Genomic DNA, 50,612 nt, shown 5'->3' with positions numbered 1-50,612 from the left:
GGCGGGGCGGGAGCGGGCGGGCCACTATGGACGGTATGACATCGGGTTTTGAGATTGTGGGGGCGCTGGCGGGTGGCGGCGAATCGGCCGACCTTTCCGCTGCGCGGGTTGAGGGTGCGCAGCGGGCCGGCGGGGTGGGGCGGTCGCCTCGGGTGGCGGAGGTTGGGTGGGGGCGGATTGTTGTTGCGGGGGTGGGGGAGTTCAAGGATGTGATCGTCTATCCCGGGGGTGGGCGGGCCTGGGACTGGCGGGAGACGGGGATGCGGCATCGGCCCGGGGTTCGGCCTGTTGATGTGGTCGAGTTGCTGGAGCGGGGGGCCGACGTGATTGTGCTGTCGCGCGGGATGGATCTCGTGCTTCAGGTTGATCAGACGGCGCTGGATTTCCTTGCGGGGAAAGGCATCGAGGTGCACGTGGCCGAGACTCGGGAAGCCGTGCGGATCTACAACGAACTGAGTGAGCACCGGGCCGTCGGCGCACTGTTCCACTCGACCTGCTGACCGCGGCCCTGCCGGCAAACGCCGGGCTGGCAGGCGGGACCGGGCCATAAAACGGGAGCGGGCTGGGCCGAGTCAGCCGGGCGGCGGGCCGGCAGGAGTACGGCCGAGCGGCCGGACCGGCAGGACTACGGCCGAGCGGCCGGACCGGCAGGCGGCCAGGCGGGCAGGTGGCCGGCAGGCGGCCAGGCCGAAAAGCGCGGCTGGGCAGGCAAAAGCCGCGCTGGGAGGCGGGAGCCGGCCAGCAAACGAGAGCGGGCCGCTTAGGGCAGACGGCCTGGCGATGGGGCTGTCAGGCCTGGCGATCGGGCGGTGAGGCCGGGCAATCAGGCCGGGCTGTAAGGCCGGGCTGTCAGGCCGGGCGATCAGGCCGGGCGATCAGGCGGTGATGGTCATGCGGGTGATCAGGCGGTGATGGTCATGCGGGTGATCAGGCGGTGATGGTCATGCGGGTGATTTGGCTGCCCGCCAGGGTGAAGGTGAAATGGCTGGGGCCGTTGAAGCCGCCGCCGGTGACCATTGCCGTGACGACGTGGGTGTTCGGGGTTGGGGAGGTGATGGCGGTGACCTCGAAGCGGGTGTGGGTGCCGATGTTTTCGGTGTCGTTCCAGTGGCCGAGGGCGTCGTGGCCGTGGAAGTCGCGGCCCCAGTCGTCGATGGTGCCGTCCGGGGTGAAGGCTGACAGGAAGGCGGCACGGTCCTCGGTGTTGGTGGCGGCGAAGAAGGTCTGGATCGGGGGTGGGAGGGTCACGCTCATGGCCGGTCCGCCTGGCCGGGGGCGTGTTCCAGGACGATGGCGGTGAGGACGAAGCCGTCCTCGACCAGGAATTTTCCGTGCAGCGTTTTGAACGGGCCGTTCCGGAGCAGGGCGGCGGTGAAGGTGCCGGACTCGGGGGAAAAGGTGAGGGCGGCCTCCTCGAAGCCGAGCCACTCCCCCGTCTGCGGGAACCAGACCTTGTAGACGGATTCCTTGGCGCTGAACAGCAGCCGTTCCCACCACACGTCCGGCCACCCGGCGGACAGCTGGGCGAGGTGGGTCCGTTCGGATGGCAGGGAGACCAGGTCGAGGACGCCCTCGGGGAGTTTGTCGTGCACCTCGGCGTCGATGCCGACGCCGGCGATGTCGGTGGAGAGGGCGACCGCTGCCGCTCGGAAGCCGAGGCAGTGGGTCATGCTGCCGACGATGCCGGTGGGCCAGATGGGGGCTCCGCGTTCGCCGCGCAGGATCGGGGCCGGGGCGACTCCGAGCTTTCCCATGGCCTCGCGGGCGCACCAGCGGGCCGTGGTGAATTCCGCGCGGCGTTTGGGGACGGCGTTGGCGATGAGGTCCTCCTCGCCGGGGAGGAGGGTGGATTCGGGCTTGTCCTCGAGGGAGTGCCGCGACTGGATCGTGGGGGGCAGCAGGCGCTCGATCATGCGGTCAGGAACTCCAGCATCGCTTTGTTGACCTCGTCCGGTTGTTCGAGGTAGCCGTAGTGGCCCGTCGCCGGGATGGTGGTGAAGGCCGCGCCGGGGATCGCGGCGGCGAGGTCGCGGCCGTGGGCCGGGGGTGCGATCAGGTCGTCGGCGAAGGAGAGGACCAGGGTGGGTGTGGTGATCCTTGCGTACGCGGAGCGGCGGTCGGTGGTCAGCGTCACGTCGAGCTGGGCTCGGTGGTCGGCGGGGGCGGCGGGGGACAGCTCCAGGATGTCGAGCCAGTCCTGGGCTGATTCGGGGTCGGCGAGGGTGGCCGGTGACAGGTTCTGCAGGGCGCGGGTGACGGCGTCGTATTCGGGTGGGAGCTCGATGCCCGAGTCGGCCAGGGCGCGGTCGGCGGCGGCGAGGGCGGTGGAGACCGGGTCGGGGCGGGCGCGGGAGGCCATCAGGACGGCTCGGTTCACCAGCTCCGGGCGTACGAGCAGAAGCTCCTGGGTTATGTAGGCGCCCATGCTGGTGCCGACGACGTGGCAGGGACCACCGACCAGCTGGGTGATCAGGTTTGCCGTGTCGGTGACCAGGTCGGCGATCGTGAGCCCGGGCCCGGCCGGGCCGCTGCCGCCCGTGCCGCGGTTGTCCGGGGTGATCACCCGGTGACCGGCCGCGACCAGCGCGGGGACCTGGTGCAGCCACCAGCTGCGCCCGCTCGCGCCGGTGCCCGCCAGGAGCAGAACGGGCGCGCCCCGGCCGGACTCCTCATAGGTCAGCGTGACGTCGCCGACCGAGATCGAAGGCATGCCGGAACCCTACCGGGCGGATACTGTCGCGATGGGTCCGCAGATTCGCCGTACGATCTCCGCTCTGCCCGCCGCGCCCGGTGTCTACCGGTTCCGCGACGAGACCGGGCGGGTGCTCTACATGGGCCGCGCCACTGAGCTGCGATCACGTGTGGCCTCGTATTGGGGGGAGCTGCGGGATCGGCGGCACCTGCGCCGGATGGTGCCGCGGATCACCCGGATCGAGGCGGTCAGCTGTGACTCAGTTCACGAGGCGGCGTGGCTCGAGCGGAACCTGCTGGAGGAGTCGAAGCCGCGGTGGAACAGGACCCGCGGCGGGCAGGAGGTCCCGGCGTACCTCATGCTCGACGCGCGCGCTGCCACAGCCGGGTTGCGCCTCGTGCACGTCCCGGAACCGCAGGTCGCGGGGGTTACGCGGTTCGGGCCCTATCTGGGCGGGGTGCGGACCCGGCTGACGGTGAGCGCGCTGCATCGGGTGCACCCTCTCGCGTACACAAGGATTGGCCTGACCGGTGCCGAGCGTGACCTGGCGGCAACGCGCGGAGTGACCACTGCCGACCGGGAGGATCTGACCCGGGCCGTCGCGTCGGTCCTGCTGCGCGATCCGGTCGCGGTCGCTGCCGCCCAGGAGACACTGCTGTCAGTACGCACCCGAGCTGCCGATTCGCTGGCGTTCGAGCTGGCCGGCCGGATCACCGAGGAGCTCCGCGCCCTGGACTGGGTGACCGCCCCGCAGCGGGTGACGAGCGACGAGGCCGGTGACTTCGCCGTGCGCGGCTGGGCGGACGGCGTCCTGGTCTCGTTCACCGTCCGTGCGGGCCGGGTCCGCACCTGGACGCAGCGTCACACCACCCGCCCCGCCGCCGAGGGCCCCGCGGGTTGGCAGGAATTCGCCGAGCGGAATGCGGCCCTGGCTGCTTTGCTGGACAGAGCCGACAGTTAGGGAGCACCACCATGCCGTTGACCGGCGAGTACGAAGCAAGCACCTCGGACTGGGCCCGCGAGCAGGCGGAGAAGTTCGAGTCCTCCAACGGCGCGCAGGCAGGCGACCTGCGGGGCATGCCGATCATCCTGCTCACCTCGGTGGGCGCCCGCAGCGGCAAACTCCGCAAGACCCCGCTGATGCGCGTCGAGCACAACGGCGAGTACGCGGTGGTCGCCTCGCTCGGCGGCGCCCCGAAGCACCCCGTCTGGTATTGGAACCTGGCCAAGAACCCCCACGTCGAGCTTCAGGACGGCGCGGAGAAGCACGACTACGAGGCCCGCGAACTGAGCGGCGACGAGCGCGCTGTGTGGTGGGAGCGTGCCGTGGCGGCGTACCCGCCGTACGAGGAATATCAGACCAAGACCGACCGCATCATCCCGGTTTTCGTTCTGACGCGCATCGAGGGCTGAAACTGTCGTACCCCGCTGGGATGCTTTCCCCGTGAAGGCGTTGAAGGTGATCAAAGGGGATGCGACCAGCCCTCAGGCGAGCGGGCCCAAGGTAATCGCGCACTGCTGCAACGACATGGGCGGGTGGGGCAAGGGTTTTGTGCTCGCCCTGTCGAAGCGGTGGCCGGAGCCGGAGGCCGACTACCGCCGCTGGCACCGGGAACGGGCGGGCAACGACTTCGGGCTCGGTGCGCTACGGCTCGTCGCGGTGCGGCCGGATACCTGGGTCGCCAACCTGATCGGGCAGCACGGCACGAGACGGGGCAGCGCCGGGCCACCGATCCGCTACGACGCGGTCGCCAAGGGTCTGCTGACTCTCGGCGACGAGGCGCTGCGGCTGGGGGCGAGCGTGCACATGCCCCGGATCGGCTGCGGGCTGGCGGGCGGCAAGTGGGAGCGGATCGAGCCGCTCGTCGTCGAGTCGCTGTGCGCGCGGGACGTCGCGGTGACGGTTTATGACTTCGACTGAGCAACGCCGTAGGAAGCCAGCAGGGGCAGCGCTTTGGCTGTCGGGGAGTCAGGCTCGGTCGTGTAGACGATCAGGCGCTGCTCGGGGTCGTGCGGGGGCACGACCGATTCGACCGCGAAGCTCAGAGGTCCGGCGACGGGGTGGGCGATGCGCTTGACCACCGATGCGTAGGCGAGGATCCGCTGGTCCTGCCACCAGTCATCGAACTGGCCGTCGGTCTCGCGCAATTTCGTGATCATCCGTCGTAATCGGGCGTCGTGGGGACGCTCACCGGCCTCCCGGCGTAGCCCTGCCACCGTGGCGGAGGCGAAAGCGGCCCAGTTGACGAGCCGTTCGCGGGCCAGCGGGTCGGTGAACATGAACCATGTGAACGAGTCGCCCGGCTCGAACGATCGGCCCAGCACGGCGTGCAGCAGGTGGTTGCTGGCCAGGATGTCGCCGCGGTGGCCCAGCATCAGGGCGGGCAGATGGTCCAGCGCGGTCATCAGCCGGAGCATCCCCGGGTCGGCTCGCTGCGGAAGGTCCGCGCTGCCCCGGGACGCTCTCGAGGGCGCGGCCAGGCGGCGCAGGTGGTCCTGCTCGACGCCGGTCAGGCGCAGTGCCCGGGACAACGAGTTCAGCACCGCGTCGGAGACGTTCTGCTGGCGGCCCTGCTCGAGCCGGCTCAGGTAGTCCGTGCTGACCCCGGCCAGATAGGCCAGCTCGTCGCGGCGCAGCCCGGGCACACGGCGCGGGCCAGGGAACGCCTCCATCCCGGCCTGGGCGGGACTGATGCGGTCCCGCCGGGCTCGCAGGAACTCGCCCAACTCGCTGCGCCTGACTGCCATCCACCATGGGTAGCACGTGATCCCGGGGCCTGGGTGGCACTGCCGTGCCCAGTCGGAAAACCGTTGCCGGCCGCAGGCTGGATGCATGACAACCACACCGCAGACCGCCATCGTCACCGGTTCCACGAGTGGCATCGGCGCGGCCACCGCCCGCGCTCTGGCCGCCGCCGGGGTCACCGTCGTCGTCACCGGCCGCGACAGGACCCGCGGGGATGCCCTGGCCGGGGAGATCGGCGGCATCTTCGTCCCCGCGGACCTGGGCGGAACGTACGCCGGCCTGCGTTCCTTCGCCGCTGCCGCCCGCGATGCCCTGGGCGGCCGGGTCGACATCCTGGTCAACAATGCCGGCGTCTACCCCGTCACGGCGACCGCCGACCTGCCCGACGCCGAGCTCGACCGGATGCTGGCCATCAACGTCCGCGCCCCGCACGTATTGGTCGCCGAACTGGCACCGGCCATGGCCGAGCGCGGCCACGGCTCCATCGTCAACATCGGGTCGTGGATGTCCCGGGTGGGCGTGCCGTTCGGGGCGGGCTACACGGCGTCGAAGGCGGCGATCGAGCAGTACACCCGCACCTGGGCAGCCGAGTACGGGCCGCGCGGCGTCCGCGTCAACACCGTTGCGCCCGGCATCACGCTGACACCGGGCAACGAGTACGCCCAGGACGCGGTCGACGCGCAGGCCAAAGCCACGCCGGCGGGCGTACCGGTCAAGCCGGAGCAGGTCGCGGCGATGGTGGCCTTCGTCGTCTCCGACGCGGCATCCGGGATCAACGGGGCCACGCTGGACGTCGACGGCGGCCTGACCGCGACCCGGCTCGTCTGGTAGCCCGCGATCACACGATGGGAAGGGCGAACGCCGCCATCTCCTGCTCCTCGTGGGGGATGAAGCCCAGCGAGCGGTAGAACGGGTGCGCCGCCGCGGCGCCCGGCGTGCTCGCGTGGTCCGTCGAGAGCACGAAGAAGCGGCAGTGGGCGTAGCGCGTCTTCAGCTCCTCGACCAGGGCCCGGCCGACGCCGCGGCGCTGGGCCGCGGGATGCACGAGCAGATCCTGCAGGTAGCACACGGTTTCGCCGTCGGAGATCGTGCGGGCCAGGCCGAGCAGCGTCCCGTCGGCGTCGCGCGCGGTCAGCAGCAGATGCGAGCCGGCGAGGCCGCGGACCAGCTTGCCGGGATCCTTGAGATAGGCGTGCCAGCCGACAGCGAGGTACAGGTCGACAGCTTCCTGCTGGCCGAGGGTGGGTTCCGGGGCGATCTTCACGCTGCCGAGGCTACGGACGACGGTCCCGTTAGAACCAACTAGGTGAAAAACGGGGTGCCGCGTCCGGCAACTGAGCGGATCATGAGGTGATGCGCGCCCCCCATCAGCCCCTCGACCGGCTCGCTCCGCCGATTGACAGTCCGGGCCGGGGTGCGCCCCTCTCCCTGCCGCTGACCGGTTCCATCGACGACGGCGACCGGCTGGTGGATGTGGTCGACCTGCTCGCGCTCGATGCGTTCGTCACCGGGCGCGAGCCGTACGGGCGCACGTCGTACCTCGAGAACGTGCGGGCCGATGCCGCGCTGACCACCGAGGACGCCCGCGTGGTGCGGGACGCGCTCGAGGAGGACAGCCACGGGCGGTTGTCGATCGGCGAGGGCTGGACGCTGCACGTGACCCGGTGGAAGCAGAGCCGCCGGGCGCGGGTCACGGTGACCGCGGTGAGCTCCGAGCTGGCCGAGTCGGTGCTGGCCTCGGCGGTCGTGGATGCGGTTGAGGAGGTCGAACCGGCCGCGGACAGCGTACCCATCGGATTCTGGCATTTCGGACCGCACGGGCCGCGACGGGCGCAGCGGGAGATCGACGCGGCGCCCTGGGAGAAGATCCGGGACAACTACTCGGGAGCGGTCGGGCGCACCCTGGACCGCTTGATGACCCTCGACGGCACGGTGGTCAACGGGCGGCTCCTGCTGCTGCACGGTGAGCCGGGCACGGGCAAGACCACCGCGCTGCGCGCCCTCGCCCAGCAGTGGCGCTCGTGGTGCCAGGTCGACTGCGTGCTCGATCCCGAGCGACTGTTCAGCGATCCGGCCTATCTGATGAGCGTGGCGCTGGGCAGCGGCGACGACGACGAGCCGCGCTGGCGGTTGCTGATGCTCGAGGACTGCGACGAGCTGATCAGCGGGGAGGCGAAGGCGAGCGCCGGCCAGTCGTTGTCGCGGCTGCTCAATCTCACCGACGGGCTGCTCGGGCAGGGCCGCAACGCGCTGATCGCGATCACGACCAACGAGGACCTGACGTCGCTGCACCCCGCGGTGGTCCGGCCGGGGCGGTGCCTGGCGAGCATCGAGGTGGGGCGGTTGTCGTACGCCGAAGCCGTCGCCTGGCTGGGAACGTCCAAGGGCATCGGGCCCGACGGCGCGACCCTCGCCGAGCTGTACGCCCTCAGGACCGGCGCGCAGCCCGTGACCGTCCCACCGATCCCGCCCTCAACCGGGATGTACCTCTAACCCCCTGATCACGGTCCGGGCGAACGACCGGGCGGCCGCTTCGTCGTCACGCCGGTCGGACCAGTCCATCAGGCCGAGGAAGGCGTGCTGCATGCACGCTCCGACAAGCAGCGCAGCCGCGGCGTAGACGTCGGCATCCGCGGCGATCCGCCCGGCGGAGGCCTCGCGGCGCAGGTATCCGATGACCGCCTCGTTGACCAGGTGCGGGCCGCCGCCGTGTTTGTGCAGCCCCTCCTTGTGCCCGTGCAGGATCGCCCGGTCGGAGAAGATCGACGCGAGCATCGGGAAGTTCACCGAGAAGAAGGCGATCGCCGCGCCGGCCACCGCGACGAGCCGCTCCTCGAGGTCGCCGGTGGTGTCCTCGAGGGCCTGCCCCAGCTCGGTGAAGCCGCTGTTGCGCTCGCGGAGCACGGCCAGCATCAGGTCGACCTTGTCGGCGAAATGCTTGTAGAGGGTCGCCTCGGAGAACCCCGCCGTGGTCGCGATCTGCCTGGTGGTGGCGTTGGCCAGGCCGCGGTCACGGATGACGGCGGCGGCCGCGTCGAGGATGACGTCCCGGGTGCTCACCCTTGACAGGTTAGTGAACACTCACCATCCTGGCGAGATAGTGAGTGTTCACTAACCAGGGAGCGTCCATGCGCATCACCGTTTTCGGAGCCACCGGCGGCACGGGCCGCCGCGTCGTCGAGCAAGCCCTGGCCGCCGGCCACGAGGTCACCGCCGTGGTGCGCGCGGGTGGCGACATCACCGCCACGGAGGTCGTCCGCGCCGACCCGACCGATCCCGTCGCCATCGAGTCAGCGGTGAAGGGTCGCGATGCCGTGATCTCGGCGCTGGGCCATCGCCCCGGCGCCGACACCCCGATCTGCGCGCCGGGCGCGGCGGCCATCATCACCGCCATGCGCGCGACCGGCGTCCGCCGCCTGCTGGTCGTCACCGCGTCCGGGCACGTCACCGATGCGAACGACGGCCCCGCGATCAGGCTCTTCAAGCCGATTCTGCGGCGCTTCCTGCGGGCGTCGTTCGAGGACTTCGCGGTCACCGACGCGCTGGTCGCCGACAGCGGCCTGGACTGGACGATCCTGCGGCCGCCGCGCCTGACGAACGGGGGCCACAAGCGGTATCGGACCGAGCTCGACCGCACCGTCCGGGGTGGTGGCACCATCTCCCGGGCCGACCTGGCCCGAGCACTCCTGCAAGCAGCGCAGAACCCGGCGACGATCGGGCACGCGATGGCAGTCGGCTACTGATTCTCCTGTTCGAACGACAGCATCACCTTGCGGAGCATGGCGTTGAGCTGCTTGAGCTCGTCGACGCTCAGCGCTTTGAGCAGCTCCCGGTCGCGGGCCATGCCCGCGTAGATGTGCTCCTCCCACTTCGCACGCCCGGCCGCCGTCGGCCGCACGATCACCCGGCGGCGGTCCAGCGGCTCGACCTCCCGGGTGATCAGCCCGGCCCGGTCGAGCCGGTCGAGGCGCGCCGTCATCGCGGCCCGGGTCACGTTGGCAGCCTCGGCGAGCTGCGCCGGGGTCGCCTGGACCGGCGCCGGCTGGACCATCAGCGCGTGCAGCGTCAGGTAGTCCTCCCGCGTGAAGTCGGGATCGGTGAACGCCGCGACGTCACCGCGCTGGGACCGGCGCTGGATGTACTTCATCCGGACCAGGGCACCCTCGATCTCCGGCGCTACCTCGGGATTGCCCTCCCAGAGGCGAGACCAGCGGTGCACGTGATCGTCGATCTCATCGCGAGCCATGCCCCCATCATGTCAGACATCTGTCAAGCATCAAATAATTCATTGCCGAATAGTTCGACGCCGAACTACTCTCTCGGGCATGACCGATCTCCGGCTCACTGATTTTCGGCTGCTCGCCACCGGCATGTCCCTGTCCTGGCTCGGCAACGGCTTCCAGACCATCGCGCTGGCCGTCGCGGTCCTGATCAGCGGGGGCAGCGCCGGCGATCTCGGGCTCGTGATGGCCTGCTCGGTGCTCGCGATGCTGGCCTGCACCCTGTTCGGCGGCGTCTGGGCCGACCGGGTGCAGCCGCAGCGCGTCATGGTGGCCTCCGACGCCGTCCGGGTCGTCACCACGGCGGCTATCGCGGTGATGTTCGCGTCCGGGTCCTACCAGCTGCCGTTGCTGTGCGCGCTAGCCGCGGTCTCCGCCGGGGCCGGGGCGTTCTTCGAGCCGGCGATGACCGCGCTCAGGCCGATGCTGGTCGACGTCGCCCGCCGCCAGCACGCCAATGCGACGCTGAGCCTGCTGCAGACCAGTTGCCGGGTGGTCGGGCCGGCGCTGGGCGGGCTGGTCGTGGCGCAGTTCGGGGCGAGCACCGGGTTCGCGGTCAACGCCGCCAGCTTCGTGGCCTCCGGGGCCGCCGCGCTGCTGATCCGGGCGCGGACCGTCCGGGTGCCGGGTGAGGGGATGCTGCGGGAGCTCGGCGCCGGCTGGCGGGAGATCCGGCAGCGCGACTGGCTCCTCTCCGGCGTGCTGGCGGCAACCGTCTATCACGTCGCCAACGGCATCCTGCTGGTGCTGGTCCCGGTGCTCGCCATCGAGCGGCTGGGCGGGGCGCAGGCCGCGGGCTTCATCGCGGCGGCCGAGGGGCTCGGCGGAGTGATCGGCGCGGCGATCGCCCTGCGGTGGCGGCCCGCCCGGCTGCTGTATGCGGGCTGGCTCACCCTGCTGCTGATGCCGCTGTGGGCGCTGGCGTTCGTCTGGCCGGGCACCCTGACGGCGGTGCTGGCCGGCGCGGTCATCGGATATGCGGGCCTGAACTTCTACGGCGTGGCCTGGGACACGGCGATCCAGGACCACATCCCGCATCACCTGCTCGCCCGGGTCGCGTCGTGGGACATCCTGACGTCGCTGCTGGCGATGCCGGTGGGCAACGCGCTCGCCGGTCCGCTGGCCGCGGCGCTGGGCACGGACCGGATCCTGACGCTGAGCGCGCTGGTGCTCTTCGGCTCGGCCCTGATTCCCTTGGCCTATGCGGGCACCCGCAGCCTGACCCGCTTCGGGCCCCAGGATTCGAACCGCACCGGCGCGCCGAGCAGCGAGCCGATATCGGCGGCCCAGTCGTCCGGGCGATAGAGCACCCCGGGCCGCTCACGCAGGAGCAGCGCGGTCAGCCGTTCCTGATAGTCCAGATCACGGAAGGGACCGGGGTCGAGGTGGTCCAGCGATGCGTAGGAGGTGCAGATGCGCAGCTCCGGGCAGCGGGCCGGGGCGTCGAGGTGGGTGACGGCGAGCCCGTCGACGCCACCGGCCACCTCGACGGCATACCGGTGGGCGACCGCGTCGAAGTGGCCGACCCGGAAGGAGCCCTGCCACTCCCCCACGCCGTTGTGCGCCTCCGGCAGGTCGAGTGCCGCCTCGGTGACGAAGGGCCCTGCGCCGTGCCGCGTCGTGTAGGTGCGGACCACGCCGAGCCGCTCGAACGAGTCGCAGAGCGCTGCCACGTTGTCGAAGGTCGTGGTGGACCACGTGGTGAAGGGGTGCCAGCCGCGCCACTCGTCGAGCAGCACGCCCTGCGCGCCCTCGAAGACACACCGTCCCTCACTCATCAGCCGCTGCTCATAACCGGGAGCGACGATCGAGACCGCTGCCCCGAAGGCACGGAACGCGGCGACGACATCATCCAGCGGCGGGGCGTCGAGCGGGCCGAATTCAGCGGTCAACGCGGCGCGGACGGCGGCCAGCTTGCGAGGCAGGGCGGCGGAGAGGACATCGGCGACACGGGGCGCATCGGCGTGGCTCCGGGCGTACTCCATGGTCTGCCCGATGCCCATGCCGCACGAACCGTGCCGTCCCGAGCCGCGCTGCCGTTCGCGGGCCCGGTTGGCGGCCCGGTGCCAGGGCGTGGCGAGCAGCGCGTCGCCGTCGACGTTGAGCAGGTGGAACGGATTGCCGAGCGCCGCGGCCTCGGCGGCCAGCGCGAGCGGGTCGACCACGACGAATCGGGTCAGGTGGGTGGGCACCCCCAGCAGGGTGCCCGACCCGAACTGCGCGAACGTATGGTGCCGCCCGTCCGCGGCGACGACGTTGTGGGCGGCCTGCGCTCCCCCGTTGAAGCGCAGGACCGCTCGCACGTCGCCGGCGGCGCAGAGGGCGTCCACCACCCGCCCCTTGCCGGCGTCGCCGTAGCCGAGATCGACCACGGCGACGTGATCCGCACTCACAGCCGCTCGTTCCCCGTGCCGGAGCTGCCGGCCGTCAGAGAAGAGCGCACCACGGCGCCCAGAGGTGCGAGCGCCTTACCCACCGACGCACCGGCCGCCGAGCCCACGTCGGCCAGGTCGGCGAGCCCCTCGTCCAGGTCGATCCGGTCCTCGCCCAGCCCGATGGTGAGCGCGATCGTCTCGCAGACCGCGTCGAGGTCGTCCAGCTCGATGACCTGCTGGCCGAGCAGTCCCCGCCAGAAGCCGAGGATCTCCTTGTCCCCGCCGTAACTCGCCGCCGACGGCAGGATGTAGTAGACGTCGAAGCTGCGCTGCAACTCGGCGACCATGGCCTCGACCCCGATGGGCTCGCGCAGGGTGTCGCCGATGAACCGCTTGACCTCCTTGGGCTTGACCGTGCCGTAGGGCATCTCGTCACCGATCAGGAAGAGGTAGCCGCGACGTCCCCGCTTCTCCATGCTGTCCGTGCTCGTGTGCCGGGCCATGAAATACATGGCCAGCTCGTAGGACTCGGTGCGCTGCCCGCCACCGCCGCCCTCGAGCACGATCCGGGCCAGGTCGTCGTCCATCCGGTTGTCCGACTCGAACTGCCCGACCTGCAGCGGCACCCGGTCGCAGGTGGCGTCGCCGACCGCGCCGAACATGATGTGCGGGTCGGTGGCATAACCCTTGCGGGTCAGCAGGCCCAGCAGTTGCGGGAGTTTGGCTTGCAGGGTGCGCGGGACCGAGCCCATCGAGCCGGTCACGTCGAAGAGGACGGCGATCGGGGTGCTCTGCGGGTGTTCCGCGCTGTCGCGGCTCTCCCGCTTGCCGACGCCCATCGGGTCGAGGGCCTCGTGTGCTTTGCGCGCGCCGCTGTCGCTGTAGGCGAAGGCGCTCGTCCCGGTCGCGGCGCGGTAGTTCGCGGCGGCCGAGTAGACATCGGTGGACCAGCGTCCACTTCCCATGGTGGTCTCCCTAAACAGAGGCCGGCAGCGCGAAGGGGCGGAACCGGCGGGGGCCGTACAGGTCTTCGAGCAGCTCGTCGAGCTCGGCGAGCAGGTGCCACGCGTCCTGGGGACGCATGCGCGGCGCGTCGTATCGGCAGCCCGCGGCGAAGCGCCGCATCGCGGCGGGCGGGTCCTGGATCAGCCGCAGCATCAGCCCGGTCGCCATGAAGATGTCGGTGGCTGCGGTGGCCGGCTGCTTGGCCAGGACCTCGGGGGGATAGGCGGACCGGTGCCGCGCGACGACCGCCGGGACGGTACCGCCCGCGGAGACGCTGTAACACCAGTCGACGAGCACCACGCCGTGCTCGCCCGGATGGATGAGGACGTGCTCGGGCAGCACCGCCCCGTGCACCAGCCCGGCCCGATGTGCCCAGCCGAGCCCGGTCAGCAGCCGCCGCCACATCCACGCGACGTCACGCGGGTCGAGCCGGCCGGCCAGCCCGGTCAGCGGCACAAAACCGTCGAGCCTTTGCAGCACGAGGGCGCTGCGGCGCGTACCCACATCGTCCTGATGGGTGAAGCTTTCAATCAGCCGCGGAGCATAAGCCCGGTAACGCGGATCACCGTCGCGCGCCAACGTCTCCAGTGCCCGCGCCTCGGCCCGCATCAGGTCGTTGTCAGCGGGCTGCCGCGGCAGCTTGAGCAGCTTGTCGTCGTCGAGCGCGATCAGGTCGGCCAGATCCCCGCTCGCCACGCCCGCCCCGATGCGATAGGTCGCACGCTTCGTGGTCAGACTCCGGTCCCGCTCCCACAACAACGAGAGCTTGGCGACGGCCCGCGTCGCACTCCCGCCACGACCCGCGGGTGCGGCATCCGGATGCACGATCTTGACCATCATTTTGTACGCCCGGCCGCGCTCGACACCCGCAAGCAGCGGATCGGAGAGTAGCTCGGGGAAGGAACCCGAGCGCTCGATCACCGCGACGGCGTCCTCGAAGGACATCATCGAATGTCCTCCTCCCTCGTCGGCCGCAGCAGCGCGGGGTGCAGCAGCCGCGCGTCACCGGCCCTGTAGAGCTTGGGCTTGGGGCCACCGCGTTCCCCGGCGCGCGCGGCGGTCTCCCCGGTGCTCTCCACGAAGCCGGGCACGGAGAGCACCTTGCGATGGAAGTTGCCGGGGTGCAGCTCCTCGCCCCAGACCGCCGCATAGACGGCCCGCAGCTCGGCGATGGTGAACTCGGTGCCGACGAACGCGGTGGCCAGCGGCGTGTACTCGAGCTTGGAGCGGGCCCGGTCGAGCCCGTCGGCCAGGATCGCCGCGTGGTCGAACGCGAGCTCGCCGACCTCGTCGACCGGCATCCAGAACGCGCCGGCCGCATCCGTGCCGGCACGCGGGTCGGGCAGGCTGGGCGCGAACGCCAGGTAGGCCACCGAGAAGACGCGCATCCGCGGATCCCGGCCCGGGTCACCGTACGACCGGAGCTGCTCGAGGTGGACCCGATCCAGCTCGCCCTCGCCGGGACGGAGCCCGGTCTCCTCCCCGACCTCGCGCAGCGCCGCCGCGTCGAGCCCCTCCTCCTGCACGAACCCGCCGGGCAACGCGTTCCACCCGGCGTAGGGGTGCCCGCCCCGCTCGACGAGCAGCACGTGCAGCCGCCCGTCCCGGATGGTCAGCGCAACCACATCGACCGTGACGGCGACGGGCGCGTAGGCACCCGGGTCGTATCCCTCGAGGAATTCTTCTTCGCCCGTCACAGCCGCTCCAGTATTTCTCTGAGTGAGTAGTACTCGACCTGAGAAGAACTTAGCTCATTCTCAAACCGAGTACAACCCCCCTGTTACCGGAGGCTCCTGCTTTCGCGATGACTCGGCGCCGCGGGCAGCAGGCGGTCCAGCGTCGCGAGCAGCTCCCGCACGGCGACGGGCTTGGTCAGGTACGCCGTCACGCCCGCCTGCCGGAGCTGTTCGATGTGGTGTGCGGTGGCATCCGCGCTGAGCGCCACCACCGGGATGTGGCTGGTCACGGGGTCGGCCCTGAGCAGCTCGAAGACCTCGTCGCCGGACATGTCGGGCAGATGCAGATCGAGCAGAATGAGATCAGGCACGTGCTGCCGAGCGAGGTCCAGCCCGACCGAGGCCCGCTCCGCGGAGATCAGCGTGATCGTCGGCCGGTGGGCCAGGATGTCCTCGACCAACCGGATGTTGCCCAGCACGTCCTCCACGTAGAGCACCTTGGCCGGCCGGGTGGTGCCCTCGGGAACGAGCCGCCCCTCCCCCACCTCGTGGTCACCCGGGACCGCGACAGCGGACGGCAGGACAACTCCGAAGGTGCTGCCCTCTCCGAGCTCGCTCGACACCTCCAGCCGCCCCGCCATGCTCGTCGTGAGATGTCGGGAGAGGGACAGGCCCAGCCCGGTGCCCTGAAAGCCGGCCTTCGCGGCATCGAGCCGCTCGAACGGCGTGAACAGCACCTTGAGGGATTCCTGGGTCATGCCCCGCCCACTGTCAATGACGTTGATCCGGAACTGCTCCCCCGGCTCCGGCTCCACGGCGACCGTGACCGTGCCGGTCGGATGGTTGTACTTGATCGCGTTGGAGAGCAGGTTCATCAGGACCTGACGCAGGCGCTGGCGGTCGGCGGCGACACACCAGTCCCCGGGAATGTCCGGTGACTGGTTCAGCCGGACGTCCGCAGCATCGGCAATCGGGCCGACCAGGTCGAGCACCTCGACGAGCAACGCGCGAATCGGAACCGGTTCCACCGCCAGGTTCAGGTTGCCACCCTCGATGCGGGCGATATCGAGCACGTCGTCGAGCAGCGCCAGCAGGTGGCTGCCGGCACTGTGGATCATGCCGGCCCAGGTGCGGTACCCCACTTCGAGCTCGCTGAGCGTGAGCAGTTCACTGAAGCCGAGAATGGCATTCAGCGGCGTACGCAGCTCGTGGCTGACCCGCGACAGGAACTGGTTCTTCGCGTCGTCGGCGGCCCGCAGCGCCCGGTTGGCCTCGTCCAGCTCGCGCGAGCGACGCATGATCTCGGCCTGCATCCGCTCGGTGTGCTCGCGCAGATCGTCGCTCCGCTGCCGGCTGTCATCCCCACGCCGCTGCGGCGCCACGAACTCGGTCACGTCCTCGGCCTGGTGGATGATGTACCGCACCTGGCCGTCCGGGCCGAGAACCGGGCTGTTCCCCGGGCTCCAGTAACGCGTGTCGAAGCCGCCGCCGGCCTCCGCCGGTCGTTCCACGTCGTACTGCTGCACCGCCATCGCGTCCGGCAGCCGCGTCGCGATGACGCGCTCCAGCGAGGCCCTCAGATTCGTCGTACCCGTGGCGTCCGGGTCGTCGGGGTTGTCCGGGAAAACGGCGAAGATGTGGCGCCCGATGACCTTCTCGCGCTCGGTCATCGTGGCATTCAGATAGGCATCGGTGGCTGCCTGGATCCGCAACTGGGGGTCGAGGACCATATAGAGCCCGGGCATCGACTCGAACAGAAGCTTGAAAAGATCAGAACCCAGGGGATCCGGCTTATCCGGCATACCGGTCACCCCGCGAGCTTACCGATGCCGCCTGCATCCCGGGCCGGAATGCCCGCGGTGCAGCCCAAGGGGCTCCTGAGGTTTCTGAGGCCGCTCACCGGGCAGCCCATAGTCGTTCCCTACGAAAGGACCACGCCATGGGCTTCCTTGACAAGGCCAAGGATCTTGCCGACAAGCACGACGAGCAGGTCGACCAGGGCCTCGAGAAGGCCGGCGACCAGGTCGACCAGCGCACCGGCGACAAGTACTCCGACCAGATCGACAAGGGCGTCGACCAGGCCCAGGCCCGCACCGGCGCCGGCGACACCCAGCAGTAGGCACTCTCCCAAGACTCCGGAACAGCGCAACAGGTTGGCTCCGGAACGGCCCGGCGGTTGATCAACCGCCGGGCCGTCTTTGCGCGCTCCGCGCTGCACAGCGGGGGTCAGGCGCTTTTAGCGGGGGTCAGGCCAGCGCTGCGTTGAGCGCGGGCAGGTAGCCGTACCGATAGCCATTGGCCGTGGGGTGGAAAGAGTTCGTCGGCGGCAGGACGGTGAGCCCGTGCAGCCAGGGGCTGGCGCCGCAGATGCCGTGACCGGCGAACTCGTCCGTGACATCCGACCAGGTGAACCCGGCCGCCTGGGCGTAGGCCCTGATCGCCGCATTGAGCTCGCGGGCGCCCTTGTTGATGGATTTGCGCTTGGGAATGCTCATGCCCGCGAAGCCGCACGACGTAGCGGCCTCGTCGAACAGGATCGGGTATCCGAGGACCACGACCTTGGCGTTCGGCGCCTTGGCCCGGATCTCCGCATACGTCGCCGTGAACTTGGCCGGCATCTCGTCCCGCAGATATTCCAGCGACTCGTCGACCTTCGCCGCGCAGGCACTGTCGCCGACGAGCGTGCAGGTAATGATCGTAGGGGCGAAACCGACGTCGTTGCCGCCGATGGTCACGCTCACCAGATCGGTGGCGGCGGTCAGCGCGGAGAGCTGCGACGAGCGCAGGTCATCCGTGGTCGCACCACTGCACGCGACCGACTTGTAGGTCGCGGGATCGTTCGCGGCGTCCCACAACCCCGGATAGGCGTTCGGGCTGCGCAGACAGGTGCCGCTCTGGCCGGGCGCACCCACCCCTGAGGAGTACGAGTCGCCGAGCGCGACGTAGTCCTGGTCGGCGGGGGCCGCGGCGTGGGCAGCCGTAGGGATCAACAGGATGGTGGCGACGACGAGAACGGGCACGAGTCTCTTCATGGGGTGGCCTCCGGATCCGCGGTGGGACGGGGGCCGGAGCTCCGGTTACCGAAGGGTAAGTGAACGCGGCCCCGAAAGAAACCGGTGACACTCGCGTAACACCGTAGTAACGTCTATCAATGCCTGCCCGTAACGATCCGCGGGCACGGAAAAGGCCGCCACCCATAGCGGGGTGACGGCCTGCTCGCAATAAGGCAAGGCTTACTTGAAAGCTATTAGCTCGCCGAGAAGGTCAGACAGTCGGCGCGGTCCGCGGCAGCGCCCACGGTGATGGCCGGGGCGTGACACTCGAGGTCCGTGTTGTGTACGCACTCGGCGCGCTTACACGCACCCACCTGCGCCATCGCCTGGCCCATGCCACCCCGGTCGCCCGAGTCGTCGAACGTGTCGCACTCCGAGCTGGAGCGGCCGATCGTGATCGCGAAGGCCGTGCAGCCGTCGTGGTTGTAGCCACAGCCACTTACCGTGCAGGCCTGCACGCGCGGCATCTCCATCATCTGGGTCATGACATTGCCTCCTTCTCTCGCGACCTTTGTCCCGACCGACGATAAACCATTACCGTGGATGGCGCGCGCTCTGGAGCAATACATTTTTACGGTTTCCCATAATAGGTAAGGCAACAATTACCGGGCTTTAGGTAAGGCAATCCTCAGTATTGGCAAGCCGCGGCGAGCGAGGGCGCACGACTGCCATACTCAGACAAAACCCCAGGAAAGCCCGGAGGGCAGAACGCATGGTCGAGGGTGGGCTCCGCAGCCGCAGGTCGCTGCTGCTCATCGCGTTCGCCGTGGTGGTCGTCGCCGCCGGCGTGCTCATCGGCGTCATCAGCTCGGGCGACGACGACCCGCCCACGCCCACGGCGTCCGCCTCCGCAACCACGGTCACCGCTCGGTCCGCGAGTCAGATGATCAACCTCACGCGCAGCAACGGCAGCTGGCCCGGCACCCACGGACTGTCCGGCGTCAACGGCAGCCCGACGCTGGACACCGCGAGCGTCACCGCGTTCTGCAAGGCGCGCGGCCGGGCGTGCAACGTCGCGCAGACCTACACCGACCGCACGACCTGGCAGACGATGACCGCCGGCAGCGACTGGACGTTCGAGAATTTTGCCAGCTTCGACGGCGTACTCGTGGTGTCGCAGGGCCTGGTCCCGATCGGCGCGAGTGCCGACCTGGCCGCCTGCGCCGCCGGAGACCACGATTCCGACTGGCAGAACTTCGGCACCCTCATGCGTACGCACGACCGCGCCGACTCCGTGGTCCGGCTCGGCTGGGAATTCAACGAACAAACCTCCCCGTGGCGCGCGGACAACCAGGCCGATTGGATCAGCTGCTACCGCAAGGCCGCCGACAACATCCGCGCCACCAACCCCTCAGTGGTCCTCGACTGGACCATCAACGCCCACAGCACAGCAAGCACGGTATGCGGCGGCGTATCGACGAATTGCTACCCCGGCAACGATTACGTGGACATCATCGGCATCGACAACTACGACCATTATCCGTGGTCCCCGACGGCTGCCGACTTCACGGCCACCGCCACGAGGGCCGAGGGGCTGACGTGGTTGTACGACTTCGCGCGTACCCATGACAAGCTTTTCTCCGTCGGCGAATGGGGCGTGACACCGGCCGGCGACGCGGGCAAGGAGAACCCGGACTTCGTGACGTGGATGCATTCCTGGTTCGCAGCCCACGCGCAATACCTGGCATACGAGGCCTACTTCTCCGACTGCGACTCCAGCGGCATCCAATCCAGCCTCTACCTCACCACCTCGAACTGCACCCAGAACCCGTCCTCAGCAGCCCGGTACACGTCTCTCTTCGGCGAGTAGACCCTTGCCCGAGCACCGGCGCCGCAGCCGGCGAGTGCCCGTGGTCGCCGCCGGAGCAACCCTGCTGGTCCTCATCGGCCTGGCCATCGCCTTCACCACCACCTCGGACGACGACGAACCCGCTGCCGCCCCTACGGTTTCAGCTTCGCCCTCCGCCTCAGCCTTCTCCCTGGGCCCAGCTGTGACCGCGTTCCCCTCGCCGTCCCCGTCCCCGTCCCTGTCGCCGCCTTCGTCGCCTGTCGACCCACGCTCGGCCCGGCGGATGCTCGCGCTGAGCCGGCCGAACGGCACCTGGCCCGGCGCGCACGGCCTGTCCGGCGTCAACGGCGACCCGTCCCTGGACACCCCCAGCGTCAAAGCGTTCTGCACCGCCCGCGGCCGCCCCTGCACGGTCGCCCAGACCTACACCGACCGGAGCTCCTGGTCAGCCATGACCGCCGGCACAGGCTGGACGTTCGAGAACTTCGCCGATTTCGACGGCGTACTCGTCATCTCGCAGGGCCTGGTCCCGGACGGCGACCAGGCAGACCTCGCCGCCTGCGCCGCCGGCGACCACGACGCCGACTTCAAAGCCTTCGGCACCCTCATGCGTACGCACAACCGAGCCGACTCCATCATCCGCCTCGGCTGGGAATTCAACGAGCAGACCTCCTCCTGGCGCGCCGATGACACGACCACCTGGCTCAGCTGCTACCACCGAGCCGCCGACAGCATCCGCGCCACCAACCCCTCGGTCCTCTTCGACTGGACCATCAACGCCCACGACACCCCCGACGGCGTCTGCGGCGGCCTCTCCACAAACTGCTACCCGGGCGACGACTACGTGGACATCGTGGGCATCGACAACTACGACCACTACCCCTGGTCCCCCACGGCCGCGTCCTTCGACCGCACCGCAGCGGCCCCCGAGGGCCTGACGTGGCTCTACAACTTCGCCCGCAAGCACAACAAGCCATTCTCAGTCGGCGAATGGGGCGTCGTCCCGACCGCCGACGTCGGCAAAGAGAACCCGAACTTCATCACCTGGATGCACACCTGGCTCGCGGCGCACGCCCAGCACCTGGCCTACGAGACCTACTTCTCCGACTGCGGCTCCGGCGGCGTCCAATCCAGCCTCTACCGCACCGACCCCACCTGCACCAGAAACCCCGCCTCAGCGCGCCGTTATGCCTCCCTGTTCGGCGCTTAGGGTGCATTTCCACTGAACTTCGTCACTCTCCGCAATACATCGCATACACCAAGTTACGCTCCCTCACGAGAAGGCCCGACGATGGTTCTCACGCGCGGGCCCACCCAAACCCAACCGACGCGGTCACTGATGACCGTAGGAGGACCTCGCATGAGCAAGTCCCACTCCACCCCGCGCCGGCGCTTGCTGCGCGCGGGACTCGCCACAGCGGCGATCACCACCCTGGTCGTAGCGGCAACGGCCCTGCCCGCCCAGGCCGCCATCGCGCCGTTGACGCTCAGCTCGACCGCCGGCCCGAGCACCGGCGCTAACACGATCACCGCTACGTCGACGGCGGCCGCCAACTGGCTGAACGGCGTCACGGCTCCCGTCGCCACCTTCTCCATCCCGGCCTGCCAGACGACGTACAACGCAACCGCCAGCCTCGCAGTGACGCCGGCGTCGGCGACCTCCGGCAACGTCCTCGTGGTGTCGATCAACAAAATCTCGAACACCAAGGCGTCGATCCTGGTTCCCTCCTTGGCGCCGATCGTGCCGAGCGGGGCCACGTCGACCAAGTACAACCTGTGCGTCTACGCCAGCAACTCGGCGACCGCCGCACAGATCGGCTCCGCGACCTACACCGTCGCCCTCGCCGTGGGCCTCACCTCGGGTGCAGTCAGCCCGGCGAGTGGTCCGTCCCTCGGCGGTAGCACCATCACCGTCACCGGTACGAACTTCCCGACAACCGCGGGCTCGATCAGCGGCACGCTCGGTGGCACGGCTCTGACCAACGTCACACCGGTCAGCGCCACCAGCTTCACAGCGACCACTCCGGCGCACGCACCCGGTGCGGTCACCCTGTCCGTCACGACCGCGGCGGGCACGAAGAACCTCGCGACCGCGTTCACCTACGCCAACGGACTCTTGGTTACCCCGAACACCGCACCCGCTACGTCAACGGCAACCTACGTAGACGTTCTGGGCGCGAACTTCCTCGCACCGACGTTCGGCAGCTCTGCGACCAACGGCAAGGTGTGGCTGGTCGACGGCGCCTACGACCCAGGAACGACAGGTGCCAGCGTCTACGTCCAGGGTCCGATTGCCGAGTGCACCGGCGTAACCGTCATCAGCGACAACGAACTGATCTGCAAGTTCGACTTCGCTGCGGGAGCACTCACCGAGTCGTCGGCCGCAGCCAACTCGGGCACACCGACCGTGCCGAACGGCACCTACACCATCACGGTGACCAACAACGGTGACCTCGCGGCCACGGCCGTGGCCGGTTACAGCGTGTCGGACATCTCCAGCGGATCGACGTTCACCGTAGCGCCGTACTGATCCTTCTGAGCATCACCAGAACGGCATCACCTGAATGACGGGGCGGCCGGGAGCAGATGCTCCCGGCCGCTTCGCATGAACAGGGGCAGGAACGAAAGAGCGGCCGGGGGCATATTCACCCCCGGCCGCTCGTCTGCTTCGTCAGGAACTCAGGAGATGGCGTCCCATTCCTTGGAGAGAGCCGCGATGCTCTGATCCATGGACGGCTTACCGTCGAGACTCACGGCGACGGTGTAGGCGCTCTTGGAAGCGCTCGTCCGCCAGCACACGAGCAGAGTCGGCTTGTCCACAACGGGCGCGCCCGCGCCGAACCGGAACTTCTGGGTGCACCGCGCATCGCCGACGACTTCGCCCTCGTCAGCGACCCAGGAGAGCTCTCGCTGGCCGCTGAGGTCCTTCTTCGCCGAGACGACCTTCAGGGTTTCGCGGTCCTTCTTGAGAACCCCGGTGGCCTGCACCTTCAGCTCGGAGTCCTTGACCGGGACCGCCGGCTGATTGAGCGGCCGACGCACCTGGTTGTTGGGCTGCCGAGCGGCCTTGCGGACCGCCTCGATCTGCTCCTTCACCGAAGCGGGACTGGTGGTGACCTTCGCCGCCGGTGCGGCCAAGGCGGATTCGGTCGCCGCGGCCGCAGCCGGAGCGGACTCCGAGGCTGACGGCTCGGCCGTGGCGATGTCTCCGGTGACGGCTGGGCCTACCGGGGCCAAGGCTGCCGTGTCGCGGGGTTCGGTTTTGTCGTTGTCGGTGAGCTGGGAGGTCACCAGGAAGGCGCCTACTCCCAGGGCGGCCAGGCCGGCGACTCCGGCGACTGCTTGCTTGCGGCGACGGGGGCGGCTGGGGGCCGCGGTGGGTTCTTCGCGCATGCTTTGTCATTCCTTCGCAGGTCTCGACTGGGTCGGCCCGCGGGCGCGGGCGGCAGGCCCCGAGGGTCCATGGTCCCAAAACGAACGGACAAAACGTGCCAAAACCTAAAAGCTGAGCAGCAGCACGCTTGGGAAACGCGCCCACAGGTCAATAGTGGGCGCATGGTGAAGCGTGCGGTTGTGCTTGGTGGGGGTGGCGTTACCGGCGTCGCTTGGACGATGGGGATGGTTTACGGGCTGGGTGAGCGCGGATTAGACCTCACGACCGCCGACCTGTTCGTCGGGACCTCGGCCGGATCCGTCGTCGCCGCGCAGCTGACCAGTGGCACTCCGGTCGGCGAGCTCTACGCGCACGAGCTGGCCGACACCACCGGTGACCGCAACGCCGTGATCAACACCCGGGTGCTCGCGGGCTTCGTCATCGCTTCGTTGTGGCCTGGCGACGACGCGAAGGGCCGCGCCTGGCTCGGCCGGGCAGCGCTCAAGAAGCAGACCGTTCCCGAGTCGGAGCGCCGCGCGGCCATCGCCATGCGCGTGAAGGGCGATGCCTGGCCCGAGACTCTCCTCAAGGTTCCCGCCGTGGACGCCGAGACGGGTGCGGTGCGGGTCTTCGATCGTGACAGCGGGGTCTCGCTGATCGACGCCGTGGCCGCGAGCTGCGCCGTTCCCCTGGTCTGGCCGCCGATGACTGTGGACGGGCGGCGTTACGTGGACGGCGGGGTCCGGTCTGTTGCCAATGTTGATCTCGCTAATGACTACGACCGGGTGGTGGTCATCGCGCCCAGTACCGCGGCGGTGAAGCGGAAGGATAAGCCCAGTCACCAAGCAAAAGCTCTCCATAGAGACAGCGTCGTGATCAGTCCGACCGATGCGGCGCTCACCGCCATCGGGCGTAACCCGCTGAATCCGGACCGGCGGGCGCTCGCTGCGGAGGCTGGGCGGGTGCAGGCGGCGGGTGAGCTGGAGCGCGTACGGGAGGTGTGGTGAACGGCTCGGCTGTTGGGCTGTTTCTGGGTCTGATCATCGGGTTAACTGCTCTGCATGAGCATTATCAACGCCGGGTTCGGCGGGCGGCGCCGGTCCTCGCGGCCTGATCTGCCGCCGGGGCAGTATCTGACCGAGGATTTTCCGGTGCTCTCGGCCGGCCCGACGCCGCGCGTCCCGCTCGATCGGTGGAGCTTCACGATCACCGACGAGGCCGGGAAGAAGACCAGCTGGAACTGGGACGAGTTCAACGCCCTGCCGCAGGAGGACTTCACGGTCGACATCCACTGCGTGACCAAGTGGTCCAAGCTGGGCACGACGTGGCGTGGCGTCGCGATCGACACGCTGTTCGAGAACATCGAGTCGACGGCCGACTTCACGATGGTTCACGGCTACGGCGGTTACACGACCAACGTGCCGCTGGAGGATCTGCTCGACGGTAAGGCCTGGGTGGCGCACACGTTCGACGGGGAGCCGCTGCACCCCGAGCACGGTGGGCCGGCCCGGCTGGTGGTGCCGCACCTCTACTTCTGGAAATCCGCGAAGTGGGTCAACGGCATCGAGATGCTGCCGCAGGACGAGCCCGGTTTCTGGGAAGAGGCCGGCTACAACATGTACGGGGACCCATGGCGCGAGCAGCGCTACCAGGGCGACTGAGGTGGCGGGTCGCCACCGTGGCCGAGTCCCGGTGGGAGACCTCGTCCGCCCGCACCCTGGTTCTTGATGTTCCCGACTGGCCCGGTCACCTGCCTGGTCAGCACGTCGACGTGCGACTGACCGCCCCCGACGGCTACTCCGCCCAGCGCAGCTACTCCATCGCCTCGAGCTGGACCGACGGCGGCAAGGTGGAGCTGACCGTGCAGCGGGTCGAGGACGGCGAGGTCTCGTCGTACCTCGACGACACCCTCGAGGTCGGGCAGCCGATCGAGCTGCGCGGCCCGGTCGGTGGCTGGTTCGTGTGGCGTAACGACCCCGCGCCAGTGCTGCTGCTTGGTGGCGGCTCCGGGGTGGTGCCGCTGATGTCGATGATCAGGGCCCGCGGTGACGTTCGAGGCAAGCAGCCCTTCCGGCTCATCTACTCCGTGCGCACCCCGCAGGACGTCCTCTACGCCGACGAGCTGAAACGCCGCGTCCGCGACGACCCGGGGCTCGACGTGCACTTCGCCTACACGCGCGCGGTGCCCGACGGCTGGCCCGAGAAGCCGGGCCGGATCAACGTGCCGACACTCAACACGCACGGCTGGCCGCCCGACTTCGCCCCCGACGTCTTCATCTGCGGGCCCACCCCGTTCGTGGAGACCGCTGCGGACATCCTGGTCGCCCTGGGCCACGACCCCAAAAAAATCAGAACAGAGCGATTCGGGGGTACGCCATGAGCGCCGCCAACGAGCTCGACGGCAACGCCATGGCCGGTGACCTCGCGGAGATCTTCGCCGTCGACGTCACCCAGGCCGTAGCCACATGCGCGGGCTGCGGCCACCCGTCCGCGCTGGCCACCCTCACGCTGTGGGGTCCCGCGATGGGTTCGGTCGCCCGCTGCCCCCACTGCGAGGACGTCATCCTCCGCCTGACCCGCACCCCGGGCCAGGCCTGGCTCGACCTCCGCGGCGCCGTCACCCTCCGCATCCCCCTGCCCCCGGACGACCCGGAGTAGGCCGCCAGGCCGTGCCGAGTCGGCAGCGCGGCCAGCCCGGGCAGGCGGCACGACTGCGCCCGGGTAAGCGGCACGGCCGAGCCCGGGTAAGCGGCACGGGTAAGCGGCACGGCCGAGCCCGGGTAAGCGGCACGGGTAAGCGGCACGGCCGAGCCCGGGTAAGCGGCACGGCCGAGCCCGGGTAAGCGGTATGGGTAAGCGGCACGACTGGGCCCGGTAAGCGGCATGGGGCCGGCCCGGATAAGCGGCACGGCCCGAAATAGCGGCATGGCCAGGCCCGGGATAGCGGCCAGGCCAGGATAGCGGCCGGCCAAGATAGCGGCCGGGCCGGGATGTGGCCGCGTCAGTCGCGGAAGGTGCGGCGCAGCCGGTCGGCGAGACCGAGCGGCCGCGGTGGGGCGGTGACGCGGCCGGCGCCCGTGCGGTTGACCGGGCTGGAGCGACCGATCGGCTGGTCGTAGTCCGCGCCGGCGATGGCGGCGATGATCTGCTCGTCGCCGAAATTCTCCGAGCCGGGGATCGACGGCACGAAGCCGACCAGGACCCCGTCCCGCATGATCTGCGCCTCGAGTCCGGCGGTGCCGTCGTTGTCCCAGATCGCCTCGCGGCCGTCGGGCAGCACGACCCGGATCCCGTACTGAGTGATGCCGGCGTGCGGCAGCTTGACGTGCGCGAAGACGTTGCGGTCCCGTAGCGAAGCAACGACTCGGGTGGCTCGTACCTCTTCCATGCCCCGACGCTAGCCCGCGAGACTGAGCACCCGCTGAGGAACACCTGTGCCCCTGGTGAATAGCTACCAGGAAGTGCTATCCGCTTACTTGAACCTCACTGAGAGAGCAGATGCTCTGCGGCAGGCGCTTACATCCGTCACGACAAATGGCAATATAGGCCAATCAAGGTAGCGGGCACGACTTGCAGCCCCACATTTTGCGTGCCCCAGGTGCTGACTGGGTCAATGAACGCCGGGACACGCCTACATAACAGCCTGCCAATTCGTATAATAAAGAGGGATTATTTATAGAGGAGCAAATGCTTCTCAGCAACCGAGAAACGATTACTTTCTCGTTTCTCGCCATCAACGGCAGCCCTCACCTACTCCCAACGAAAACCATACCTCGACCTGCGTTTCGGGCTGTTCGCTACGATTACAAAATCGACCGTTCCATCGTTGTTTACAGTGCGAACACTCGGGAGAATCTCAGCTCCACGACTGCTAACCACTCCCGGCCACTTGCAAGCCTCTACCTTCTTAGGCTCTTCTGATCTCGGAAACCTGAGTACGACTTTCAGGTTTCTCATTCTGAAGCCTGATGCGCGCTCAGCATAAAACTCTCGCATCGGAAGCACGTCATCTTCGACCGTAACAATGGTACCGACATGAACAACCTCGCCCATTGTAATCCGTCTACCAAGATAGATCCAGTGATAAATCCAGTGATCCTGCTCAGCTCGTGCGCCATCAAAGATAACCTGACCTGGAAATATAGACCGAATTTCATAGGGGCGAGATGACTGGCCGGTCCAATACCAGCCCTGCGGAATGAGGCGAGCGCCAATCGATTGGTTGCATCTAATTATTTGCTCTCGACTACGCGTGTAGCGATGGTGATTTCCTTCAATTTCAACGAAAAGCATCGATTGCATACTATCGACGATGAACGCATTTTCCGCTCTGATCGCCGCCGAATTCCGCAGGCCCCAAGCAAGCAGCATCGCTGCCGCCAAGAGGCCAGCAATGATCGATATAGCCAGATCCGGTCTAACCCCTCGACGGCCCCAGGTTATGTAGGCGACCGCTATAGCACCCACAACAGGGGAGCCCAATAGGCCAACTGCGCGGATTGTTGCCGCCGCATCCCGGACAACCTTGAGAGCCGGGTGATCGAGTATCTGACTTATCAACATCACCACTCCACTCGCCCTTGATCTTGGCCAACCCAGATTCTTACCAAGCGTCACTACGCAAAGGCAGGGGAGCCGTCAACTCACCTCCTCCTCACGGGTCTTTCAGGCCATGCGACTTAGAGAACCTCCGGTGTCGGAATATCCCAGCCCCTGGCCGGCTGGGCCGGAATATTTCGCAGCCCCGCTGCGACTCATCGCACACCGGAGGTCATCAGACCGTGCCCAGCTTGTCCAGCTCGTTCGTCCGATCGGGGTGCTCAACCCTGGCCTACCCAGCGCGGCAGCGATTTTAAAAACGATCGGCCCGAGCGCCGGAAAAAGGCGGACCGCATCCAGTTAATCAGGATGGGGCGAGCCAGCGGTAACGGTGTTCCGGGCGGCCGGTGGCGCCGTAGCGCAACCTCATTTCGGCGGTGCCGTCGCGGGCGAGGGCGGCGAGGTAGCGCTGGGCGGTGGCTCGGGAGATGCCCAGCTCGTCGGCGATCTCGGCGGCCGTGCGGGGGCCGGGGGCGTGGCGGAGGGCGGTGCTCACCAGGCGTACGGTCACCGCGGATTGGCCTTTGGGGGCTGCTGGGCGGTCGGCGTCGTGCAGGAGGCGCCAGCAGCGGTCGATCTCGTCCTGGGTGAGGGTGCGGTCTCCGGACAGGACCGATCGATAGTGTTTGTACGCCGAGAGCCGCTCCCCCAGCTGCTCCGCCGTGAACGGTTTGACCAGGAAGTTCAGGGCGCCACGGGCGTAGGCCGTGCGTACGGTCGCCGCGTCGCTGGCCGCGGTGAGCATGATGGCGTCGACGGTCAGGTCGCGGAGCAGGTCGAGCCCGGATTCGTCGGGCAGGAACGTGTCGAGCAGGACGAGGTCGATCGGGGTCGTCGCGAGGATCGCGCGCGCCTCGGCGGCGGTGCGGGCCGTTGCCGTGACCGTGAAGCCGTCGACGCGGTGGGTGAAGTCGACGTGGACCTTGGCCACCCGGAAGTCGTCCTCGACGACCAGCACGGCGATCACGTGAGGCCTCCTGGAGAGCGGAAAGTCATGAGAGGGCTCCGGGGAGGCGGGCTTCGAGGATCGCGCCGTGGCCGTCGCCGGCCGCTCGGGCCAGCCGCACGTCGCCGCCGAGTTTGCGGGCTGCCTGGCGGGCCAGGGCGAGGCCGAGGCCCCGGCCGTCGCCGTCGCGGGTGGAGACGCCGGCGGTGAAGATCTTCTCGACCAGATCGACGGGTACGCCCGGACCCGAGTCCACGACCGAGATGTGCAGCGCGGTGTCGTCCTCGAGCAGCGCCAGGTCGACCCACGCGGGGCGGCGGGGGCCGAGCCGGGCAGCTTCGAGCGCGTTGTCCACCAGGATGCCGAGCACCGTGGTCACCTCCACCGGAGCGGTCACCCGGGCGCCGACCCACGTGGTGTCCGCGAGTGTCAGCCGCACGTCCTTCTCCGCCGCTTCCGCCGTCTTCGCAGCGACAAAAGCCTGCAGGTAGGGGTCGTCCACCGTGGATTCCGTGGGCGGGACCGGCGAAGTAACGGCGTGCAGGAATTCGAGGGCCTCGCCGTGGTGACCGTTCTGGAGCAGGCCCGAGAGCACGTGCAAGCGGTTGGCGAACTCGTGACGCTGGGCGCGCAGGGCGGTGCTGAGGGTGCGAACGGCGTCGAGCTCCTCGCGCTCGCGGATGAGTGCGGCCATCTCGTGCGGTTCGAGGCCCAGGGTGAGCCGTTTCAGCCGCCTGGTGAGCAGGGCCGAGCCGCCGATGCCGAGCAGCAGCGCGCAGCCCGCGAGCAGAGCGGCGACGCCGAGGCGGCTCAGGACGTACCCGCGGATCTGATCTGTCTTGAAACCCACGCTGACCTCGCCCACGATCCGGCCCTGACCGTCACGCAGCGGGGTCTTGCCGCGGGCCGACAGGCCGAGGGTGCCGCGTTCGACGCTGATGGTGTCGTGTCCGTTGAGGACCGCGGACGGGTCCGTGCTGACCGGTTCGTAGAGGCGGTCCGGGTTGGGGTGGGCGAGACGCATGCCGAAGCGGTTGGTGATGACCACGAACAGGGCGCCGCTGGCCGAGCGCGCGGCTTCGGCCCGGGCCGGCAACACGTGCCCGGGGTCGTCGGCCGCCGCGGCGCGGGCGATCAGCGGGTCGGCGGCGAGGGTGCGGGCGACGGCGAGTGCGCGGGTGGCGTACTGATCTGTCAGCTCCTGATCGAAGAACCGGGCGACCAGGGCGAAGCCGAGCCCGACCACCACGAGCAGCACGGCCGCCTGCAACGCCAAGGCCTGTCGCACCAAGGAGACCCGGTAACGCCGGCGAAACATGGCCGGAGCGTACCGCCGGTGAGCCGCGAGCAAAACGCGCAATACGCGGTCAACGCCGCGGAGGGTGTTCAGCGCGTCGGCCCTGCGAAATATTGAGGAAACACGATGGGAGCGTCGCATGAGCGTGATATCGCTGCGTAACGCCACTAAACGTTTTCCCGGCACCGGCGGCGAACCGCACACCGCCGTCCGGGACCTCACCTTCACCGTGGACGCGGGCGAGTTCGTCGCCGTGGTCGGGCCGACCGGCTGCGGCAAGTCCACCACCCTGTCGCTGGTCTCCGGGCTCGAACCGGCGTCCAGCGGCGAGGTCGACGTCAACGGCGAGCCGGTCCGCGGCATCCCGGACGGCGTCGGCTACATGTTCCAGTCCGACGCCGTGCTGCCCTGGCGCTCGGTGCTCGACAACGTCGCCGCCGGGCCACGGTTCCGGGGACTCGGCAAACAGCAGGCTCGCGAGAAGGCCATGGTCTGGGTCGAACGGGTCGGGCTGGCGGCGTTCGCGAAGTACTACCCGCACCAGCTCTCCGGCGGCATGCGCAAACGGGTCGCGCTCGCGCAGACCCTGGTGAACGAGCCGAAGATCATGCTGATGGACGAGCCGTTCAGCGCGCTGGACGTGCAGACCCGGGCGCTGATGCAGGACGAGCTGTTACGGCTCTGGGCAGGCACGGGTGCCGCGGTCATCTTCGTCACCCACGATCTCGAGGAGGCGATCGCGCTCGCCGACCGGGTCGTCGTGATGACCTCCAGCCCGGCCACGGTCAAGGCGATCTTCGACGTGCCGCTGCCCCGGCCGCGGGACGTCGAGGAGATCCGGCTGACCCCGGAATTCGTCGCCGCGTACCGCGAGATCTGGGACACGCTGCGTGAAGAGGTCGCTCGGGCACGGGCGGAGGCGATGGGCCGTGCAAGCTGAGACCCTGGCGCCGCCCGCTCTTTCCACGGGGTCGGTGCGCCGTCGGCGGTTGGGCAAGCTGTGGGGCGTACGCGTAGCTGTCGTTGTGGTCTGGTTGGGCAGTTGGGAGCTGACGGCTTCGCACTGGATCGACCCGTTCTTCTACTCCAAGCCGACGCTGATCTGGGAGCGGCTGGTCGACTGGTTCACCGAGGGCACCGCGTTCGGCTCGGTCTGGATCCAGATCGCCACCACCCTGCAGGAGGCCGTGCTCGGCTTCATCATCGGCGCGATCGGCGGCGTGGTCCTCGGCATCCTGCTGGGCCGGGCCCGGTTCGCCGCTGACGTGGCGGCACCGTTCATCAAGGCGGCCAACGCGGTGCCACGCATCGTGCTCGCCTCGCTCTTCGTCATCTGGTTCGGCCTGGGCCTGACCTCGAAGGTCGCCACCGCCGTCGTCCTGGTCTTCTTCGCGGTCTTCTTCAACGCCTTCCAGGGCGCCCGCGAGGTGGACCGCAACCTGGTCAACAACGCCCGCATCCTGGGCGCCTCCCGCTCGCAGGTGCTGACCTCGATCGTCGTGCCCAGCGCCACCTCCTGGATCTTCGCGTCGCTGCACGCGGCGTTCGGCTTCGCGCTGATCGGTGCGGTGGTCGGCGAGTACGCGGGCGCCGACAAGGGCCTCGGCCTGCTGATCGCGAACGCCCAGGGCACGTTCGACGCGGCCGGCATCTACGCCGGAATGATCATCACCACCGTGATCGCCCTGCTCGCCGAGTGGCTGCTGACGCTGCTCGAGAACCGGCTGCTGCGCTGGCGGCCGCCCGCCCTGCAAGGAGCCGAGAATGCGTAAAGTCCTGGCACTGCTCTGCTGCACCGCCCTGGCGCTGACCGGCTGCCGCGGCACCAGCCCCGACGACGCGGGCGGCGACGGCACGCTCCCGTCGATCAGGATCATGGTCGGCGGCATCGACAAGGTCATCTACCTGCCCGCGAAGCTGACCGAGCAGCTCGGTTATTTCAAGGCCGAGGGGCTGCAGGTCCAACTGCTCACCGAACCTTCCGGCGCGACGGCCGAGAACGTCCTGATCGCGGGCGACGTGCAGGGCGTTGTCGGCTTCTACGACCACACGATCGACCTGCAGACCAAGGGCAAGTGCATCGAGAGCGTGGTGCAGTTCGCCGACGTACCCGGCGAGGTCGAGATCGTCGGCAAGGACTCCGACGTCAAGAGCCCGGCCGACTTCAAGGGCAAGAAGCTCGGCGTCACCAGCCCCGGCTCCTCCACCGACTTCCTCACCCAGTACCTCGCCACCAAGGCCGGGCTCGAGAGCGGCGACTACACCACGGTCAAGGCCGGTGCCGGCCAGACGTTCATCGCCGCGATCGACAACGGTGGCATCGACGCGGGCATGACCACCGACCCCACGGCGGCCCAGCTCGTCAGCACAGGCAAAGGCAAAGTGCTGATCGATATGCGTACGGAGGAGGGTACGAAAGCAGCGCTCGGTGGTCTCTACCCGGCGAGTTCCCTCTACATGGACTGCGGCTGGGTCGGCGAACACCCCGAGGCCGTGCAGAAACTCGCCAACGCCCTCGTCAAGACCCTGCGCTGGATCGGCTCCCACAAGCCGGAGGAGATCGCGGCCAAGATGCCCAAGGAGTACGCGGCGGGCAACCCCGACCTCTACGTCAAGGCCGTGCACGACAGCATCGGCATGTTCAACGGCGACGGCCTCATGAAGGAGGAGGGCGCCCGCAACGTCCTGGAGGTGCTCAGCCTCTTCTCCCCCAACGTCAAGGGCAAGAAGGACCAGGTCGACCTCAGCAAGACCTACACCACGGAGTACGTGTCCAAAGTGGCTCCGTAGTCCTGATTCCTGTCGTACCCGCCCGCTAGATTCTGCGGTACTTCTAACGGGGAGGACATCGACAGTGATTGTGATCAAAGGGGCAGCGGCTGCCCTGGCACTGGTGTTACTGACCGCCGCGCCGGCCCACGCGGCGGTCAACAACCCGCCCACCATCAGCGACGTCAAGCTCTACGACCAGAACGCCTGCGCCGCCCAGGACGCACCCACCGTGATCCCCGGCGCCGGCTCGGTCTATCTGTCGGCCGAGGTCAGCGATCCCGACACCTACTCACCGCAGGCCCGCTTCGCCATCTGGCCCGTCGACCATCCCGACCAGCGTCAGGTGGTCGTCGGCTCGGTCTCCGGTTACAGCGGCCCGGCCCGCAAGGAGTGGCGCCCGTCCGACTTCGCCCACGGCACCGTGCTGGCCTTCCAGGCCCAGGCCACCGACGGCACCAACGACACCGCCTGGTCGGCGCCGTGCTTCATGCGCGTCGACGCCGTCGCCCCGGCCAGGGGCCCGGTCGTCTCCTCCGCCGAATACCCCGCCGACGGCTCGTTCCACAACGGAGTCGGGAAACCCGGCACGTTCCGCTTCGACGCCGAGGGCGACCCGGATGTGGTCGCGTACGTGTGGCGTAGCAGCTCGACCCCCCAGACAGTCCTCCCGGCGCCCACACCGGGCGCTCCCGTCACCATCGAATACACCCCGACCCGCGACGGGATCATCTCCCTGTACGTGACGGCCCTCGACGCCGCGAAGAACCGCAGCCCTGAAACGTCCTATACCTTCGCCGTGCGCGAGATCCGGCCGGCCATCGCACTGGACGTGGCCGGCGTCGGGCTCCCGAGCACCTTGCGCCTCTCGACCGGCGCGACCACGGTGACGTCCTTCGGCTACCGGGTCGGTGACGCCGCCGAGATCCGGGTGCCCGCCGTGGCGGAAGGTACCAACCAGGTGGCCGCCGAGGTTCCGCTCACCGTCACCGCCAAGGGTGCGGTCACGCTAACCGCCCGGTCGTTCGAGGGCGATGCGCCACTCAGCCAGGCGACCAAGACCTTCACGGTCAGCGACGCGCCGCGCGTCACATCGGACGACCTCTTCTGGCCCGGCACCGGTGGGGTCGCCGGTCGCGAAAGCACCCTCACGCTGACCCCGCGTAACGCCGACGTCGCGACCTACCGGTTCACCGCCGGCTCCGAGCCGGCCCGCGACGTCCCCGCCGGCCCCGACGGCACCGCAGTGGTCCGCTGGACACCACCCACCCCGGGCACCGTCGCCGTCACGGTCACCTCACTCACCACCGCCGGCACGGTCTCCGACGAGACCCACGTCAACGCGACAGTGCTCGACCCCCGGCCCACCATCGGAGTCGACAACGCCGGCTCCTGGCCCCCGGCCGACGGCATCGGCCGTCCCCTGGCCATCACCCTCCACAGCCCCGCCCCGGGCATCGCCTCCTACAGCTACCACTTCAACGACGGCCCCGAACTCACCGTCCCGTTCGACGGGGGCGGCGCCTCCATCACGGTGATCCCCGACCACGCCGGCGCCAACACGATCCGCGCCCGCACCCACTTCTCCGACGGCACCACCTCCGCCGAACGCACCCTCACCTTCCAGGTCTCCGACGCCCCGACCATCACCTCCCCCGACTACCCGGAAGGCACCGAAGCCGGCGCCCCCGGCATCGCGGGCACCTTCACCTTCCACCCGGCCCAACCCGACGTGCAGAGCTACACCTACAGCTACGAATACGGCGACGACCAGACCGTCGACGCCGCCCCGGACGGCACGGCCACCATCGTCATCACCCCGGACAGCGAAGGCTGGAAAACCCTCCGGGTAACCAGCCACACCGCCGACGACACTGCCTCCGACCCCCGCGAGTACAACTTCACGGTCGCCACCGGAGCGTCCATCACAGACAAGGCACGGCAATGAACCGAGGACCAGCACTTCTGTCCGTCGTCGCGGTCATCGCGGCCGGGGCACTGATCGGCGCGTCCCCCGCCGTCGCCGGCACCCCGGGCGGCACCACCCCACCCGTCGTGGACTCCCCCGCCTCACCCGCGCCCACCGACATCCCCGGCTCTCCGAACGGGACGGGCGTGCCCGGATCGCCCGACCTGCCGGGCTTGCCGGACTCACCGGGCCTGCCGGATCTGCCGGACGCACCGGGTTTGCCGGGCGGGCCGGGGATTCCGGACGCGCCGTCAGCGCCTGGAGTGCCCGGGGGTCCTGGCGTTCCGGTGCCCACGGATACGGTTCCGCCCACTGACCCCGCTGAGACCCTGCCCGGAATCGGCTTCTACCTCGCAGCGCCCGGCGAGGTGAGCACCCTGCTGATGTCGATCTCGGGCACCACGGAGGTGACCACCTACGGCTACCGCATCGGCGACGCCGACGAGATCCTCGTCCCCGCGGTCGGCAACTTCGCCACCGCCGAGGTGATCCTGCCCGCGGGGACAACCACCGTGACGGTCCGGGCCTTCAACGGCGACACCCTGCTCGGCGTCGCCTCCACGGACTTCACCCTCTGACGGTTCCGGAGCTGCCGACCACCTCGCGTGCCGGCAGCTCCGGTCCCGGCCCCGCCCTGACCTCTTCCGAGCCGGCAGCGGCGGGCGCGCCCGCTCCTGTGGACGCGGCTCGGCGTGATCCGCAGGACAACCCGAAGCTCCCTGTCCTTCGGCCGCCCGAGCTTCGTCCGAGCCTGCGACCTCACATCAGTTACCCGCCGCCGGAAGTTCTCCGCGCATGGACTTCGATGTCTTGTTCTGCCGCTAACGTCGCGCCATGAGCGTTCGACGAGGAACCCTGGCCCCGGCCGGCATCCTGCCCAGGATCGTGCCCAGGATCGTGCTCAACCCCACCGGCCCCGGCGAGGTCAGCACCCTGCTGATGTTCATCGCCGGCACCGACGACGTCACGAGCTACGGCTACCGGATCGGTGACGCCGCCGAAATCCTGGTCCCCGCGTTCTGGAACGTCGCCACCGCCGACGTATCCCTCCCCACCGGAACAACCACGGTGACCGTCAGAGCATTCGACGGCACCATCCTCCTCGGTACCGCTGCCACCGACTTCACCCCCTGACGCCCCGCCCGGATTGGCCGTCGGAGGGGTCCGGAATGTCCGTTCGGAGGTACCACGAAGCTGGGAGAAGTCTGGGAACATCGTCGTCATGTTCCGCCTCTACTCGCTGTTCATGCTTGTCGACCTGGCGCTGCTGGTCATTGCCTTGATCGATTGTCTTTCCTCCGAGGAGTACGCGATCCGGGCACTGCCCCGGGTGGCCTGGGTCTTCATCATTTTGTTGTTCTCGCCGATCGGTGCGATCGCGTGGTTCGTGGCGGGCCGTCCCCCGCGGGCGATCCGGATGAGCAACGGCGAGCAGTGGCGGCCCGGGAGCGGCTTTCCCGAGGACGAGCGGCCCGCGCGCAAGGGACCACTCGCGCCCGACGACGATCCCGCGTTCCTGCGCAACCTCGCGAGCTCGCTCAAGGACGACGAGTCGATGATGAAGAAGTGGGAGGCCGATCTGCGCCGCCGGGAAGAGGAGCTGCGGAAGAAGACCTCTCAGGAAGACTGACTTCCCGCCGATGCAGTCCGCCGTGGCAAATCAAGCGTCGTCGCCGAGCAAACCCACCGCTGCGTTCGTCGGCGCCTCCTGGGCGGTGCTGGTGATCGGGTTCGTGTCGTTCGCGGTGGGGCTGTGGAACGCGACGATGACGAGGAGCGAAAAGGGCTTCTACGCGGCGGTGCTGGTGCTCGGGGTGTTCGCGGCAGTGTCGTTGCAGAAGTCTGTGCGCGATCGGGCGGACGGGTTGCCCGTGTCCGCGTTGTATCTGGGGCTGTCGTGGTCGGTGGTCGCTCTGGCCGTACTGATGCTGGTTGTCGGGCTTTGGAACAGTGACATGGCGCTGAGCGAGAAGGGCTTCTACGGCCTGGCGTTCGCCATGACCCTCTTCGCCGGTGTGGCGGTGCAGAAGAACGTCCGCGACACGCTGCAGTTCCGGGCGCCTTCGCGGCACGAGTCGGTCCCGGTGCCGCCACAGACCTACCCGGTCCCCGGCGCGCATTTCACAAACTGAGCCAGCGAGCCGGGACCGCGGCACGCAGCCCAATGCCCGCTGCACGCCGCCCGCAGCCCGCAACTGGCCAACGGGCCGGCCCGCCTCGGAAAGGCGAACCGGCCCGCGCCGGGGGAAGCTAGTCGAGCAGTTCGGAGACCGTGCCGGCGGCGACCGTGCGGCCGCCCTCGCGGACCGCGAAGCCGAGGCCGACGTGCATCGGGACCTCCTTGCCCAGGTGCACCGTCAGGTCCACGCTGTCGCCCGGCATGACCATGGCGAGGTCGCCGAGGTCGATGGCGCCGGAGACATCCGTGGTGCGGAAGAAGAACTGCGGGCGGTAGTTCGCGACGAAGGGCGTGTGCCGGCCACCTTCCTCCTTCCTGAGCGCGTACATGTGGGCCTTGAAGCTCTTGTGCGGGGTGACGCTGCCGGGCAGCGCGACGACCTGGCCGCGCTGCACCTGGTCGCGCTTGATGCCGCGCAGCAGGACCGCCGCGTTGTCACCCGCCTCGGCCGTCGGCAGGCTCTTGCCGAACGTCTCGAGCCCGGTGGCGACCGTGCTGATGGTCTCGCCGAGACCGACGACCTCGACCTGGTCGCCGACGCGCAGGATGCCGCGCTCGACCTTGCCGGTGACGACCGTGCCCCGGCCGCTGATGGTGAGGACGTTCTCGATGGGCATCAGGAACGGCTCGCCGAGCTCGCGGGGCGGGATCGGGACGTACGCGTCGACCGCGTCGAGCAGGTCGACGACGGACTGGACCCAGCGCGGGTCGCCCTCGAGGGCCTTGAGCGCGCTGACGCGGACGACCGGCACCTCGTCGCCGGGGAAGCCGTAGTCGCTCAGCAGCTCGCGGACCTCGAGCTCGACCAGGTCGAGCAGCTCGTCGTCCTCGACGGCGTCGCTCTTGTTGAGCGCCACCACGAGGTACGGCACGCCGACCCGCTTGGCGAGCAGGACGTGCTCCCGGGTCTGCGGCATGGCGCCGTCCTGGGCGGAGACGACGAGGATCGCGCCGTCCACCTGCGCCGCGCCCGTGATCATGTTCTTCACGTAGTCGGCGTGCCCGGGCATGTCGACGTGGGCGTAGTGGCGGGCGGGCGTCTCGTACTCGACGTGCGAGATGTTGATGGTGATGCCGCGGTCGTGCTCCTCCGGGGCCTTGTCGATCCCGTCGAACGCGACGTACCGGGTGGTGGCCGGGTCGCGGTCGGCGAGGACCTTGGTGATGGCGGCGGTGAGGGTCGTCTTGCCGTGGTCGACGTGACCCATCGTGCCGATGTTCAGGTGCGGCTTGGTCCGGGTATACTGGCTCTTGGCCATGGAAATGTCCTTACTGGCGGTAAGAAACGGGAGAACCCACGCAGGGTCGAACCACCCTTCCCCTGGGTTCTTCGGAGCTGGTGGGGAAGGGTCAGATTCGGGTATCAGCGCCGCTGTTCAGCAAAGAGCACACGGGAGCCACCGCGGGGGAACCCGCGGGCAGCTGCAGACCGAGTGCGAACATGGCGATCACGGTAGGCGGTAACGCAGGAACGCGCGAGCTTATTTCAGGCGTTCTGGATGTCGGCGAGCGGCGCCATGACGATGCGTGGTTTCTTGGCCGGGTCGAGCCACTTGAGCAGGTTGATCATGTTGGCACGGGACACGGACACGCAGCCGGCCGTCGATCCCGAGCCGTTGATGTGCAGGAAGATCGCCGAGCCGCGCTTCACGCTGACCGGCTTGGACGTGACGTATTCCGAGTGCGCGGAGTTCCAGGTGACCGACGCGGCCACCGGGCGGTTGAAGTCGATCATGGCGGCGTACTCGTATTGCGTGGGGAAGGCCGCCAGGCGCTCGGACTCACCCACCCGCCAGGTCCGGGTGCCAGACGCCCACGGCTGGAAGAGGTTGTACGTCTTCGGGTCCTTGTTGTCGCCGACCCAGTAATCGCCGCTGTCGGCCCTCGTGTACTTGATCTTCGTGCCCGGGTTGGCCTTCAGCCCGAACGCCGTCGTGATGTGGAACGTCCCCATCGGCGTGGTGCCGGTGTTCTGCACCCGCTGGGACCCCCACACCCAGCCGCCGTAACCGTTGCGGGCCGCCATACCCGCGAACTTCTGAGTCCAGGACCCATCGGCATTCTTCTGGTACGCCCGGAGCGTCCCCGTCGTTGTCTTGCGCCCGGTCCCGGTGACCACCACGATCTGCTGGGCGTCGCCGACGTACTTGAGCCGGGTCGGGTGGTAGACCGGCACCGCCGCGGCCTCGGCCGTGAACGCGACCCCGAGCCCGAACACGACGGCCCCGAGCGCGAGCCCGGCCACGAGCAGTCTTCGCATGGTCCGCGACCCTACCCGGTCCCGAACCCTTCCCGGGGGCGGGTCCAGCGCCACTCTGCCGGCTGGTTCACGCGGCGCGGCGGGGGCACCTTGACGGTCTCGGCGCGTACGGGATGCTCGATCTCTTTCTTTTCCTCATCCACCGAGAAATCCTTATGTCCGCCGGTTTCGCGACGCAACCCGCGGCGCCTGAGTTGGCGGCAGGCGGAGACCCCCGGAGGCCGCCGTCACCGGGGCAGGGCTGCCTCGTTGCGCATGAGACTGGTGGGACCGACCTCGTCCGGTCGGTTGCATTCCTCCTGAACCGCCCGCACCGCGTGGCCATTCAGCCGATAGTTGCCACATGGGTGTCATGGCTTATCCGCTCCGGTACGCGCTGGCAGATCTGGCACTGGCACTGAGCCGGGCCGCCGAGGACGCCGGGCAGGTCCGCGCCACAGCCGCCCGCGCCGCCGCCGACATGATCGGTGACGGCGCCGGGGTGCAGCTGCTGGGCGACGACGGCCGTTACGAGCCGATCACCTACCTGCATGCCGACGACGAGCTCGCGGTGCCGTACGCACGCCTGCTCGACCGCAGTGGCGAGCAGCCGGATGACGACTTCTCCACGAGCCTCGCCGCGAGCCGCCGTCCCGTGGTGCTCTCCGGTGACGAGGGTGAGCCGGTCACCGGGCTGCCCCGGCCGCGGCACTCGGCGTACCTGGATCCGGGTGGTCAGCTGCCGGTGGTGCACGCGGCGGTGCTCTGCCCGATCATCGTGGACAACACGTACATGGGCTATCTGATCCTGACCCGCTCGACCCCGGAGTCGATCTACACCGAGGCCGAGGTGGAGCTGGCCCGCGACATCGCCGGCGAGTTGTCGCTCGCGGTATCGTCCGCGCGGGCGATCGAGCGGCTGCGCGCCAGCGAGGAACGGTACCGCCGGGTCCTGGAAACCATCCCCGAGGGCGTGCTGCAGCTCGACAACGAGGGCCGCGCGACGTATGCGAACGAGCCCATCGGTGTCGTCCTCGGCATGCCGCGCCACCAGCTGATCAACGTCTCGCTGCGCGGCTTCCTCGACGACCACGGCCAGGCCGAGCTGACCCGCCGCCTCGCCGAGTGCAAGGCCGGCCGGTCGACCGTCGGCGCGACCCGGTTGCTGCGCGCGGACGGGTCGCACCGCAGCGTACGGATGAGCATGATGCCGCTGGAGGACGAGAACGGCCGCTACATGGGCGTGCTCTGCATGGTCACCGACACCACCGACCACATCGACGCCAAGGGGCTCAAGCGCCAGCTCGACCATCTGCGCCGGCTCGACAGCATGGGCCAGCTGATCGGTGGCATCTCGCACGACTTCAACAACCTGATGACCGTCGTGGCCGGTTCCGCCGACATGATCGCGACGACGACCGCCGAGGGCACGCCGCAGCACCAGATGGCGAAGGACATCCTGGATGCCGTGGGGACCGGGCGGACGCTGACGCACCAGTTGCTGGCGTTCGGGCGTACCGAGGGAAATCGGCCGGAGATCATCCCGATCCCGGACCTGCTCACCGACGTGCAGAGCCTGTTCTCCCGCACCCTGGGTGAGCGGATCGGCCTCGATCTGGCCTTCAGCCCCGACATCTGGCCGGTACGCGGTGAGCGCGGCCCGCTCGAACAGGCACTCGTCAACCTCGCGGCGAACGCGCGCGACGCCATGCTGCACGGCGGCATGCTGCGGGTCGCCGCCACCAACGAGGTCGTCGAACCCGGCCAGCTGGCCGAGAACGCGCCCGCGGGCCGGATCGTGCACATGGTCATCCAGGACACCGGCACGGGCATGACCGACGAGACCCGCCGCCGCGCCCTGGAACCGTTCTTCACCACCCGGCCCACCGCGTCCGGCCTGGGCCTCGCGACCACGGCGGGCATCGTGCAGGGATTCGGCGGTCACATCGTGCTGGAGTCGGCGCCCCGGATGGGCACGACGGTCCACCTCTACCTGCCCGCGGCGGAGGAGCGCACCGCGCCGGCGATCGATCGCCAGACCACCCCGCAGGTGATCGGCCGAGTCCTGATCGTCGAGGACCAGCCCGAGGTCGCCAAGCTGGTGCAGCGTCTGATCGAGCCGGCCGGCTACGAGATCACGGTCGCCACGGACGCGCTGACGGCGGTCACCCAGGTCGCCGCCGGTGCCCACCCGGACCTGCTGATCACCGACGTGGTCATGCCGACGATGACCGGCCCGGAGCTCGCCGGCGCGCTGCGCACCCACCACCCGGACCTGCCGGTGCTCTACATGTCCGGCTACACGGCCGCGTCGCTCGGCCCGCAGCTGCACCTGGACGCCAACAGCATGCTGGTCGAGAAGCCGTTCACCCGCTCAACGCTGCTCGCCGCGATCAGGACCCTGTGCGGCCCGCAGCCGCCCCGCGCCTGAGCAGTCCCCCGGTTCCGGCTGATAGATGACCATGAGCTGACCCGGGGCTGCTCGCACGTCGAAGGACTGCGAGATCAGGGCGAGCCGCCCCGCCTCGGGATGATCGAACTCCGTGGTGTCCTGGGTCTTGCCGTAGACGGTGTGCGACGACCAGAGCGTCTCGAAGGCTTCGCTCTGCTCGTTCAGCGAGCGCACGACCTCGCTCAGCCGGGCGTACGCGGGGTCGATGCCGGTGGCGTGCCGCAGCCCGGCCACGATCGACTCGGCGAACGTCTCCCAGTGGACGAAGAAGTGCTTGGCCGCCGGGTCGAGAAACGTCATGCGGGCCAGGTTGTCCACCGTCTCGAACGGGCAGAACAACGCCTCGGCCAGGGCGTTTGCCGCCACGAAGTCTTTCGCGGGGTTCAGGACAAAAGCCGGCACAGTGGTGTACGCGTCCAGCAGCTGCTGCAACGGCGCACTCACCGCCTCCTTCGGCGTACGCCGGGCATCCGGCACCGTTCCCGCCAGCCGGTACAGGTGCTCGCGGGCCGGGCCGTCCAGCCGGAGGGCGGCACTGATCGCCTCGAGGATCTGCGCCGACGGACTGTGCTCGCGGCCCTGCTCCAGCCGGGCGTAGTAGTCACCGTTCATGCCCGCGAGCGCGGCGACCTCCTCACGGCGCAGACCTGCCACCCGGCGCGTGCCGTACGACGGCAGACCCACGTCGCCGGGCCGCAGCCTGCCACGGTGCGCGCGCAGGAACTCGCCGAGGTTGTTGCCGGTCATCACCCGAGGCTAAGGCCCTTTACCGCGCGGAGCCTGGGTACGACATGTCCTGGTTGCGGTCGCCACCCGCGCACAAGCTTGCCGCATGAAGACTTTCCTGATCACCGGCGTCAGCACCGGCCTGGGCCGCGCCTTCGCGGTCGCCGCCCTGCAGGCGGGCCACACCGTCGTCGGCACCGTCCGCAAGGACGCCGACGCCACGGCCTTCACCGCCCTCGACCCGCACCGCGCCCACGCCCGGGTCCTCGACGTCACCGACGAGCGCGCGGTCTTCGCCGTCGTGGCGGACGTCGAGCGGACCGTCGGCGCGGTGGACGTACTCATCGCCAACGCCGGCTACGGCCTGGAGGGAACGTTCGAGGAGACGCCGCTGGCCGCCCTGCGCGCCCAGTTCGACGTGAACGTCTTCGGCGCGGCGGCAACGGTCCAGGCCGTGCTGCCCTTCATGCGCGAACGCCGCCGCGGCCACATCCTCGCCGTCACCTCGATGGGCGGACTGGCCGGCTTCGCGGGTGTCGCGGCCTACTGCGGCAGCAAGTACGCGCTCGAAGGCATCCTGGAAGCCGTCGGCAAAGAGGTCGCGCCCTTCGGCATCCACGTCACAGCGGTGGAACCCGGCTCGTTCCGCACCGACTGGGCCGGCCGCTCCATGACCCGGGCCCCAAGATCCATCCCCGACTACGACGCCCTCTTCGACCCGATCCGCGACGCCCGCCACGAGGCCAGCGGCCGCCAACTGGGCGATCCCGCCCACGCCGCAACCGCCGTCCTCGAGGTCATCGACGCACCCGAACCGCCGCGCCACCTCGTCCTCGGCTCCGACGCCCTGCGCCTGGTCCGAGCGGGCCGCGCGGCCGTCGACGCCGACCTCCTCGCCTGGGAAGAGTTGACGCTGTCGACCGATTTCCCCGCTCAGCGCTGATCGAACGGGTGCGCCTGCTGAACCGTCTTGATCTCCAGCAGGGCGGCCAGGCGCGCGGTCACCGAGCGGGCCTCGAGGTGCAGCCGCGCGACGTTCATCTTCTCGTCGCCGAGCACCGCGAGCAGGGCCAACTCACCCACCGCGTAGACCACCAGATAACCCTGGTGGTTATGGATGGTGCACTCATGGAAACCACCCTGGTTCAGGGCACTGCCACAGGTACGGCTGATGCCGTGCGCCCCCGCCGCCAGCGCGGCCAGGTCGTGCGGCTCGGTGTTGGACATCGTGTCATGAAGAATCAGCAGCCCATCAACGCCGGCGATGACACACCCCTGCACGCCGGTCACCTGATGCCGAAGCGCGGCAAGCTCCGCGCGGACGGCGTTGTACTGCTGATCGCTGGTCGTGCTCTGCACCGGTGGGTCTCTTCTCGCGCGTCTGACAATCGGGGGGTCTTACAGGCGCTTGAGCGAGCCGAGAACGCGCTCCAACACCGTCTCATCGTTAAAATACGGCTGACCGAGCAGATCCAGCCAAGCCGCCGGCGAAGCCTTGGCCGTCACTGCAGCCGCCGGCAGATTCTCCGTCCCCGGCGACCGCCGAGGAAGAATCGGCTTCTCCGTCTCCACCAGCGAATCCTGCTCCGGATCGGACGCCTCGTCGAGCCCTGAACCACGATCATCTTCATACTCGCCCGCATCGACCGCCGGTTCACGACCAGCCCCATCGTGCGTTTCATCACCGAAATCCGGTACGTCCAGCGCCTCCAGCTCAGCAATGGCCCCAGGCTCCTCCTCGAAGTCGCTGAGCTCCGCCTCCGCCTCAACCTCGGACCAGTCTTCAGCCACGCTCTCAGCCCCGGCCTGCGCTGCAGCCCCAGGCCCAGCCTCCGGTGCTACATCCGGCTCGACCTCGGCCGCGACGTCCGGCTCGACCTTGAGCGCCATCTCCGGCTCGACCTCGGTCGCGAGGCCTGACTCGGACTCTTCTGCCAGACCCGGCTCGACCTCGGCCGCGACGTCCAGCCCGGCCTTGGATGCCAGACCCGGCTCGGCCTTGAGCGCGAGGTCCGGCTCGGCCTTGAGCGCGAGGTCCGGCTCGACCTCCGCCGCGAGGTCAGGCTCGACCTTGGGCGCGAGGTCAGGCTCGACCTTGGGCGCGAGGTCAGGCTCGGCCTTGGGCGCGAGGTCAGGCTCGACCTTGGGCGCGAGGTCAGGCTCGGATGCCGCCGTGAACTCGGCGACCGCATCCCGGAAGATCTCCGGTTCGCCTTCCAGAGCCCTCGAGAAAACCGGCAACGCCTCCACGTCCGCTACCGGCATCCCGTTGACAGCCTCAGGCCCGGCCGAGGACCCACGCGCGACCAAAGTCTCGAGCCCCGCGAACAACTCCGGCTCGGCAGGCTCTTCAGCCTCCGCAGCCCGAGCCTCCGCCGCACCCTTCGGCTCGGTCGACAAAGCCGGCTCGGTCGCACGCCCTATGACGACCTCATTGTCCGCTTCCCCACCTGATGATGCATCCTGCATCATCAGCTCGTCCGGAACAGCGGCCGTTTCGTGGGCGACACCCACCGCAGGCACGCCATTCACCGCACGTGCTTCCGCCTGCGTTTCCGCCGCGGCGTGCGCCCCTATCTCCGCGCGTGAGACATCCGCAGACGCCTCCTCCACAACAGGCGCAACTTCCACCGCAGGCGCCTCCGCCCGCGTAATTCCAGTCACAGGCGCAATGCTCACCGCAGGCGCAACTTCCGCAGCAGGCGCAGTGCTTACCGCAGACGCCTCCTCCACCGCAGGCGCAACGTCCGCCATAGGCGCAGCGCCCTCCGCATACGACTCCCCCACAGCCGGTCCACCGACCACCGTAAGCGCTTCACCCACAGCCGGCGACTCGCCCGCGGCAGATGCCGGGGCAGTCTCCGTGGCATAAGCCGAGGTCAGGCGCCGGAAGTCGTGGCGGGCCATGGCCAGGTTGGCGCCTGCTCGGCGGAGCATAAGGTGGGCGACGCGGTCCTGGCCGTTGGGGGTGGGGATGAGGCGGAGGACGTGGAAGGCCTGGGCGCTGGTGACCAGGACGTCGTCGAGGGTGTCGGTGAGGACGTTGACCGAGCTGAGGCGGACCAGGTCGGCGGCGGCCCGGCCGACCTGGGAGGCGGCCTGGGCTTCCCGGTCGGTGGGGGATCGGCCCCACCAGGTGAGGGCCGGCTCGTCGGCGGTGATGAGGGCCACCGCGTACGCGCCGGGTATTCGCAGTGCTTCGTCCAAACTCATGTGAAGCCTCCTGCGGGTCAGCTGGCGAAGCCGGCTTCCAGCTGCTTCATCACGATTCTGGCCTGGGCGAAGACCATGCCCACCTTGGTGTCGCGGCGGCACACGATCACGGCGACGAAGTCCTGGTTGGCCTGGCTGCGCAGGAAGAGGTGGACGAGGTTGTCGCTGTTGACCACGATCTCCTGGAAGTAGTGCCGGACGGTTTCGACACCGCGCCGGGCCTTGAAGATCTCCTCGATCATGGTCACGTTGCGGCCCTGGAAGAGGTCGAACGTGGCAGCGGCGAGCAGGTCGAGCAGCTCGCTGGGGTAGTTGTCGAGGGTGTCGACGGCCAGCATCATGCCGGTCGACATGTCGACGAGGCCCGCGGCTACGCAGTCTGGTACGAGCGCCCGGAAATCCGCCACCGCGTTGGTGACGGTTTCCGACATGCTCCGGGTTGCGGCCGTCATACCTCGAGGTCTGATTCGATCTTGCGCAGCTGGTGCCGGGCCAGGCCGAGGTTGGCGCGGCTCTTGTTGAGCGCCAGGTAGAGGAAGAACGCGTCACCGCTGCGCGTGGATTTGAGCAGTCGGATCAGGTGGTACTGCGTGTCCAGCGTGATGAGGATGTCCTCGATCGAGTCGGACAGACCGAGCATCTCCAGGGTGCGCACCTTGGCGCGGACCACGTCGGTGTTACCCGCCGCGGCCACGTTCATGTCCATGGTCGCCCCGCCGCCCAGGACGCCCAGCGTGAGTCCGCTGGTGTAGTCGACCAGTGCGACGCCGATGGCGCCATCGATGGCCATCGCTTCCTTGAGGGACGTCTCGATGTTTGCCACGTGTCCTCCGATGTGTTCATGGCCTCGGTCCGCGCGCTGTGACCTGCGGTGATCGGATCGAAGCAATTTCGGATCTTGCGACGGCCAGCGTCGCACAGGTCTGCGCGGATTAGCACAGCGCTGCCCGCATACCCGGGGAGATCAACCTGAACATAGGTTAATCGCTCCCCCGACCGGGGGATGGACAAACGCCACATGCCCAGGGATCGAATCGACGCAGGTGGAAGGCGCTTTATGCCGCCACAACAAGCACTGTGTGCCACCAAAGACACACCTGCGAAGGTCGAGCCGTCCCGGCAGATCGAAGCTCGGCGGGCCTGCTACGCCCCGCGCGATCCCCCGTTCAACGATCTCCCGGGCCACCGGTCGAGGCGGTCACAACCCGTCCCGGCGTACACCGAATGTAATCATCAACGAGCCCGGGTTGTCAACGCAGAGTGCGCATCAACAAAGGTGTCGAATGTCCGTTGAACAGGCACTCTGCCGGTAGTTACCGACGGCGATCGTGCCGTCTCAGCAACCCAGAGTGACAACCTAAAGGTGAAGGATTGTCACTTAGCGTCAGGTGAAGAGCGCGCTGACCGACTCGCCGTTGTGAATGCGCCGCATGGCTTCGGCCAGCGCGGGCGCCACCGAGATCACGGTCAGCTTGTCGGAGCGGGTCGACTGCGGAATCGGCACGGTATTCGTGCAGACGATCTCCTCGACGTCCTTCTCCGCCGACAGCCGCTGCACGGCCTGCGAGGCGAACAGCCCGTGCGTGCACGCCACCCGGATGCTGCGTACGTTGCGCTCGCGCAGCCGGCCGAGCAGTTCGAAGACGGTGCTGCCCTTGGCGATCTCGTCGTCGAGGATGATCACGTCGCGATCCGCCACCTCACCGATCACCGAGCTGATCACGACCTTGTCGTCGGCGAAACGCTGCTTGGCGCCCGCTGCGACCTCGATGTCGAGCATCCGGGCGAAAGCGGCCGCCTCCTTGGCGTTGCCGAGGTCCGGGGAGACCACGACGGTGTTGCTCAGGTCGTAGCCGCGGAAGTGGTGCGCGAGCTCCCGCAGCGCGTGCAGGTGGTCGACGGGGACGCTGAAGAAGCCGTGGACCTGCGGGGAGTGCAGCGTCATGGCGAGGATGCGGTGCGCTCCGGCGGTCTGGAGCAGGTCGGCGACCAACCGGCCTCCGATGGAGATCCGCGGGGCATCCTTCTTGTCACTCCGCGCGTACGCATAATGCGGCAGCACCACCGTGATCCGCCCCGCCGACGCCCCGCGCGCCGCGTCGAGCATGAAGAGCAGCTCGACGAGGTTCTCCTGGACCGGGGGCACCAGGGGCTGGATCAGGAAGACGTCCCGCTCGCGGCAGTTGCCCTGGAGCTGGACCTCTATGCAGTCGTTGGCGAACCGGGACGTCTTGGTCGGCAGCAGCGGCACGCCGAGGTGCTCGCAGATCTCCGCCGCCAGCTCGGGATGGGCACTGCCGGTGAAGACTGCGATGTCACGCACGGGCTCACCCTAGACAATTAGCGGACGTCACTTATGGGCGCCCTCGTCCTAATCGACCTTGGGCTCCCGTTCGTCGACGCGAGCGGCTACGTTGTGCGTCATGAACGGTCTTGCGGTGGCCTGCCGGCGCGTCGTGCACATCTATCGCGCCGAGGCCGGTGACGTGGTCGCGCTCGCGGGCGTGGACCTCTCCATCGCTCCCGGGGAGACGCTCGCGCTGGTCGGGCCGTCCGGGTCCGGCAAGTCGACGCTGATCTCCCTGCTCGCCGGGATGATGCGACCCTCGGCGGGCCGGATCAACATCGGCACGTACGACATGGGCAAGCTCTCCGACGCCGAGGTGTCCCGGCTGCGTGGCACCGAGATCGGCGTGGTGCTGCAGGGCGCGGCTCGCAACCTTCTGCCGTACGCATCCCTGCATCGCAACATCTGGCTCGCGCAGCGCCGCGCCGCGCACACCCGGGGCATCAAGCTGGACGACCCGGACCGCATCCTCGACCTGGTCGGGCTGCCCGGCATGGGCCGGTCCCGGCTGGCCGAGCTGACCCCGGGCGGGCGGCAACGCGCCGCGCTGGCCGTGGGTATCGCCGCGGGCCCGGGGCTGCTGCTGGTCGACGAGCCGACGAGCCGGTTGGACACGGCCGGGCGTGACGAGGTGCTCGAAGCCCTGGAGACGGTGAACCAGGAGCGGCAGACCACGATCGTGGTGGTCACCCATGACAACGAGGTGGGTTCCCGGCTGGGCCGCGCGGTGACGATCCGCGACGGCCGGGTCGGCGCCGAGGGCCGCGACGGGCAGGACTTCGCCGTGGTCGCCGGGGACGGCACCGTGCAGCTGCCGCCCGAGGTGCTGGGCAGCTTCCCGCCGGGCACCCTCTTCACCGTCGACCACGAGAACGGCACCGTCACGCTGGTGCCGGGCGGCACCGAAACAGCAGCGTAGGAAGAAAGAACAGCAGCGTAGGAAGAAGGCGGGGCGGCCCGGCGCCACCCCGCCTCCCGTTCAGGGGATCAGTAGACGCTGATCTCCGTGAGCGACGGGGTGTAGATCTCCGTCGCGATCTGGCCGGTCAGGGCGACCCGCAGCTTGCTGGTGGTGACGCTGCCGAAGCCCGTGACGGTGAGGTCGTGGCCGATACCGTTCGCCTCGTCGGCGAACGTCACCCAGGTGCCGGTCGCGGCGTCCCAGCGTTGCAGCGAGAACGTCTGCACCCGCGGGTTGGTGCCCGAGTCGGTGTATTCGTCGAGGTAGACCTCGCTGAACGTCGTGTCCGTACCGAAATCGATGTCGAGCGTGATCGGGTAGGTCGCGTCGTCGGCGGCGGCCCACCGGCTGCTCAGGCTGCCGTCGGTCAGGTTGACCGCGCCGAGCGTGCCGTTGGCGCCCGGGTGGGTGGAGCTGGCGGTGACCGGCTTACCCAGGGCGAGGGAGACGCGGTCGGGGCCCTCGTTCTCGATCGGGTCGGTGTCGACCGGGTTGGTGACGCGCGGGCCTCGACGGGCCTCGACGACGCCGATGTCCGGGGCGTCGCCGTAGTAGAGCTGGGTGCCGAGGATGTCCGCGGTGCCGAGGTGCGGGTTGTAGCGGCCGGCGTCGATCAGGGGCGAGCTCTTGCGCAGCGCGAACCGAGCCGCGGCCTTCTTGACGTCGCCGGTGCTGTAGGTCTTGACGTCGCCGGTGCTGTAGGTGGCGGGGTTGCCGACGAATTCGGGATCGGCGCGCAGGCCGGCCGGGTCGGCCGGTTCCTGGGTGGAGTGGACGCCGCCGGCCTCGTAGTAGTCGTTGTTCGAGAACACCGCCTGACGCAGCGCACCGGTCTTGCGGTACCAGGTTGTCGGCGTGGTCCGCGACGTGTTGTAGAAGATGTTGTTCAGGAAGTACACGCGGCTCAGGAACGTCTCGTCGTGCACCTGGGCGAGGTCCGAGCCGTCGTAGACGAACGTGTTGTTGACGAAGTACGTCGGCGAGTAGTTCGTCGACAGCATGTTCTTCACGAGTACGCCGTTGTCGTTGACGCTCAGGTTGTAACGCGCCACCGAGTTTGAGCTGTTGCCCATGTAGGCCATCCAGCCCGCGGCGTTGTCGTGCGAGTAGTTGTACTGGTAGGTGACGTTGAAGTTCGTGTACTCCAGGTCCCAGGGCGTGCCGTCGTACTCGTTGTCGGGGCCGCCGTACACCTCGTTGTACTGCATGACGGAGTCGGCGCCGGCCCAGAGGTAGAGCCCGCAGGACACCGCGTCGTAGCGCGCGAGGAACCCGTTGACCTCGTTGTACTCGACCGTCATGCGCTTGGTGTTGGCGAGCTGGAACGCGCCCTGCCCGATGCTCTCGGCGTAGTTGTGGCCGATGTAGACGTCTCGGCTGTAGAGATCACGGGTACGCACCCAGAGCTGCTCCCAGCCCTCATGGAACTTGCCCGCCTCGTCGTACTGCCCGGCGTCCGCGCCGTCCGCGGCGAACCAGTTGAACGCGAACTGCACCGCATGCAGCTCGACGTTGACGAACGTGTTGTCCTCGATGCGGACGTCCTTGAAGTAGTAACCGCCGGTGGCGTACTCCTTGTAGGACTTGCTCCCGAAGACCTGGAAGTTCACGGCCCCGTAGTGGATCTTCTGCCAGCTGCTCGGGCCGTCGGTGTTGTGCACATAGATGTCGTGGATCCGGAAATGGTCCATGACGGTGTCCGCGCCGGCGGCGAGCTTGTCCGCGTTGATCGACACCATGATGCCGTCACGAACGTACGTGCCGGTGGTGATGTTCGTGGCGAAGTCGTCGTCGTTCGAGAGCTCGATGTTGTTGATGTCGAAGCCCTGCTGGTTGCGCAGCACGATCGCACCGGTCAGCCCGACGGTCTCGGGATTCTTGGTGCCGTTGGCGTTGAACGGGCTGGGCACGTTGCCGTTCGTTGCG

The 50,612-nt window shown here is 68.8% G+C and carries 56 protein-coding genes (1 of these 56 running past the window's edge); 27 read left to right on the top strand and 29 right to left on the bottom strand.

Annotation, left to right across the window (positions count from 1 at the left end; translation table 11 throughout):
- A partial coding sequence (locus Aco04nite_RS33335; protein WP_244876468.1) for an Mth938-like domain-containing protein occupies positions 1–500 on the top strand: 500 nt, incomplete at its 5' end.
- Positions 501–927: 427 nt separating this feature from the next.
- Here the strand turns inward: Aco04nite_RS33335 and Aco04nite_RS33330 are convergent.
- The 3 genes from Aco04nite_RS33330 to Aco04nite_RS33320 are packed head-to-tail and all read right to left on the bottom strand — an operon-like array spanning position 928 to position 2,710.
- Positions 928–1,254: a nuclear transport factor 2 family protein gene (locus Aco04nite_RS33330; protein ID WP_213001206.1), complete on the bottom strand. Its 327-nt coding sequence runs from the start codon at positions 1,252–1,254 to the stop codon at positions 928–930.
- A complete protein-coding gene (locus Aco04nite_RS33325) occupies positions 1,251–1,913 on the bottom strand; it encodes a 4'-phosphopantetheinyl transferase family protein (RefSeq protein ID WP_213001205.1) in 663 nt (220 codons plus the stop codon). The genes Aco04nite_RS33330 and Aco04nite_RS33325 overlap by 4 nt, the downstream gene beginning before the upstream one ends.
- Entirely contained in the window at positions 1,910–2,710 is an 801-nt protein-coding gene (locus Aco04nite_RS33320; RefSeq protein WP_213001204.1) for an alpha/beta fold hydrolase, read from the bottom strand. The genes Aco04nite_RS33325 and Aco04nite_RS33320 overlap by 4 nt, the downstream gene beginning before the upstream one ends.
- Before the next feature lie 31 nt (positions 2,711–2,741).
- Here Aco04nite_RS33320 and Aco04nite_RS33315 point away from each other — a divergent pair, with 31 nt between their 5' ends.
- The 3 genes from Aco04nite_RS33315 to Aco04nite_RS33305 are packed head-to-tail and all read left to right on the top strand — an operon-like array spanning position 2,742 to position 4,613.
- Positions 2,742–3,653: a GIY-YIG nuclease family protein gene (locus tag Aco04nite_RS33315; protein ID WP_213001203.1), complete on the top strand. Its 912-nt coding sequence runs from the start codon at positions 2,742–2,744 to the stop codon at positions 3,651–3,653.
- A gap of 11 nt (positions 3,654–3,664) precedes the next feature.
- Positions 3,665–4,105, top strand: a complete 441-nt coding sequence (locus Aco04nite_RS33310) for a nitroreductase family deazaflavin-dependent oxidoreductase (protein ID WP_213001202.1) — start codon at positions 3,665–3,667, stop codon at positions 4,103–4,105.
- 31 nt (positions 4,106–4,136) lie between these two features.
- A complete protein-coding gene (locus Aco04nite_RS33305) occupies positions 4,137–4,613 on the top strand; it encodes a macro domain-containing protein (protein WP_213001201.1) in 477 nt (158 codons plus the stop codon).
- On the opposite strand, the gene Aco04nite_RS33300 is transcribed toward Aco04nite_RS33305, so the two are convergent.
- Positions 4,598–5,440: a helix-turn-helix transcriptional regulator gene (locus Aco04nite_RS33300; RefSeq protein ID WP_213001200.1), complete on the bottom strand. Its 843-nt coding sequence runs from the start codon at positions 5,438–5,440 to the stop codon at positions 4,598–4,600. The genes Aco04nite_RS33305 and Aco04nite_RS33300 overlap by 16 nt on opposite strands.
- 85 nt (positions 5,441–5,525) lie before the next feature.
- Here Aco04nite_RS33300 and Aco04nite_RS33295 point away from each other — a divergent pair, with 85 nt between their 5' ends.
- Positions 5,526–6,269 carry an SDR family NAD(P)-dependent oxidoreductase gene (locus tag Aco04nite_RS33295; protein WP_213001199.1) on the top strand — a complete coding sequence of 248 codons (744 nt, stop codon included), beginning with the start codon at positions 5,526–5,528 and terminating at the stop codon, positions 6,267–6,269.
- Between the two features lie 7 nt (positions 6,270–6,276).
- Here the strand turns inward: Aco04nite_RS33295 and Aco04nite_RS33290 are convergent, their stop codons facing one another.
- Complete coding sequence (locus Aco04nite_RS33290) at positions 6,277–6,702, bottom strand: GNAT family N-acetyltransferase (RefSeq protein ID WP_213001198.1); 426 nt, start codon at positions 6,700–6,702, stop codon at positions 6,277–6,279.
- Between the two features lie 89 nt (positions 6,703–6,791).
- Between Aco04nite_RS33290 and Aco04nite_RS33285 the strand changes: the two genes are divergently transcribed.
- Positions 6,792–7,931, top strand: coding sequence for a DUF5925 domain-containing protein (locus Aco04nite_RS33285; RefSeq protein ID WP_213001197.1), 1,140 nt, complete (start codon positions 6,792–6,794; stop codon positions 7,929–7,931).
- On the opposite strand, the gene Aco04nite_RS33280 is transcribed toward Aco04nite_RS33285, so the two are convergent.
- Entirely contained in the window at positions 7,911–8,498 is a 588-nt protein-coding gene (locus tag Aco04nite_RS33280) for a TetR/AcrR family transcriptional regulator (RefSeq protein ID WP_213001196.1), read from the bottom strand. The genes Aco04nite_RS33285 and Aco04nite_RS33280 overlap by 21 nt on opposite strands.
- Before the next feature lie 68 nt (positions 8,499–8,566).
- On the opposite strand from Aco04nite_RS33280, the gene Aco04nite_RS33275 reads away from it, so the two are divergent.
- On the top strand, positions 8,567–9,181 hold the full coding sequence (locus Aco04nite_RS33275; RefSeq protein WP_213001195.1) for an NAD(P)-dependent oxidoreductase: 615 nt from the start codon (positions 8,567–8,569) through the stop codon (positions 9,179–9,181).
- Here Aco04nite_RS33275 and Aco04nite_RS33270 read toward each other — a convergent pair.
- Complete coding sequence (locus Aco04nite_RS33270) at positions 9,175–9,684, bottom strand: MarR family winged helix-turn-helix transcriptional regulator (RefSeq protein WP_213001194.1); 510 nt, start codon at positions 9,682–9,684, stop codon at positions 9,175–9,177. The genes Aco04nite_RS33275 and Aco04nite_RS33270 overlap by 7 nt on opposite strands.
- Before the next feature lie 79 nt (positions 9,685–9,763).
- On the opposite strand from Aco04nite_RS33270, the gene Aco04nite_RS33265 reads away from it, so the two are divergent.
- Entirely contained in the window at positions 9,764–11,023 is a 1,260-nt protein-coding gene (locus tag Aco04nite_RS33265) for an MFS transporter (protein WP_213001193.1), read from the top strand.
- On the opposite strand, the gene Aco04nite_RS33260 is transcribed toward Aco04nite_RS33265, so the two are convergent.
- The 5 genes from Aco04nite_RS33260 to Aco04nite_RS33240 form a co-directional block, all read right to left on the bottom strand.
- Positions 10,918–12,111, bottom strand: coding sequence for an adenylosuccinate synthetase (locus tag Aco04nite_RS33260; protein ID WP_213001192.1), 1,194 nt, complete (start codon positions 12,109–12,111; stop codon positions 10,918–10,920). The two genes, Aco04nite_RS33265 and Aco04nite_RS33260, sit on opposite strands and share 106 nt — an antisense overlap.
- Positions 12,108–13,058: a hypothetical protein gene (locus Aco04nite_RS33255; protein WP_213001191.1), complete on the bottom strand. Its 951-nt coding sequence runs from the start codon at positions 13,056–13,058 to the stop codon at positions 12,108–12,110. Before Aco04nite_RS33255 ends, Aco04nite_RS33260 begins: the two co-directional genes overlap by 4 nt.
- Before the next feature lie 10 nt (positions 13,059–13,068).
- Entirely contained in the window at positions 13,069–14,046 is a 978-nt protein-coding gene (locus Aco04nite_RS33250) for a lipopolysaccharide kinase InaA family protein (RefSeq protein WP_213001190.1), read from the bottom strand.
- A complete protein-coding gene (locus Aco04nite_RS33245; protein WP_213001189.1) occupies positions 14,043–14,795 on the bottom strand; it encodes an NUDIX hydrolase in 753 nt (250 codons plus the stop codon). Before Aco04nite_RS33245 ends, Aco04nite_RS33250 begins: the two co-directional genes overlap by 4 nt.
- 83 nt (positions 14,796–14,878) lie before the next feature.
- Entirely contained in the window at positions 14,879–16,519 is a 1,641-nt protein-coding gene (locus Aco04nite_RS33240; RefSeq protein WP_213001188.1) for an ATP-binding protein, read from the bottom strand.
- Positions 16,520–16,713: 194 nt separating this feature from the next.
- Between Aco04nite_RS33240 and Aco04nite_RS33235 the strand changes: the two genes are divergently transcribed.
- Positions 16,714–16,893: an antitoxin gene (locus tag Aco04nite_RS33235; protein WP_203837615.1), complete on the top strand. Its 180-nt coding sequence runs from the start codon at positions 16,714–16,716 to the stop codon at positions 16,891–16,893.
- A gap of 127 nt (positions 16,894–17,020) precedes the next feature.
- On the opposite strand, the gene Aco04nite_RS33230 is transcribed toward Aco04nite_RS33235, so the two are convergent.
- Positions 17,021–17,806 carry an SGNH/GDSL hydrolase family protein gene (locus Aco04nite_RS33230; protein ID WP_213001187.1) on the bottom strand — a complete coding sequence of 262 codons (786 nt, stop codon included), beginning with the start codon at positions 17,804–17,806 and terminating at the stop codon, positions 17,021–17,023.
- Positions 17,807–18,021: 215 nt separating this feature from the next.
- Positions 18,022–18,312, bottom strand: coding sequence for a DUF1540 domain-containing protein (locus Aco04nite_RS33225; protein WP_203837613.1), 291 nt, complete (start codon positions 18,310–18,312; stop codon positions 18,022–18,024).
- A 227-nt stretch (positions 18,313–18,539) separates the two neighbouring features.
- Between Aco04nite_RS33225 and Aco04nite_RS33220 the strand changes: the two genes are divergently transcribed.
- The 3 genes from Aco04nite_RS33220 (at position 18,540) to Aco04nite_RS33210 (ending at position 22,146) form a co-directional block, all read left to right on the top strand.
- The gene (locus Aco04nite_RS33220) at positions 18,540–19,637 is read left to right on the top strand and encodes a glycoside hydrolase family 26 protein (protein WP_213001186.1); all 1,098 of its coding nucleotides are present in this window, start codon (positions 18,540–18,542) and stop codon (positions 19,635–19,637) included.
- A 40-nt stretch (positions 19,638–19,677) separates the two neighbouring features.
- On the top strand, positions 19,678–20,826 hold the full coding sequence (locus tag Aco04nite_RS33215) for a glycoside hydrolase family 26 protein (RefSeq protein ID WP_213001185.1): 1,149 nt from the start codon (positions 19,678–19,680) through the stop codon (positions 20,824–20,826).
- A 150-nt stretch (positions 20,827–20,976) separates the two neighbouring features.
- A complete protein-coding gene (locus Aco04nite_RS33210; protein ID WP_213001184.1) occupies positions 20,977–22,146 on the top strand; it encodes an IPT/TIG domain-containing protein in 1,170 nt (389 codons plus the stop codon).
- A 149-nt stretch (positions 22,147–22,295) separates the two neighbouring features.
- Here the strand turns inward: Aco04nite_RS33210 and Aco04nite_RS33205 are convergent, their stop codons facing one another.
- Complete coding sequence (locus Aco04nite_RS33205) at positions 22,296–23,009, bottom strand: hypothetical protein (RefSeq protein ID WP_213001183.1); 714 nt, start codon at positions 23,007–23,009, stop codon at positions 22,296–22,298.
- A gap of 162 nt (positions 23,010–23,171) precedes the next feature.
- On the opposite strand from Aco04nite_RS33205, the gene Aco04nite_RS33200 reads away from it, so the two are divergent.
- The 4 genes from Aco04nite_RS33200 to Aco04nite_RS33185 are packed head-to-tail and all read left to right on the top strand — an operon-like array spanning position 23,172 to position 25,647.
- Positions 23,172–23,996 (top strand): patatin-like phospholipase family protein, encoded by an 825-nt coding sequence (locus Aco04nite_RS33200; RefSeq protein WP_213001182.1) that lies wholly within the window; start codon positions 23,172–23,174, stop codon positions 23,994–23,996.
- A 54-nt stretch (positions 23,997–24,050) separates the two neighbouring features.
- Positions 24,051–24,650: a sulfite oxidase-like oxidoreductase gene (locus Aco04nite_RS33195; RefSeq protein WP_213001181.1), complete on the top strand. Its 600-nt coding sequence runs from the start codon at positions 24,051–24,053 to the stop codon at positions 24,648–24,650.
- Positions 24,620–25,369 (top strand): ferredoxin reductase, encoded by a 750-nt coding sequence (locus tag Aco04nite_RS33190; protein ID WP_213001180.1) that lies wholly within the window; start codon positions 24,620–24,622, stop codon positions 25,367–25,369. Before Aco04nite_RS33195 ends, Aco04nite_RS33190 begins: the two co-directional genes overlap by 31 nt.
- On the top strand, positions 25,366–25,647 hold the full coding sequence (locus tag Aco04nite_RS33185; protein WP_213001179.1) for a DUF6510 family protein: 282 nt from the start codon (positions 25,366–25,368) through the stop codon (positions 25,645–25,647). Before Aco04nite_RS33190 ends, Aco04nite_RS33185 begins: the two co-directional genes overlap by 4 nt.
- A 343-nt stretch (positions 25,648–25,990) precedes the next feature.
- Here the strand turns inward: Aco04nite_RS33185 and Aco04nite_RS33180 are convergent, their stop codons facing one another.
- The 4 genes from Aco04nite_RS33180 to Aco04nite_RS33165 form a co-directional block, all read right to left on the bottom strand.
- Positions 25,991–26,377, bottom strand: a complete 387-nt coding sequence (locus Aco04nite_RS33180) for a hypothetical protein (protein ID WP_213001178.1) — start codon at positions 26,375–26,377, stop codon at positions 25,991–25,993.
- Positions 26,378–26,739: 362 nt separating this feature from the next.
- Positions 26,740–27,552, bottom strand: coding sequence for a hypothetical protein (locus tag Aco04nite_RS33175; protein ID WP_213001177.1), 813 nt, complete (start codon positions 27,550–27,552; stop codon positions 26,740–26,742).
- Between the two features lie 340 nt (positions 27,553–27,892).
- A complete protein-coding gene (locus Aco04nite_RS33170) occupies positions 27,893–28,555 on the bottom strand; it encodes a response regulator (RefSeq protein WP_213001176.1) in 663 nt (220 codons plus the stop codon).
- Between the two features lie 25 nt (positions 28,556–28,580).
- Positions 28,581–29,852, bottom strand: coding sequence for a sensor histidine kinase (locus tag Aco04nite_RS33165; RefSeq protein ID WP_213001175.1), 1,272 nt, complete (start codon positions 29,850–29,852; stop codon positions 28,581–28,583).
- 118 nt (positions 29,853–29,970) lie between these two features.
- Between Aco04nite_RS33165 and Aco04nite_RS33160 the strand changes: the two genes are divergently transcribed.
- The 8 genes from Aco04nite_RS33160 to yiaA all read left to right on the top strand — a co-directional run bounded on the left by Aco04nite_RS33160 (position 29,971) and on the right by yiaA (position 36,701).
- A complete protein-coding gene (locus tag Aco04nite_RS33160; RefSeq protein ID WP_203837600.1) occupies positions 29,971–30,771 on the top strand; it encodes an ABC transporter ATP-binding protein in 801 nt (266 codons plus the stop codon).
- Complete coding sequence (locus Aco04nite_RS33155) at positions 30,761–31,603, top strand: ABC transporter permease (RefSeq protein ID WP_213001174.1); 843 nt, start codon at positions 30,761–30,763, stop codon at positions 31,601–31,603. Before Aco04nite_RS33160 ends, Aco04nite_RS33155 begins: the two co-directional genes overlap by 11 nt.
- Positions 31,596–32,621, top strand: coding sequence for an ABC transporter substrate-binding protein (locus tag Aco04nite_RS33150; protein WP_213001173.1), 1,026 nt, complete (start codon positions 31,596–31,598; stop codon positions 32,619–32,621). The genes Aco04nite_RS33155 and Aco04nite_RS33150 overlap by 8 nt, the downstream gene beginning before the upstream one ends.
- Positions 32,622–32,685: 64 nt before the next feature.
- Positions 32,686–34,548 carry a hypothetical protein gene (locus Aco04nite_RS33145; RefSeq protein WP_213001172.1) on the top strand — a complete coding sequence of 621 codons (1,863 nt, stop codon included), beginning with the start codon at positions 32,686–32,688 and terminating at the stop codon, positions 34,546–34,548.
- Complete coding sequence (locus tag Aco04nite_RS33140; RefSeq protein ID WP_213001171.1) at positions 34,545–35,147, top strand: hypothetical protein; 603 nt, start codon at positions 34,545–34,547, stop codon at positions 35,145–35,147. The genes Aco04nite_RS33145 and Aco04nite_RS33140 overlap by 4 nt, the downstream gene beginning before the upstream one ends.
- A 256-nt stretch (positions 35,148–35,403) precedes the next feature.
- Positions 35,404–35,703: a hypothetical protein gene (locus Aco04nite_RS33135; RefSeq protein WP_213001170.1), complete on the top strand. Its 300-nt coding sequence runs from the start codon at positions 35,404–35,406 to the stop codon at positions 35,701–35,703.
- An 88-nt stretch (positions 35,704–35,791) separates the two neighbouring features.
- Positions 35,792–36,199, top strand: coding sequence for a PLD nuclease N-terminal domain-containing protein (locus tag Aco04nite_RS33130; RefSeq protein ID WP_213001169.1), 408 nt, complete (start codon positions 35,792–35,794; stop codon positions 36,197–36,199).
- 22 nt (positions 36,200–36,221) lie between these two features.
- A complete protein-coding gene (yiaA, locus tag Aco04nite_RS33125) occupies positions 36,222–36,701 on the top strand; it encodes an inner membrane protein YiaA (RefSeq protein WP_213001168.1) in 480 nt (159 codons plus the stop codon).
- A 118-nt stretch (positions 36,702–36,819) separates the two neighbouring features.
- Here yiaA and tuf read toward each other — a convergent pair whose 3' ends face one another.
- The 3 genes from tuf to Aco04nite_RS49780 form a co-directional block, all read right to left on the bottom strand.
- A complete protein-coding gene (tuf, locus tag Aco04nite_RS33120; protein WP_213001167.1) occupies positions 36,820–38,007 on the bottom strand; it encodes an elongation factor Tu in 1,188 nt (395 codons plus the stop codon).
- Positions 38,008–38,234: 227 nt separating this feature from the next.
- Positions 38,235–39,008, bottom strand: coding sequence for a L,D-transpeptidase family protein (locus Aco04nite_RS33115; RefSeq protein ID WP_213001166.1), 774 nt, complete (start codon positions 39,006–39,008; stop codon positions 38,235–38,237).
- 11 nt (positions 39,009–39,019) lie between these two features.
- Complete coding sequence (locus Aco04nite_RS49780) at positions 39,020–39,151, bottom strand: hypothetical protein (RefSeq protein WP_280519399.1); 132 nt, start codon at positions 39,149–39,151, stop codon at positions 39,020–39,022.
- 200 nt (positions 39,152–39,351) lie between these two features.
- Here Aco04nite_RS49780 and Aco04nite_RS33110 point away from each other — a divergent pair, with 200 nt between their 5' ends.
- Complete coding sequence (locus Aco04nite_RS33110; RefSeq protein WP_213001165.1) at positions 39,352–41,418, top strand: hybrid sensor histidine kinase/response regulator; 2,067 nt, start codon at positions 39,352–39,354, stop codon at positions 41,416–41,418.
- On the opposite strand, the gene Aco04nite_RS33105 is transcribed toward Aco04nite_RS33110, so the two are convergent.
- A complete protein-coding gene (locus Aco04nite_RS33105) occupies positions 41,362–42,186 on the bottom strand; it encodes a helix-turn-helix transcriptional regulator (protein ID WP_213001164.1) in 825 nt (274 codons plus the stop codon). The two genes, Aco04nite_RS33110 and Aco04nite_RS33105, sit on opposite strands and share 57 nt — an antisense overlap.
- An 85-nt stretch (positions 42,187–42,271) precedes the next feature.
- On the opposite strand from Aco04nite_RS33105, the gene Aco04nite_RS33100 reads away from it, so the two are divergent.
- The gene (locus Aco04nite_RS33100) at positions 42,272–43,108 is read left to right on the top strand and encodes an oxidoreductase (RefSeq protein WP_213001163.1); all 837 of its coding nucleotides are present in this window, start codon (positions 42,272–42,274) and stop codon (positions 43,106–43,108) included.
- Here the strand turns inward: Aco04nite_RS33100 and Aco04nite_RS33095 are convergent.
- The 5 genes from Aco04nite_RS33095 to Aco04nite_RS33075 form a co-directional block, all read right to left on the bottom strand.
- Positions 43,099–43,524: a roadblock/LC7 domain-containing protein gene (locus Aco04nite_RS33095; RefSeq protein WP_203837587.1), complete on the bottom strand. Its 426-nt coding sequence runs from the start codon at positions 43,522–43,524 to the stop codon at positions 43,099–43,101. The two genes, Aco04nite_RS33100 and Aco04nite_RS33095, sit on opposite strands and share 10 nt — an antisense overlap.
- A 39-nt stretch (positions 43,525–43,563) precedes the next feature.
- On the bottom strand, positions 43,564–45,378 hold the full coding sequence (locus tag Aco04nite_RS33090) for a hypothetical protein (RefSeq protein ID WP_213001162.1): 1,815 nt from the start codon (positions 45,376–45,378) through the stop codon (positions 43,564–43,566).
- A 17-nt stretch (positions 45,379–45,395) separates the two neighbouring features.
- Positions 45,396–45,830: a hypothetical protein gene (locus tag Aco04nite_RS33085; RefSeq protein ID WP_203837585.1), complete on the bottom strand. Its 435-nt coding sequence runs from the start codon at positions 45,828–45,830 to the stop codon at positions 45,396–45,398.
- Positions 45,827–46,201, bottom strand: a complete 375-nt coding sequence (locus Aco04nite_RS33080; protein WP_203837584.1) for a hypothetical protein — start codon at positions 46,199–46,201, stop codon at positions 45,827–45,829. The genes Aco04nite_RS33085 and Aco04nite_RS33080 overlap by 4 nt, the downstream gene beginning before the upstream one ends.
- 561 nt (positions 46,202–46,762) lie before the next feature.
- Positions 46,763–47,701 carry a ribose-phosphate diphosphokinase gene (locus Aco04nite_RS33075; RefSeq protein ID WP_203837583.1) on the bottom strand — a complete coding sequence of 313 codons (939 nt, stop codon included), beginning with the start codon at positions 47,699–47,701 and terminating at the stop codon, positions 46,763–46,765.
- 100 nt (positions 47,702–47,801) lie between these two features.
- On the opposite strand from Aco04nite_RS33075, the gene Aco04nite_RS33070 reads away from it, so the two are divergent.
- Positions 47,802–48,644 (top strand): ABC transporter ATP-binding protein, encoded by an 843-nt coding sequence (locus Aco04nite_RS33070; protein WP_203837582.1) that lies wholly within the window; start codon positions 47,802–47,804, stop codon positions 48,642–48,644.
- Between the two features lie 68 nt (positions 48,645–48,712).
- Here Aco04nite_RS33070 and Aco04nite_RS49775 read toward each other — a convergent pair whose 3' ends face one another.
- Positions 48,713–50,612, bottom strand: the 3' portion of a protein-coding gene (locus tag Aco04nite_RS49775; RefSeq protein WP_213001161.1) for a galactose-binding domain-containing protein. It continues 392 nt past the right edge of the window; only the last 1,900 of its 2,292 coding nucleotides appear in the window; the start codon falls outside the window, past its right edge — the gene reads right to left on this strand; the stop codon is at positions 48,713–48,715.

The organism is Winogradskya consettensis (assembly GCF_018332715.1).
GTDB classification, from domain to species: Bacteria; Actinomycetota; Actinomycetes; order Mycobacteriales; family Micromonosporaceae; genus Actinoplanes; species Actinoplanes consettensis.
The sequence above is the reverse complement of the archived record's forward strand: the minus strand, read 5'-3'. Positions and strand labels throughout refer to the sequence as shown.

What these genes read in the sequence shown, in the direction of transcription:
- Aco04nite_RS33330 (WP_213001206.1), bottom strand. Translation starts at nt 1,254, where the DNA reads ATGAGCGTGACCCTCCCACCCCCGATCCAGACCTTCTTCGCCGCCACC.
- Aco04nite_RS33325 (WP_213001205.1), bottom strand. Translation starts at nt 1,913, where the DNA reads ATGATCGAGCGCCTGCTGCCCCCCACGATCCAGTCGCGGCACTCCCTC.
- Aco04nite_RS33320 (WP_213001204.1), bottom strand. Translation starts at nt 2,710, where the DNA reads ATGCCTTCGATCTCGGTCGGCGACGTCACGCTGACCTATGAGGAGTCC.
- Aco04nite_RS33315 (WP_213001203.1), top strand. Translation starts at nt 2,742, where the DNA reads ATGGGTCCGCAGATTCGCCGTACGATCTCCGCTCTGCCCGCCGCGCCC.
- Aco04nite_RS33310 (WP_213001202.1), top strand. Translation starts at nt 3,665, where the DNA reads ATGCCGTTGACCGGCGAGTACGAAGCAAGCACCTCGGACTGGGCCCGC.
- Aco04nite_RS33300 (WP_213001200.1), bottom strand. Translation starts at nt 5,440, where the DNA reads ATGGCAGTCAGGCGCAGCGAGTTGGGCGAGTTCCTGCGAGCCCGGCGG.
- Aco04nite_RS33295 (WP_213001199.1), top strand. Translation starts at nt 5,526, where the DNA reads ATGACAACCACACCGCAGACCGCCATCGTCACCGGTTCCACGAGTGGC.
- Aco04nite_RS33285 (WP_213001197.1), top strand. Translation starts at nt 6,792, where the DNA reads ATGCGCGCCCCCCATCAGCCCCTCGACCGGCTCGCTCCGCCGATTGAC.
- Aco04nite_RS33275 (WP_213001195.1), top strand. Translation starts at nt 8,567, where the DNA reads ATGCGCATCACCGTTTTCGGAGCCACCGGCGGCACGGGCCGCCGCGTC.
- Aco04nite_RS33270 (WP_213001194.1), bottom strand. Translation starts at nt 9,684, where the DNA reads ATGGCTCGCGATGAGATCGACGATCACGTGCACCGCTGGTCTCGCCTC.
- Aco04nite_RS33265 (WP_213001193.1), top strand. Translation starts at nt 9,764, where the DNA reads ATGACCGATCTCCGGCTCACTGATTTTCGGCTGCTCGCCACCGGCATG.
- Aco04nite_RS33255 (WP_213001191.1), bottom strand. Translation starts at nt 13,058, where the DNA reads ATGGGAAGTGGACGCTGGTCCACCGATGTCTACTCGGCCGCCGCGAAC.
- Aco04nite_RS33250 (WP_213001190.1), bottom strand. Translation starts at nt 14,046, where the DNA reads ATGATGTCCTTCGAGGACGCCGTCGCGGTGATCGAGCGCTCGGGTTCC.
- Aco04nite_RS33240 (WP_213001188.1), bottom strand. Translation starts at nt 16,519, where the DNA reads ATGCCCGGGCTCTATATGGTCCTCGACCCCCAGTTGCGGATCCAGGCA.
- Aco04nite_RS33235 (WP_203837615.1), top strand. Translation starts at nt 16,714, where the DNA reads ATGGGCTTCCTTGACAAGGCCAAGGATCTTGCCGACAAGCACGACGAG.
- Aco04nite_RS33230 (WP_213001187.1), bottom strand. Translation starts at nt 17,806, where the DNA reads ATGAAGAGACTCGTGCCCGTTCTCGTCGTCGCCACCATCCTGTTGATC.
- Aco04nite_RS33225 (WP_203837613.1), bottom strand. Translation starts at nt 18,312, where the DNA reads ATGACCCAGATGATGGAGATGCCGCGCGTGCAGGCCTGCACGGTAAGT.
- Aco04nite_RS33220 (WP_213001186.1), top strand. Translation starts at nt 18,540, where the DNA reads ATGGTCGAGGGTGGGCTCCGCAGCCGCAGGTCGCTGCTGCTCATCGCG.
- Aco04nite_RS33210 (WP_213001184.1), top strand. Translation starts at nt 20,977, where the DNA reads ATGAGCAAGTCCCACTCCACCCCGCGCCGGCGCTTGCTGCGCGCGGGA.
- Aco04nite_RS33205 (WP_213001183.1), bottom strand. Translation starts at nt 23,009, where the DNA reads ATGCGCGAAGAACCCACCGCGGCCCCCAGCCGCCCCCGTCGCCGCAAG.
- Aco04nite_RS33200 (WP_213001182.1), top strand. Translation starts at nt 23,172, where the DNA reads ATGGTGAAGCGTGCGGTTGTGCTTGGTGGGGGTGGCGTTACCGGCGTC.
- Aco04nite_RS33195 (WP_213001181.1), top strand. Translation starts at nt 24,051, where the DNA reads ATGAGCATTATCAACGCCGGGTTCGGCGGGCGGCGCCGGTCCTCGCGG.
- Aco04nite_RS33190 (WP_213001180.1), top strand. Translation starts at nt 24,620, where the DNA reads ATGGCGCGAGCAGCGCTACCAGGGCGACTGAGGTGGCGGGTCGCCACC.
- Aco04nite_RS33185 (WP_213001179.1), top strand. Translation starts at nt 25,366, where the DNA reads ATGAGCGCCGCCAACGAGCTCGACGGCAACGCCATGGCCGGTGACCTC.
- Aco04nite_RS33180 (WP_213001178.1), bottom strand. Translation starts at nt 26,377, where the DNA reads ATGGAAGAGGTACGAGCCACCCGAGTCGTTGCTTCGCTACGGGACCGC.
- Aco04nite_RS33175 (WP_213001177.1), bottom strand. Translation starts at nt 27,552, where the DNA reads ATGTTGATAAGTCAGATACTCGATCACCCGGCTCTCAAGGTTGTCCGG.
- Aco04nite_RS33165 (WP_213001175.1), bottom strand. Translation starts at nt 29,852, where the DNA reads ATGTTTCGCCGGCGTTACCGGGTCTCCTTGGTGCGACAGGCCTTGGCG.
- Aco04nite_RS33160 (WP_203837600.1), top strand. Translation starts at nt 29,971, where the DNA reads ATGAGCGTGATATCGCTGCGTAACGCCACTAAACGTTTTCCCGGCACC.
- Aco04nite_RS33150 (WP_213001173.1), top strand. Translation starts at nt 31,596, where the DNA reads ATGCGTAAAGTCCTGGCACTGCTCTGCTGCACCGCCCTGGCGCTGACC.
- Aco04nite_RS33140 (WP_213001171.1), top strand. Translation starts at nt 34,545, where the DNA reads ATGAACCGAGGACCAGCACTTCTGTCCGTCGTCGCGGTCATCGCGGCC.
- Aco04nite_RS33135 (WP_213001170.1), top strand. Translation starts at nt 35,404, where the DNA reads ATGAGCGTTCGACGAGGAACCCTGGCCCCGGCCGGCATCCTGCCCAGG.
- Aco04nite_RS33130 (WP_213001169.1), top strand. Translation starts at nt 35,792, where the DNA reads ATGTTCCGCCTCTACTCGCTGTTCATGCTTGTCGACCTGGCGCTGCTG.
- tuf (WP_213001167.1), bottom strand. Translation starts at nt 38,007, where the DNA reads ATGGCCAAGAGCCAGTATACCCGGACCAAGCCGCACCTGAACATCGGC.
- Aco04nite_RS33115 (WP_213001166.1), bottom strand. Translation starts at nt 39,008, where the DNA reads ATGCGAAGACTGCTCGTGGCCGGGCTCGCGCTCGGGGCCGTCGTGTTC.
- Aco04nite_RS33110 (WP_213001165.1), top strand. Translation starts at nt 39,352, where the DNA reads ATGGGTGTCATGGCTTATCCGCTCCGGTACGCGCTGGCAGATCTGGCA.
- Aco04nite_RS33105 (WP_213001164.1), bottom strand. Translation starts at nt 42,186, where the DNA reads ATGACCGGCAACAACCTCGGCGAGTTCCTGCGCGCGCACCGTGGCAGG.
- Aco04nite_RS33100 (WP_213001163.1), top strand. Translation starts at nt 42,272, where the DNA reads ATGAAGACTTTCCTGATCACCGGCGTCAGCACCGGCCTGGGCCGCGCC.
- Aco04nite_RS33090 (WP_213001162.1), bottom strand. Translation starts at nt 45,378, where the DNA reads ATGAGTTTGGACGAAGCACTGCGAATACCCGGCGCGTACGCGGTGGCC.
- Aco04nite_RS33085 (WP_203837585.1), bottom strand. Translation starts at nt 45,830, where the DNA reads ATGACGGCCGCAACCCGGAGCATGTCGGAAACCGTCACCAACGCGGTG.
- Aco04nite_RS33070 (WP_203837582.1), top strand. Translation starts at nt 47,802, where the DNA reads ATGAACGGTCTTGCGGTGGCCTGCCGGCGCGTCGTGCACATCTATCGC.